Genomic DNA, 51835 nt, shown 5'->3' with positions numbered 1-51835 from the left:
AGCAAAGGTATTCTATCTTATTTTGTCTGTTTAAATTGTTTAAGTACCGTTAATTTTCATGTGTCATTGTGGTTGGAAGTCAAGCAATTCAATCTGCCTAATTCCACTTCATGACAACCTTTTTCACCCGTTGGTCAATTCGCAACCCTGTAATTACTGTCGCCCTCTATATCGGGGTTCTCATCCTCTCGGTTCTTACCTTAATTATCATTCCCGTGTGGATGATGCCCTACGTACAGAGTCCTCTGGTAGCAGTAATTACCAGAACTCCTGGATCGTCGCCAATGGAGGTGGAAACCTATATCAGCAAACCCATCGAACAACGCATGACTGTTCTTGATGGAGTACGTTTTGTGCGCTCCAGTTCTCAACAGGATTTGTCTTTGGTAACTGTGCAGTTTGCCTGGGGTGGGGACATCGATAAAGCGGTTCGGGATGTGCAAAGCGTGATGAAATCGGCAGAGGGAGATTTGCCGATGGACGGGATCGATACTCGTTCCTATTGGGTGTTGCCCATCGATCCATTAAATCGTCCCGTGCTGACTCTGGCACTCAAGGCTGAGAGTTGGGATTGGGTGAAGTTACGGGAGCTTGCCGATAATACCTTAGTCGATCGCCTGACTAACGTACAGGATGTTCAGTCTGTTTACATTACAGGGGGATATCGGCGACAGCTACAGGTAATAGTCGATCGCCAGAAGCTAGCAGCCTACGGACTGTCGATTCTTCAAGTTAGAGATGCAATTGATAATAATAATGTTAGTAAGGGTGCGGGAGTTTTAACTCAGGGAGACGAAGAGATCTTAGTACGGGCAGACGATCGCGCTCTTAATGCCCAGGTTGTCAGGAATTACCCGATCTGGGAAAGGGACGGGCAGATTGTTTATGTCCGAGATGTAGCGGAAGTAAAAGATACTTACGAGGAGCGTCGCAGTGCCTATCGTTATAATGGGGAATCTGCTTTAGCAGTTAATGTTATCCAGAAACCCGACTCTAGTTCCCCACAGGTGATTGCCAGAGTGAGAAAGGAATTAGAAAAAATTGAATCTCAGTATCTAGGGTTAGAGTTTGAAGAGGCTTACGATAACTCATTCCTGGTGGAATTAATTAAAGATAGCACTACAGGAGAATTATTAATTAGTGTGGCACTGGCGGGGTTAGTAATTCTACTGTTTTTAGAGGATTTTCGGGCAACGGCGATCGTGATGATTTCCATTCCCACTACCCTCGCTCTTTCTATGCTGCCCTTTATTCCCTTTTCCATGTCTCTCAATTCCTCTACTTTGGTAGGGATGATGATGGCAATTGGGAAACTAGTGGATGATTCGATTATTGTGATTGACTCGATCGCAAATTAAAAGAAGGGAAAACACCCCGATAGGCAGCTATTCAGGGTACGGGAGAAGTATTTCTCGCTAGTGCTGCTGCTAGCTGCGTAATGATTGCAGCTTTAATTCCCACCGTCCTTTCAGGGGGTTTGACGGGGCTGATGTTTGCAGGGTTAATCTTACCGATGGTGTTTGCTTTTATTGCTTCGTTGGTGGTTTCCATTACCCTAATTCCTCTACTGGCAGCCTTTTTCCTCAAACCAATCGGGGAAACACAGGGAAATCGTAAGACATGGTTGCAATGGTTGCTATCTCCCTTCCGTTTGGGTTTTCAGGCATTAGAAAAAGGTTACGGTTGGTTACTAGATATCTGTTTGAGAAATCGAGAAATCACTTTGGCGATCGCGGGAGCGACTATCGTTCTCGCCTTTGCTCTCTATCCCCTAGTTCCCCAAGAAATGATGCCTTTGGGTGATTCGGGGCAGTTTATGGCAACCATCGAATTGGAAGCGGGAACATCCTTCGAGCGGACGGATCGCGTTGCTCAACAGTTTGAATCGATTTTACTAGAACAGCCTGAAGTTGAAAAAGTCTCTTCTAACGTTGGCTTTGAAATTACTCGCAACAGTACCTACTTTAGCGGTTACAGTATGGGTAGTGTAAATACGGCTTCAGCGATTGTTACTCTCAAAGATTTAAACGAACGCGATCGCGACATCTGGCAGGTTATGGATGCAGTAGAAACTAAAGCTCGTCGCACTATCCCTGGTTTACGGCGCATCGCACTTAAGGAAATGGGTGTAGACGTAATGGCTACTTCTGCTGCACCGATTCAAATTGCGGTGTATGGCGAGAATTTAGAGATACTCTATCCTCTGGCGGAAAAAGTATTAGAGATTGCCAAAGATACTCCAGGGCTAGTAATGGCGCATACCAGTTCCGCGTTAACTCAACCCGAATACCAGCTACAAATCGATCGCCGTCGCGCTCAGGAGTTAGGCTTAAATATCGAAGAAGTAGCCGAGCAAGCTCGTTACGCTCTCAATGGTGGTTTTACTCGTAAATATTACAATCGTCCCAATTTGAGACAGAATTCTATTCTAGTCCGCTATCAAGAAAGCGATCGCGCATCCGGTCAAAATCTCGCTGCTACATACATCACTACTCCTGACGCACAGCAAGTACCCCTTAGCACCGTCGCTACTCTAAAACGAGAATACGGTCCTACTCTCATCGAACACGTTAACGGCAAGCGGGTAGTTTACGTTAATGGTTACTATCGTAAATCCAGTCCTGCTTCAATGGATTTGTCAATGGCGATCGCTATGAAAGCCGGAGCAGAATTAGATTTCCCTCCAGGTTACGGTTTGGATTCGATGGGGGATATGACCGATATGATGATTGAATTCGATCGCCTACTTAAAGGTTTAATTGTTTCCATTATTTTGATTTACCTCATTCTGGTAATTCAGTTTGGCTCGTTTATCCAACCCTTAGTAATGATGCTGTCTATTCCCTTGGAGTTAGTTGGCATATTTGGGGCATTATTACTGGCAAAACAAACCCTTTCCACGGTTTCAATCCTGGGAATAATCATTCTTTCTGGTATTTCCGTTTCCGCAGCTATTTTGTTATTGGAGTTAATTTTAACCAAGCGGGAAGAAGGAGTTTGCAGAGCCGAAGCCATCCGTCAGGCAGGACCTGTACGACTCAAAGCAATCTTTATGACCACTCTAACCACCATGATTGCGATCGTGCGCCTGGCTTTTTATCCCGAAACTGGCATGGATGCTTACTCTTCCATTGCTACAGTAGTTTTGGGCGGTTTGACTGTTTCTACTCTGCTAACACTAATCGTGATTCCTATACTCTATACTTTTGTTGACGATATCACACAGGGATTAAGCAGATTGAGGAAGAAAAGACGCTCTCATCGCAAACAGTTACCTCAAATTGAATCTTGATATTTTTATCGAAATTTAGATTGAGGAACTACACATACATTTTTATGTATCAAACAATGAAAAAGCAAGTGAATAATTGAGATGATAATAGCAATCTGGTCTTAAATCGCAATAGTATTTATAACCCGATCGAATGTTCGGGTTTAATTTCGTTCCCTAAAAGATGTTCTAAAGATGTGTTAGTTTGTCGGTAAAGTGAGTCTGCTTACTTAAGCTATTTCAGTTTTTAAACAGGTCGAGACAAGCAACACCCGCCCAGCCCATCAAAACTATTCCACCTAAAAAAGAAGCGATATAGGCGATAGGTCCCCAGCCCAAGTCTGCAGTCATGATTAGTCAAAACAGGCTAGTCGAAGCTAATAATGCTGTAATTGCAATCAAAAAGTTGACTATCACCATATTAATTAAATACCGAAATAATCCTTTTCATCCCTTCCAACTAGAAATTACACAGTTTTCTGTTCTTTAACTATGAATAAGTAAATAGTTTACAGCAATCCTTTAACATCCATCACTCGGTCAAAATTCCAAGCAAATTATTAGTTGGCGCAACTTGTACGAGGGAAAAATCATCTAATCCTGCGCCAACCAATAAGTATTTATCGCTCTCTTTGGTTAATCTCTTCTAACTCTCTGGTGTTAGAAGCTGGCATAGTTCCATCCACTTCTGGTTCTGGAACTCCTTTGTGTTCTTCTCGAACCTCTTTGAGAAAAAAAGCACACAAAAAGGCGACGATGAGACCAGCAATTCCCAACATCGAGAAGAAAATTTGGTTGCCAGTATTACCTTCAGGCAACAAACTATAGACGGTTAAGTAAGTTACCGCACCGACGGTACCGTATGCACCAACATTGCCGGCAATTTGACCGGTAACTCGGTGTTTGATTAAGGGCACGATCGCATAAGTTGCTCCCTCTGCCGCCATCACGAATATGCCTGCTAGCATGGCAAAGATCGCTGCTACCGAAAGTAACCAACTACCGTCAATGCGACTCATAATCATGTAGGCAATTCCCAAGCAGCCCACTAGAGTTACTAGCGTCCATTTACGGCTGCCAATTTTATCGGAAATCAAACCACCGCCAGGACGAGCAGCTAAGTTCATAAAGGCATAGCTAGAGGCGATCGCCCCAGCCGCAGCTTCCGACAAGTTAAAGCCTCGCTCGAAAAACGTCGGTAGCATCGAGACAACCGCTAGTTCGGAACCGAAACAGGTAAAATAAGCTAGATCTAGTAGGGCAACTTGTTTGAACTGATAGCGATCGGAGGCGGGATAGTGTTTTCGTCCCCGCATCAAATCTTGATTGGCATTCCAACAACCGTAGGCTTGAAAGAGATACAAACCAACCAGGAGTACACAAATAATTATAAACTGGGTTTGACTGAGAAAATCAACTCCCATCAAACGCCACGCCAAGACTCCTAATACTCCAACTAAAGGAATATTCATCAGCAACAAAAACCAGAAATCTCTTTTGCTGGTTACTTCGATTCCCGTAGCGCGATCGGGACGCTCGTATTCTTTGCCTGGTGGGGTATCCGAGACGTTAAAGTAATAAAATATGCCATAGAGCAAAGAAATAATTCCCGTTAGAGCGATCGCCAAACGCCAATTAATTGCACTAGTGCCGATAAATCCTAGCAATGTTGCGATCGTTGGCAAGGCAAATGCTGAGGCTGCCGAGCCAAAGTTGCCCCAACCGCCATAAATTCCTTCTGCCAAACCAATTTCGCTAGGAGGAAACCATTCTGCGACCATGCGAATCCCGATCACGAAGCCGCAGCCGACAATGCTCAAAGCCAAACGACTGATAACTAGTTGGTTGAAGTCATTAGCCAGCGCAAAAGTAAAGCAGGGAATTGCAGCATAAATCAACATGGCTGAATAAGTAATGCGCGGTCCCCACTTATCGAGCAACATACCTATAATGATTCGTGCCGGAACGGTAAAAGCAACATTACAAAGTAAAATCGTTCTAACTTGGGCTTCAGTTAAATTCAGCTCGCCTTTGACTGCGGTTACCAATGGCGCGAAATTGAACCAAACTACAAAAGTGATAAAAAAAGCAAACCAGGTTAAATGTAAAATGCGATAACGACCGCTAAATGACCAAATTCCAGACATAATTAATTGTTTGATGATTAAAAGGTTACTCTATTCAACTAAAAATCCCTGTAATATTGTTTTAGTTTTTAGTTAATACAGATAGATTGACATGGAGACATAGAGACAGGGAGATGGAGAAAAGTTATCTGTCTCATGTATTTTCTGAATTGATATAAATTTCTGAGAGTTTACAGCTTAAAGCTATTGAAAAAAGCTTCAACTCTTGACCAACGGTCAGAGGAGGGCGCGTCGCCTGACGGTGTGTATAAACCGATAGGGTTTCCTCATCGGACAGCCCCTCGGTTTTCTCCAGGGGCGGGGTTTTCAAGGACTCGAAGTGAATTCGAGTCACAGCTCCTTGTTTATGCCACCCGTTAGGCTGCAGGTTGCGTTTGCGGAGCAACTCGTAGACTCAGCAAGTCTCTTGCGCAGCTTTTCGCCTCGCGAGTAGGACTCGCTTGTCTCCGCAGTAGTCTCTGACTTGAGACAGTCGAACGACAAATTATCGATAAATACCGAACTAACCGTACTAAAACTATCGCGATATTTAAATTAAACAGAAGTTTCAGCGAGTTGTTTGGGAAGAGCCTCAAAGTTTTCTACTAGTAGCTCGCACAATACCGGTTTGAGGTCTTCACAAGGGATCGATTTCATTACCTCTTCACCAAGTCGAGCATCTTTGCCTACTTTACCACCCATATAGATATTTACAGCTTCAACCATGTTGCCATCTTTACGAGCTTTGGTTCCCATCAATCCTATGTCTGCAACTTGGGGTTGACCGCAGGAGTTGGGACATCCCGTCCAGTGAATGCGTACGGATTCTGGGATCTCTAGTTCCTCTTGTAATTCTTCGATCATTGCCAAAGCTCGATTTTTAGTTTCGATAATGGCAAAACCACAAAATTCTGCACCAGTACAAGAAACTAATTTTCTGGGCAAAGGTTTGGGGTCGATAGTAAAGCGTTCTCTAATTAATGGCTCATCTAAAACCATGTCTAAACGAGAATCGGGAATATTGGGAATAATCAAATTTTGTTCGACGGTCAAACGAATTTCACCACTACCGTAAACTTCTGCAATTCGAGCTAGTTCGTACATCTCTCCGGCATACATCCGCCCGATAGGTACGTGTAAGCCGACATAGTTCAAACCAGGTTGCTTTTGTGGGTACACGCCTATGTGATCGCGTTTGTCCCAATCTATTTCATCTTTATCTGCGGCTCTGCCTAGAGAATAGCCTAGCTGGTTTTCTAATTCGGCACGAAACTTTTCTAATCCCCACTCTTCAATTAAATACATCATGCGGGTTTTTTGACGATTGCCGCGATAGCCATTATCACTGTAAACGCGCAAAATCACTTCGGCTAAAGGTACGACATCTTTGGCTTCGACCCAAGCGTCTAAAGGAATTGCCGCATCACAACGTTTGGCGGAAAAGAAACCACCTACTAGCACGTTAAAACCCAAAACTCCATCTTTGTAAGCAGGAACGTAAGCCAAGTCATTAATTTCAGCGTGGACGGAATTATCACGACCCCCTGCCACTGCGATGTTAAACTTGCGAGGCAAATTACTTAAAGCGAGATTACCTTCACCATTTTTCGTAATCATGTCTTGAAGATTGCGTACTAAACCTCGCGTATCGATTAATTCATCGGCATCGATACCCGCTACGGGGGAGCCAGTCAGATTACGTACGTTATCCATTCCCGACTGAACGCTGGTCAAACCAACATTCCACAATCGCTCGATAATATCGGGAATGTCTTTGAGATGAAGACAGCGCAATTGAATGTTTTGTCTGGTGGTAATGTCAGCATTACCCTCTGATTGTTGACCTGCGGCCACTGCATAACGCCGTACGATATCTGCTAGGGTTCGCATTTGACCACTAGTAAGAATGCCATTAGGCGTTCGCATCCTCAGCATAAACTTGCCAGGAATCACTGGACGATAGAAAAAACCCAACCACTTGAGTCCTTGTTTGAGGGCAAATTCATTTTCCTGTTCTACTGCTTCCCAACCCATAGAGGCAAAGCGTTCTAGTTCTGATTTAAACAACAATGGATGTTTTTCTGCTTTAGCTTTTTCTATAGGGTTGAGTTTCTTTTTGGAAGTTACCGCCATGATTTTTTATGAGTTGAACTTCTGTTAATAGGCAAGTATAGAGAGTTAATATCAGTTTTACTGTAGCTGTAGTTACGATTACTAATTGACCGATCTTTTTTATAACTTTAGATAGATTATTTACCAAGCGATCGAACTCTGACTAAATAAAACAGTGAAATATTAAAAATATTAATAAAAAGTAGGAATATCTATAAATAGTGTTTTTATAAATTTGTGACCAAATTTTTTCCGTTATTATTGCCGTAATCAAAAAAATAATTAAATAAAAACTGTAGCAAATTTTTTAATTCGATACTGAATATTGAAAATGGATTTAAACTTTTGCCTATTTTCTATTTAAAGATTTACTGTAGTATAATTTCTTGGCATTAGTAAGATTCAAGATTTAAACTAGTAGTTTATCTAATCTAAGCTGATAGAATAGACCCGTTATGCTTGCTCACTCAGTTTATGAAAATTTCTGTTATTGGCATCGGTAAAGTTGGTTCGACTGTTAGCTTTGTAATCGCAAAAGATGGCTTGGCTTCGGAGTTAGTTCTCTACAATCGTACCCGAGATATTGCTTATGCCGAAGCGATTGATATAAGCCAAGCGGTGGCACTCACTCCTTACCGGCTCGTGGTTCGGGATGGAGACTTGGAAGATACCGCCGAATCTGACATTATCATCATTGCCGCAAGTGCTCCGATGACTAAGCAGATGAAAAGCCGCAGTGAACTGCTGGTGAGTAATACCCAGATTATGCGTGCCTTGGTACCTACCCTCGTTCGATATAGTCCCAAAGCCATCTTGATTAATATCAGTAATCCTGTTGATGGTTTGACCTACCAGATTTGGCAAATTGCCAGTCAATACTCTAGTTATATCAACTGGCAACGAGTAATTGGAACCGGGACTTTAATTGATTCGGCACGCTTCCGCGACCTTCTAGCAAACCAACTGGGCATTCATCCCGCCGATATCAATGCCTATATTCTCGGGGAACACGGAGAAAGGCAGTTTGCCGCACTCAGTTCTGCTACCTGTGGTGGTGAATTGATTGATGCTAGCCCTTTACGTCAACAAATGGTGGAGGATGCCAAACAGTCGGCTTGGAAAATTTTTCAAACTAAAGGCTATACCAATTACACGGTATCTTTAGCAGTAGAATCGATTGTTCAGAGCATTGTAAAGGACTTAAGGTATACATTACCAGTGAGTGTTTTAATTGATGGTTATTGTGAGGTCTACGACTGCTTTTTGAGTGTTCCTTGCGTTATTGGTCGGCAGGGTATCCATCGTCGTCTGGAAACTCAACTTAATGAACAAGAAACCCTTGCATTCCAGAACTGCGCTAGCATGGTTCGACAATAAATCGAATTCTGTCGATCGCAAATAGCTCTTACATAATCATAATGATAAGTTTTAACTTTTGTTAATACTTCCTGAGTATTGCCGAGCTAGATATTAGATCGCAAATTTTCGTATTAAAGTTTTCCAAATTAGTCCGATCGCAATTAATCCGAGACCGACTAACCAAATTTGTCGCTCTACCCAGAACGCCAGAAATAAGCAGGCAGCTAACCCTACCCAAGCGAGCCATTTAGGATAAAGACGTTCTTCCTTGGGAATTTGCAATGCCGATAAATTTGTCAGTGCATAGTAGACCAACACTGAAAAGGCACTAAAAGACCAGGTGGTCTTAACATTGCCGATTAAAATCAACCCCGCGATCGCACTGCCTACAATAATTACTGCTACATAAGGGGTAGTTCGCGACCGATTTAAACGAGCTACAAAGCGAGGTAGATCTCGTCTTCTTCCCATAGCAAACAACACGCGGGATAAACCTAAGAGCAGATTTAGGAGAACTCCCAAGGTGGCCGTAACCGCACCAATTGCCAAAATCGACGAACTACCAGGAATATTAAATTGACGGGCGGCGATTTCTAGGGGAGCAATCTGTTGGCTAGTTATTGCTCCCAGGGTTTCGGCCCCCACTGCACCGATTGCCACTAAAGCCACGCTTATATAGAGCAACATTGTCAAAATTAGCGTGATAATAACAGCTTGAGGAATAGTTTGCCGAGGGAAGCGTACCTCCTCCCCTAATGTGGCAATGCGACCGTACCCTGTGTAAGCGACGAAAATTAAAGCAGTTGCCTGAAGAATAGCACCTAGAGGATTGTTGTCAATCTCAGCATTAGTTGTTGGGACAAAGGGAGTAAAATTGTCGAGTCCTGTACTTATTACCAGCGGTAAGCCAGCAACAACAAAAAAAACTAATGAGAGCAAGGTGATGGAGACAATCGCCATGTTTGCCTGATTTGAGCGGCGAATTCCGCATAAAACGATTATTGTCAGTAGTACCACTGCCACTAATGCGACGGGAACCAAAAAGTTGCGAGCAGAGATTCCCCAAACATTTAGCAAATAGCCCGCACAGCCCAAAGCTGCTGTAGCAGCCGAGGCAGATTTAGCCAGAAAAAACATCCAGCCTGCAGTAAAACCCAGCCAGGGAGTTAGATATTTATAGCCGTACTCGTAGGTTCCTCCGCTGACTGGGTGGCTAGCAGCCAGTTGAGCACTGTTGAGTCCATTACAGACAGCGACACAGGCAGCGAGCGCCACAGAAATAATTACTGCCGGTCCTGCCACTTCTGCGGCAATTCCAATACTGACAAATACACCCGTACCGACGATGGAACCTAATCCCAGTGCGATTGCCCCGATAACTCCTAGTTCTCTTTGAAGTGACATTGACGATCTATTTTTCGTCTCTCAATTGACGATTAGCTTAGTATATATTTGTAAAGTTAATTCTCGATTAACGCTTGGCGATCGCGCTGTGACTCATTTTGAGTTAAGAACTTCTAGATTTACTAAGATTGAACTAAGTCAACCCAGAGCTTAAAAACCAAATCGCGATCGCAACTGTTGGCCAGGGAGTTATTTGAGCTACATATTGATTGATTAGGAAGTAGAGAATTAAGCCAACTAGAGCCAGAAGAGACGAGCTGAAATTAACATGAATACTCCCGGTCATTATATGCTCAACTTGGCAATACTCGGTAAGACTATCGCCCCGAATAATAATCTAGCGATCGCGATGGGAGCGATTTTACCAGACATACCGATTTTTATTTTTTATTTTGTCGCCAAGTATATTTACAAGTTACGGGCCAGTAAGATTTGGTCTGAAGCTTATTACGAAGCTTTTTGGCAAAATACAGTAGCTTTATTTCACTCAATCCCCCTGGCAATAATTGGTGTGGTTATCTGTTACTATCTCGACTGGAATTTTGGAATAATTTTAGGTACGAGCATGGTATTTCACGATCTGTTAGATTTACCAGTTCACAACCATGACGCACACCGACACTTCTTTCCTTTTAGTAATTACCGTTTTATCAGTCCTTTTTCCTACTGGGATGTCAACCACTACTCTAAATATGTAGCTTTTATCGAAATGGTTTTAGTGCTAGCGGTAAATCCTCTAGTAATTGGTTTATTAAAGTTACCTTTTACCAAAGGAATTGTTATTGCGATCGACTTTTTTTATGTGTATGGCTATTGTCGCTTTTATCTTTTGAATAAAATAATTTAAAGAAAAATTTTAATCTACAGCACAATTTGATTCTAGAGTTTAGCTGCGATTATAAGGACTTACATAATTTAAAAAGATTGTTAATCCAGTATAAATCGGCTTTTTTATCCCGTTTTAGAGGCAGAGTTTCATAAAGTTGAATCACCTGGTCTTGATAAACCCCCAACAATTTCCCTAAAGCGTGAAGTATGGATTGCTTATCTAGCAAAGTATACGAGAGTTTTAACACTTCAATCAACTCTTTACTTCCACGCTGCTCAAAGTGAGATGGTGAGCCGAAACCTGATGATGGAAGGCTGTTTTGGAAATAATCGTCAAACTGTATCAAAACCCATCGAAAATTATCCAGTAGAGATTGAGCATAAAAAAGCTCCTTGCGAATGACTCGTCTATACACTTCCTCTGCATAGGCTAAACCCTTGCTTATCAGTCGATCTACTTCTTCAATTTTTAGCAGAGTAAACTTGAATTGCTTAGAAACCTGAATAACTTGCTTTACCAAATCTTTAGGATCGTAAATTACTTGAGTTGGCAACAAAAACCAAGGTGAAGGTTGCAGTTCCTCTGGTTTGAAATAAAGCACATCAATTTTATTGAAGGGTTTGAAGTGAGAGACGCAAATCCAAGAGCTACTCGACCATTCATTATAAAGCCATTCTCCCCAATGATGAGGGGCAGAGAAACGCTCTAAGATATATTGCTCGTAAATTTCTGGCTGAATCACAACCCGAAGATCGATATCTGAGAACTCGTCTGTCAAACCTGATGCAACAGAACCTTGAATATATATGGCTTCAATACCCTTTTTTGCAAGGAAATACTCGATAACTTTATCAAGTAAACGCTGACGAGCAGCGTTTAATTTCTCTGAATTGAAGCTCATACTCAACATAAATCCTAAAGTAAGATTCCGCTCATAGTCTAGTAGACGACCCTTAAACTACTGTTATCGGTACTTAAACAATTTAAACAGACAAAATAAGATAGAATACCTTTGCTGATTAACTTTAACATTATTCTAAAGCCCGATCGCACTTACTTTATGAAAGAAACTACTCCCGCAGCCATGCCTCCCTGTTTCGATAGATGAGATGGTGTCAAAAGTTTGATGATTTACTGAGAACTAAAGCGCAAAAAAGGGAATTCAGACATTATTTAGGAGGATTATTAGGGGAAAGTGAGCGAAAAAATGTATCTCAAATGGCTAAAGACGCAGTAGAGGTCACATACCACAAATTACACCATTTCTTAACTGAAGCAACTTGGTCAGCGAACAAGATAAATGAACGTCGCTTAGAAGTGATGAACAAGTGTAATCAAACGAGAATCAGTAAGGGATTTAGTCTAATTGTTGATGACTCTGGGCATAGAAAAAGTGGTAACTTTACCGCAGCAGTAGGTCGTCAATATATTGGGGAAATTGGGAAAACAGATAATGGCAATGTTGTAGTAACAACTCATCTATATGATGGCCAAAAAAGCTTACCTTTAGACATAGAACTATATCAACATGGTAATTCGTTGCCCGAAGGAAAGAAAGACAGAGAATTCAAGAAAAAACCCACCTTAGCCTTAGAATTAATCGATAAAAGTTTGAAGAGGGGATATCGACCAGGACTAGTATTAATAGATTCGTCCTATGGTAACAACACAACTGTTTTACTCGAACTGGAAAAAAAGAAATTAAAGTATATAGGAGGAATCGCTAAAAATCGTAATATTTTGGTTAAAACTCCATCAAATCAATTAGAAAAAATCAGAGTAGATGAATATGCTCAATGGTTATCTGATGAGGAATTTAAGGAGATTCAAATCCAGGGTGAAAAACCTAGAACCGTCTGGGTAGCAATAATAGAAGCAGAAATATCAAGGCTAGAAGGAATCAGAAAAATAGCTATCGTCATGAGTGCACCAATCTTTGAAGATGCTGAAGATATTGACTACTTACTCACAAATGTTGAGGGAGAAATAGTAACCGAGCAATGGATAGTTCAAACTTATGCTCAGAGAAACTGGATAGAAGTTTTCTATCGAGAAGCCAAGGGATGGTTAGGATTAAAAGAGTATCAAGTTAGAGATAAGAAGAGTTTGGAAAGACATTTTATTCTAGTTTTTTGTGCCTATACTTTTATCCTTTGGCATAAGCTTACTGGAGGTTTAAGAAGACGTTGGGCGAACAAACCTTTGGAGACATTTCCTGAAGCATTAGAAGCTTTTCGTACAGGTATATCTTATCGTTTTGTCCAATGGTTGAACCAAAATCGCGACGTATTCGTAGCTTATAAAGCTAGTTTGGGCTTTGTTTGGGCTTGATTTTTGTTTAAGTACCGTTATTAAAAATCTCCGAAAATGCGGTCGCTCGATTGATTTTAAGATGCTGTCGCGTCGGTGGCAGTTTCATCTAAATTAGCATTGCTTTTACGGCTCAAACTAGCAGTAATAATATGGGACAACAAACCCACGGGACCTGCAAACAAACACAAAATTATCGAATGAATCGTCCAAGTACCTTTTTCTTGTCCCTGCCAGTAGATCCATCTACCGACAAATAAATCCATGACGATAAAATGAACCCAACCAGCAGCGGCGGCGGTTTTTTCCGAAAAAAATCGAGCGATATCTGCGAGTTTGGGATTAGCTAAAGCCTGTGCCGATTCGCCATCGACTGTAACTATCAAAAAGTAAACATACAGTCCAATAAGAGGAATAAACGGCAGATAAGACCGCATGACTTTTTTAGTGACTTCCAGTTTGGCAATAAAATCATTAACGTCCAAAAAGGCGGAGCAAACAGGTTAGCGATGTTAAACAGAAGATTAGTAGTCACGAGCGCTCGATAGTAAAAGATAGGCACCAAAGAAGAAAGTCGATGTTTACCTTCCTCTAAGTAATTTTAATCGCAAAGACCAACTAAAAAGGATAGATTAGTGGAGTCAAAGTTACCGTAACTATCCAAAACAAAATATTGAGTGGAATTCCAACGCGCATAAAATCGGTAAACTTATATCCTCCCGGTCCATAAACCATTAAGTTAGTTTGGTAGCCGATAGGAGTCGCAAAACTTGCCGAGGCACCAATCATGATGGCGATCGCAAAAGGCATGAATTCAACTCCTAAGTTTTGAGAAAGAGCCAGAGCGATGGGGAACACTAAAGCTGCGGCGGCATTATTAGTAATTAGTTCGGTGAACAACGAAGTAATACCGTAGACTACTGTTAAAGCTAACCAAGGATTATCGCCAGAAAAGCCAATTACGGTAGAAGCGATCGCCCCAGCAGCACCCGTCGATTCTAATGCCGTACCGATACTTAAAGCTGCCGCAATTATTAGTAAGACCGACCATTCGATATTCTCCAAGGCTCTGGCTGGAGAACAACATCCAGCGAGCAACATCACCGCTGCCGCTAATACCGCAGCTTTTAACATACTCATCCAGCCTGTCGCTGCTAAAACAACCATAATTACCAGTATGGCGATCGCTAGAGGAGCTTTTTCGTGGCGTAGGGGTTCGGAGTTGGGAATACCGTTAATTAAATAAAAATCGTGAGAAACGCGCTGTTGAGAGATAAAGGCGGGATTGGCTTCGAGTAATAGGGTGTCACCAGCCAACAACCGAATATCCCCAATCTTACCAGTTAGTCTTTGTCCATTACGTGCCACGGCAATTACTACCGCATTGTATTGAGTGCGGAATTTGCCTTCGCGAATGGTTTTTCCTACCAGCGGACAGGTATTAGAAACTACGACTTCGATCAAGCTTCTTTCCGAACGAGGAGTTTCCAGTTTAAATACTTCGTCAGTAGCAGGCTGCAACTCTTTAAGACGATGCAGATCGATAATTGAATGGATGGCTCCGACGAATACTAATCGATCGTTAGCTCTTAAAATTTCTTTAGGACTAACTGCAGGAATGATAAAGCGATCGCGTACAATCTCGATTAGATAGAGATCGGGTAAATGACGCAAACCTGCTTCTTCAATTGTTTTACCGATCAGGGCACTATCGGAAACTACCATCATTTCGGTAGTGTACTGCTTGATCGAGAAGCTATTATCTTCTAGGTCGATTGCTGGCTGGCGGTTGGGCAACAACCAGCGATGAGTTAAAAACAAAAAGAGCATTCCGGCGATCGCACAGGGCAAACCCACCCAGGCAATATCGAATAGTTTCAATCCAGGCTCGCCAATAGCAGAGATTATCAAACCATTTACCACTAGATTGGTGCTAGTGCCAATTAGAGTACAAATTCCTCCAAAAATTGCGGCATAGCTTAGAGGAATCATCAATTTAGAAGGACTTATCTTTAATTTACGCGACCAGTCGCTAACTACGGGAATAAACATCGCTACGACTGGCGTATTATTTAAAAAAGCACTCATACCCATTACCGGAGTCATCAGCCGCAATAAAGCCTTATTTTGCCCCCGAGGAAGTCCCAATATTTGTTGCGAAATCCAACTCAGTCCGCCAGTTTGCTGTAAACCAGTCACGACCAGATACAGTACTGCGACGGTAATCATGCCAGAGTTACTAAATCCAGCTAGAGCGTCTGCTTCATTTAAAATACCGCTGGTAAATAAAACTGCCGTACCACCAAGAAACACGATTTCCGGCGATATAGAAGTGATGGCATTCAGCAAAAACACGCTAAAGGTAATAACAATTGTCAGCCATCCCTGCCAGCTAAGTGCCGCTAGAGGAGTTTTGGCAAGTAAAGGTACTGTCGCGATCGCTATGGCGATCGCCGTACCTAATAACATCATCACTAACCATTGTTTCTTAATTATCGAGGCAAGCGATCGCCCCAAACTTTTTCTGGCTACCATAAAACTCCTCAATTAAATCGAGATTGCACCAAAGTGTATCACATAAAATTTGAAAATGTTCTGTAATTTGTTTCAAATTTTATTGCACCTCGATCGTAAGTAAATGTCAAAATAAACTTACGATCGCACCAAATTACCATGACTAAGCAAACCCAAGGCTCGAAAAAAAGCGCTCTAATAGAGTCTTTAACCCAAAATAATTTCTTGTTTCGAAGACTAGACCATAATTTGCTTAAAGACTCTCTTAATTCAACTCCGCTATTGTTCGAAAAGCTTTATTCTAGTCGTCCGATCTATACTGCATTTCGTCCCAATACTTCTTTAAAGTATCTTTATGCCATAATTGATGGTGGACCAATTGTCGTCCGTAGCACCCCATTAGATCGCATCATTTCGATAACCTATTCGGGAAGCTGTTTTGGAATGCGTAATTTACCGTTTAGTTTCGGTCATGTCTCTCGTGCTTTTCCCAGTCTGGTTGAAGCCTATAAAACAGCCGATGTAGTCAAAATTCCTTTAGAAGTAGTTGAGGCTCTACACGATCGCAGCGAGGTGTTTCGGGCGCGATACGGTTTACTATTCGAACTACGAGAAAAATTTCAATATCATTTACTCAATTGCAGTACCTATCCTCCCCAAGCGGTAGCGGCACTGCTTCGAGCATTGGTCTATCAAGAAAGAGAATTAGGCAACCAACCTCAAAGCGACGGGATTTTTGTCTTCGATTTGCCAGTAGACGTGATTGCTAAAGCCTGCCAGTTAAATCATCGCACTGTCGAACAAGTAATCAAAGGGATGAATAAAGTTGGTTTGCTTAAATCTAGTAAATCTTCCGAAATCGGCAGCGATCTGATTTATGTAGTTAATGCTGAAGAATTAAAAGAAGTTTATGGTGCGACTCGCGATAAGGTATCTTGGTGGCCATTGCGGTAAGTGCAAAGGCGATAAAAAAATACTTTCTCGTCTTCTATCTAGTCTCGGCAGATCGCTGACAGACCAATACTGTTTCTTTATTGCCTTTAGGAGACTTGTTCATTACGAAAGCTCTTTGCCCTGTTTGAGTATCTATATCTGATACTTTTTTAATACCGAACATCCATATTTTTTTCTTTTATATATTAACGGTTCTTCTGATTTTTTTGTAAATATTTTTGTTAAATATTGAAGCTTGTAAACAGCAATTATCATTAAATATCAACTGTAAATTTAAGTAAAACAAAAATTGCTTAACCGAATCGAAGCTCACCCGATCCATCCGAGAATTACTATAAGTAAACGAACTCAAGTAAATGGCATGGCGATGCCTTTTTCGGTATCAATCTAGTTAAACACAGCATTTAATTTAGATCGGGTACAATCACAAAACTTGAAAGATTAGCATTTTAAGTACTATGAAAATAGTGTATTTTAAAAAATATACTTTGGTTTAATTGCTATAATCTACATGTTGCAAAGTTTTAAGAGAAACTTTATAAGACATATAAATAAAAAATTTGCTAAGGTTTTTTTGATGATAATTGCTATTATCGAACAAATCATAAATCCATTTGACTGAAAGCTGTTTTGCCAGGATAATTATAGATCTAATGTTATTTTCTGTTAGTTTAATATTGGATTGTCCAATTAAATTATCTTTTTGTAACAATTTTTTGGCTACTATCAATATGCCATAAATCGCGGTTAGATATATAGCTGCCGACAATAAAATAAATAATGGTAGATCTTCGTATTGCATAGTCTGTAAAAATTGAGTTTTCACAAAATAAAAGTATTTAAGTTAACAGGAGTTAACAGTGATAGCCAGAGGTCATCTAAAAACTAAAAACTAAAAACTATTTATTGCTTAAAAAACAAAATGGTTTTTTATGAAAATTTCGTAGTTGCGCGTATATTACCGAGTTGTTTATTAATGTAACCCAAGGAGCTCAATCGAGTAAATCCAGATAAATACTGTATTTTTATAATTAGTTTATTGCCGACGTAAATATAAATATACAAACGACAAATTTATATATAGGTAACATCCAAATTAATGATTAAACTTTATCATTAAATTATGAAGTTTTAATGAAACTAACAGTATATACACTAACCATACAAGTGATAATAGTCGTTTATATGGTAATTAAAAATCTTGGTTGCTAAGAGAGATTAAAGTGCGAAAACTATTTAAACCATTAGTTTACAACTGTTTGACTTTGGATCCACTGTAGATTCATTTCCATATTCCTGACTGGGCTACTAACGATTTACAGATGAGTCCACACCAAAGACCTTAGCATTCAGTCCTAAAACTGTACTCATATTTATCGGTGCCGATCTATTTGAAAATAAACTTCCCGTATTTTGGAACTTAGCGATCGCCAGAAAGAAAAAAAATGGAGTAGTTAGCTCAAACAAACTGAAGCTTGCTAGATTGTAAAGCAGAATTGTTAAAAAATTATTATTCTTCAATCTCGATGAGTTTATTTTACGCCCTTGGATTTTCCTCGATTCTACTAACAGTAGGCATTGTCTTCTATTTAGTCACCGCTCGCCGTTATCAATCTTCGGACTCTGTAGCTAATTCCTACGATCGCTGGACAGAAGACGGAATTTTAGAGTTTTACTGGGGCGAACACATTCATTTAGGTCATTACGGTTCGCCGCCACAACGAAAAGATTTTATAACTGCAAAAGTTGACTTCGTTCACGAAATGGTCGAGTGGGGTGGTTTAGATAAATTACCAAGTGAAACTACCCTTCTAGACGTTGGCTGTGGAATTGGCGGCAGTAGCCGCATCTTAGCCCGGGATTACGGGTTTTCTGTTACGGGTATTACTATTAGCCCCGAACAAGTTAGACGCGCTCGGGAATTAACCCCTAAAGAACTCGATGCCAACTTTCTGGTGGATGATGCTATGGCACTTTCATTTCCCGATGCCAGTTTTGACGTAGTTTGGTCGATTGAAGCGGGACCTCATATGCCCGACAAGACAGTTTTTGCCAAAGAATTGTTGCGGGTATTAAAGCCTGGTGGCGTATTAGTCGTAGCTGACTGGAATCAAAGAGACGATCGCCAAAAACCTCTCAATTTTTGGGAGAAACCAGTAATGCGACAACTATTAGATCAATGGTCTCATCCTGCTTTTTCTAGTATTGAAGGCTTTTCCGAACTTTTAGTAGAGACGGGATTGGTCGACGGAGAAGTAATGACAGCAGACTGGACTAGAGAGACGCTTCCTTCTTGGCTAGATTCTATTTGGCAGGGGATAGCTCGTCCACAGGGATTGGTGCGTTTTGGTATATTTGGTACGATTAAATCTCTGCGTGAAGTACCTACCTTACTACTGATGCGCTTAGCATTTGGCACGGGTCTTTGTCGCTTTGGCATGTTTCGTGCGGTCAGAGCTAATTCACCATCTACATCGACAGAAACAGTTACTAGTCGAACGGCTCGAGTTTAATCGGTAACACTTTAATTTATAATATCCACAGTTTTTTCAACCAGAACAACTTTGCCAGAACTTCCAGAAGTAGAAACCATCCGCCGAGGGTTGAATAACTTAACTTTAGAACGAATAATCGAGGGTGAAGAGATATTACTTCCCAGAAGTCTCGCATATCCTACTTCTGTTAGCCAATTTCAAGAAAATTTAACCGGAAAAGCGATCGCCGCTTGGGATCGAAGGGGTAAATATCTACTAGCGCGACTTAAAAGCAAAACTTCTCCATCTGCTGGCTGGTTGGGAGTTCATCTACGAATGACCGGTCAGCTACTCTGGGTCAAGCGTGATACATCATTGCCCAAACATACTCGCATTCGCCTATTTTTTCCTAACAATGATGAACTGCGTTTTGTGGATACCCGCACTTTTGGTAAATTTTGGCTCGTCCCTGCTGAGGTGTCGCCAGAGACAATTATTACTGGTTTGCAAAAACTAGGTCCCGAACCTTTCGACCCTGACTTTTCCTCAGATTATCTTGCAGCTAAATTGGCTCAGCGGCGACGCCATATTAAAACTTTACTGTTAGATCAGACTATAGTCGCAGGAATCGGCAATATTTATGCTGATGAAGCTCTATTTGCCAGCAGGATTGAACCAGATACTATTGCCGCTAATCTAACTAAAAAAAGGATCGAACGGCTACATGAGGCGATCGTTACAATTCTTCAAGCTTCTATAGACCGCGGCGGCACCACCTTCAGTAATTTTCTTAATTTACTGGGCGTAAGTGGCAACTACAGCGATGTAGCTCTAGTATACGGCAGACAAGGGCAACCATGCCGGGTTTGTGGTACGACCATTGAAAAAATTAAATTGGCAGGGCGTTCGTCACATTTTTGTCCCCAATGCCAGTCATAAACTCATTCGCTCCCAATTGAAGTCGATAGAAGTTCGTAATTAACAGGACTTACGCTAGTTGAATGAAATTTCGTTGTTTGAGCAGCGAGTCAGTAACGGTAGGTAAATCAAGGTTTAGAGTGCTGAAGTGCGTAAGTCCTGATTAAGTTGGAGAGAGTTAGGACGATTTAGTTAGTTTCTTTGCCTCACTCGATAACTGTGAGTCAATTAGTTATTGCTGTGGTAGTTATTGCTGTGGCGGTCCCCTAACCCCCAACAGATTGCTGCTGTCTCAGCGTATGTTTTCCAGCGAACTGAGCAAAAGATGTTAGTCATTAACCATATAATTCGTGTTTGAGATTATCTTTGCCACTCTTTTTAACTCGATACATTAGAGCGTCAGCTTTTTGAATTATTTCATCGACAGAGTTGGTTGGTTTGAGAAAAGTGACTGCGCCAATACTAAAAGTGATTGGAAATGAGTGGCGCTCCATGGCAGCTAAAAGTTTTGTTTGAAGGCGCTGCAAAGCTATTTGCGCGTCTTTGAACTCAGTTTCGGGTAGCAACAGAGCAAATTCATCTCCTCCTAAGCGAGCAAATATATCTGTTTGACGAATTGTTTGCAGGGTCGTACGCGCGACTAACCTTAATAGCTCATCTCCGCGATCGTGTCCAAAGCGATCGTTAACCATTTTAAAATTATCTAAATCGAGATAAGCTAGGGTAAAAATTTTTTCATATCTCAAAGCTAAATTTAATTCTTGTCGTAATAAATTTAAAAAATACCTACGATTGATTATTCCCGTCAATCCATCTGTTTGGGCAAGATTTTTTTCCCGTTGGTATGAAGCTTTGAGAGCAGCAATCAGATAAGTTATGGTTAAGAAAAAAACTAGTCTCACAATCGTGTTGAGTAAACGCAAATCGGAATAATAGTCAATAGTAATTCTTAGATCGTTAAACAACCAGCTACCTAAACTAACTAGGGAAATTGTAAGGATTCAGGTATCAGGGTTGACAAAAAGGAAAAAGAGATTAAAGTAGCCAATAATGAGCGAAGCTAATCACCCCTTCAAAGCCGAAGAACTGCGCCAGTTGTCCAATGAGAAACTGGCAGAAATCGTGACTACCCAACAAAAGCTGATTGAGAAGCTAGAAAAAAGAATAGAACAACTGGAACAGAGCCTCAACCTCGACAGCCAAACCTCATCGAAACCCCCTTCAACTGACTTGCTGAAAAAAAGCGAGAGAAAACCAGAAGTAGGGTTGGAAGAAGCCAAAAAAGAGACAAAAAGAAAACCAGGAGGACAACCAGGACATCAAGGGAAGACGAGAAAAGGATTTGGGCGTGTAGACCGCTACGAAGTATTGAAACCGACCATCTGCTCCAACTGTGGAAATCAACAATGGAAGACTAAGGGGGTACGAGTAGATACTCAACAGGTAGCCCAGTTGGTGGCAAAACCGATACAAGTCGTAGAGTACCAACGTCATCACTGTCAATGCGGCAAGTGTGGAGCAATAGAGGCAGCTCGACGGTCTCCCACAATGATTCCAGGTCAAGACTTGGGAGTCAGACTACAGGGGTTACTTTCCTGGCTGGGAAACTATGCTCATATGTCCTATGCTAAACAGCAAGAACTGTTGTGGGAACTGGGAGCAATAGAAATTAGTAGGGGAACTTTAGTTGCCACCAATGAACGAACGAGTACAACAAGCGAGTATCAACAGTGTTGAAGGGTTGAAAAAGTCGATTAATTCAGAGCATCCTCCTCTACATTGTGACGAAACCCCCTGCTCAGTTAAAGGAGTCAAAGAATGGCTCTGGGTTTTAGCTGGGTCAGAGTTCTGCCTGTTTCATGCCGGCGATACTAGAAAACGCAGAGAATTGGAAGCTGTATTAGGAGTATTCTATGATGGAGTTTTGATTAGCGACGATTTTAGTGTCTACAACGGCTATTCAGTAGCAGGACAACAAAAGTGTTTGGCTCATCTACGTCGTCATTTTCAAAAACTGTTAAAGACTAAAGGGGTAGATAACCAAGAAATTGCTACCACCTTTCTGTCTCTAATTGATGAGGCATTTAAGCAACATCGGGTTTGGCGACAGACCCATCAGGAAAGCCACTATCGAGATTGGGCAGAGGATTTCCGAAGGCGAGTGACTAGCGCAATTAAGACTTGGCTCAAGAATGCTGGTCATGAAGCTGGAAAACTGCTACGTTCGCTGCGTGATAAGGCGGAGCAATGGTGGTATTTTCTGACACATCCTCAGATACCCCCCGACAATAATCTAGCTGAACGATGTTTGAGAACTGCTGTAACCAAGCGGAAAGTTTGTGGTGGCTCTCGTTCCATCGAACGGTTTCAACATACAGCCAACCTGCTGAGTGCAATTCAATCTTGTCGTTTGCAAGGACGTTCGGTGATTACTTTTTTTCAACAGACTTTACAAGCTACAGTTGGACATTGTTCTTATCCTTCTCTTATTCCTCATGCTTGCACCTGAATCCTTACGGGAAATTATCAAACCATACCAAATATTGGCAAACCAAGCTACTAAAATAATTGGGAGTAAATAATAAATTGATAGAGAAAACTTTAGTATTACAAAGTAGTCGATCGCGCCAATAATTAAGATCGACAATAAACCTATAAGAAGTATCGATCTTTCCGATTGTTTTTCTAGGTAGCTAACTATTTTTAGGCTTGAGTTTTTCATTTACTATTCACTACCAAGACAAAGAAATGTATAAAATATAATAATTTTCTGGTATGAAATCTACCAGATCGCCTCGTTTGAGCAAAAAAGCTTAAAGGTTAAAGGATTTTATTCTTTGATTTCCTACGAGGTCTAATAAACCAACTTAAAGTCTACTTGAAGTGACTGACAATAGCTATAACAATTTGTTTAGTTAACTTAGCTGACACTATCACTATTAGTTTTACTTTTCTAATCGAACTACGTACCATTGGAGATATTTATCTTTACCCAGATCTAATTCAAAATAATTATCTATCAAATGTTGCACCCGTTCGTCTAAAGAGTTGAATTTTGCCAATTCTCTGGGAAGATTGACTTCAGCCGATTGCAAGACGGCTTTGAGTTTGCCGGTTAACTCTTCGGCAGTCATAAATTGTTCCTCGCGATCGCTTTCCAAGACAACATAAGCATCTTCTTGGTACATAATTGAATCTGACATTTCTATCTCCTCTGATTATTTTCATGATTGACAATCCAAGGCTCATCCCAAGGGGAACCACCTATTTCCAAACCCGCTAGATTGCTCTTAGCTTTTAAAATAGTTTTACCGTGGCGCGATCGCAATTCTAATGTTAACTGTCCTCTGGTAGTATCGCGACAAGCAAATACCAGACCTCTTGCAGTGGGTACGCGAACGTAGGTTCCCAATAAATCTGTAGTACCGATTAAATTTACTTCATAATCACTACTAATAGCCTGCATTTTCCATTCTCCCCAGGGTTGCACCTGCCAGCTGACCCGAGCATTACCAGGAGCAAATTCATAAAATTGTCCTCGATGGTGGATGCCGACTAAACCAACTGCCTCTTGCCACCACAAAACATCCCTAATTCCTCCAACTGCAGTGATAGCCAAATCGTCTCGAGTGATAAAACTATTACAGTTAATCCAAAACCATTTTTGCGGAAAAGAACTACCCCAATTTTTCTCAGTATAAACAGGAGCGTTAGTAAAATGATAGACTTTTCCTTGCCAGTCAATCCATCCCGTAGCCAAACCATAAGCCATTAAAACTTGCCATCCTGGCTCAAATACCGGTAAATAAGACAGCCAACCTGCAGTAGCTTGCTGTGGTTGTTGGGGATTTCCCCAGCCATAGATAGGTTCGATCTGATATTGCCAGCGGCAATAATTACGAACATCTGGATAATAAATACAGCCTTGATTTAAAGTAGCTGTTGCTTGATATCCCCGTTCGATCTCTGTCTCAAATTCCTGAGGAGATAGTAGTTGAGGTGAAATTGACGACCTAGTATTACCCCAATGTCCGAAACACAACCGATCTCGAGCTGCAAAAAAACGTTTTACATCGGGAAAAGTGCGACAGAGGTATCCTTCGTCAATACCTAGTATTTGTACCGCACCACCACTGTTAGCCTGTCTGCCAATAGGGTCTTCAATAGAATACATGAAGGCAAAAGTTTGAGCGATTTCAGGAAGAGTGAGACGATAGTACCAACCTTCAAAATATCTAGGGGAGAAATAGTTCCAATGATAGCCACTGTGAGGAGTTTGGAGCTTGATTGCGTCGACCATTATTAAATAAAGCAGGCGGCGGGAAATAAAATATATTCTAGAAAAAATAATTTCCAGATAAACTGATAGAAGTCAGCGATCGCGCTTTTTTGAGATAAATCTACTCGTCGGCTGCGCCACCATAGCAAGATTAGAAGTACTAGGTGATAGCCGACAAAGAAACTAGTTTCGATTGCGGGTAAATAAAATCCTGCAACCATCATCCCTAAATAGCAAATGCTAATCAGCCAACGAGAGAGATTAAACACGGCTGGTTTGCCTAAAATCAGGGTAAAAGTAGTAATGTTATATTTCTTGTCTCCCTCGAGATCGGGAACGTCTTTAAAAATCGCGATCGCAACGGTAAATAAAATAATAAATAAAGTCAAAATCTCAACATAGGCATTTAAAAACTCTCTACCAGCGAGTTTGTTGCTGAAGTGCAAAAATAAACCTAAATTGACGATCGCACCGCGCACGGTAAAAATACAGAATGCTGCTAGTAAGGGAAATTGTTTGAGGCGTACTGGTGGTAAAGAATAAGCAGTGCCAATAAGAAGACTAATCCCTACAGTGGCTAATAACCAGATTCCCTGCCAGGCTGCCAAAAATAATGCCAAAATTCCTGTAATTGCAACGATCCACCATCCTTGTTGGGGAGAAAATTCCTGAGCAGCTAGAGGAAGATGGGGTTTATTAATGCGATCGATCGCTACATCGCATAGTTGATTCAAACCGACTATGTAAACATTGCCGCACAAACAGGCAGCTAAAACAGCCAACATCTGTTCTACATTAGTTAGGGCGATCGTACTATTAGTAGTTGCTAAAGCGATAAAATATAAAGCCAGGACGCTGAGGCTAGTACCAATAATCGTGTGGGGACGGGAAAATTTCCAAAAACTATATGTCCAGCTCATCGATTTTCAATCTTTGTTTTACCACAGTTAACTATAACTCGGTAGCGATAGCTGAAGATAGACATTAAGCTGAAAATTACCGATTTTCCAGCGTCAGTCCCGGTAAATGGTATTTTAAAAAACCTGGGTTATGGTTAAAAGCAGATAAATATTTTTAGCGATATGTTTGCAGATCGATTAAATTTACCGCTCGACAGCGATCGCATAAACCGAGAGGATCGGAGTCTTAGTATAGCTGGAATGACCTGGAATGATTATGAGAAGCTGATTAGTGAAGAATACCCAGGTTATCGGGTTTCTTATCTCAATGGAGTAATTACTATAGTGTCACCGAGTCAAAATCACGAGACTATAGCCGAGGTAATTAACTATTTAGTCATAGCTTATTGTCGCCAATATAACTTACCATACTTTCCCATGCGTTCGACGACATTGAAAAAGCCTCCTTTTGCGGCCAAAGAACCCGATGTTAGTTTTGCGTTCAACTCAAAAAAATCTATTCCCGATTTGGCAATAGAAGTAGTTTACTCCAGTGGTGGCATTACAGATTTAGCCAAATACAAATACTTGGGAGTGAAAGAAGTTTGGTTTTGGCAGGACAATAAATTAAAGTTTTATTGGTTAGTAGGTTCCGACTATAATGAAGTGCCCAACAGCAAGCATTTATCTAATTTGTTTTCACAAACTTTAGTTAAATTTATCAATCGCGGACTAACAGAAAGTCCGTTGACTATTGAAGCTGATTTCATTGGGGAACTAGAGCGACGAAAAGACTCACCAAATTAAGTGACGATATCCTATATTTTTTAATAAAAAAAGAGTGCGATCGCTGCACTCTCTAGAATTAAGTTTTAATTTTGATTTACTTTGCCAACATCTCAACCGAGAGACGTTTGAAAGTCAAGCGTTCGTCTTCCACATCGACAAAGATCGTGTCACCGCCTTGGAATTCGCCACGTAGGATTCTCTTGGCGATCGCCGTTTCTAGATATCTTTGAATAGCGCGTTTTAATGGTCTTGCACCGTATACGGGATCGTAGCCCAATTCGGCTAGATAATCGACCGCCGCATCCGATAGTTTCAAAGATAGTTTCTGATCGGCAAGACGTTGTTCTAAACCTTGAATCTGTAACTGAACGATTGGCTGTAGTTGCTCTTTCGTCAAACTGTGGAAGATGATAATCTCATCGATACGGTTGAGAAATTCAGGACGGAAGCTATTGCGCATCGCATCCATTACCCGCGATCGCATTTCATCATAGCGACTATCGTCACCAGCCACATCGAGAATGTACTGCGAACCGATATTACTGGTCATGATAATGATGGTGTTTTTAAAGTCCACCGTACGACCTTGAGAATCGGTCAAACGTCCATCATCGAGAATTTGCAACATGATGTTAAAGACATCGGCGTGAGCTTTTTCAATCTCGTCGAACAGAATCACTGAATAGGGACGACGGCGAATGGCTTCGGTGAGTTGTCCTCCTTCTTCATAGCCGACATATCCCGGAGGTGCACCTACCAAACGAGAGACGCTGTGTTTTTCCATATATTCGGACATATCGATCCGTACCAAAGCATCTTCGGTATCGAAGAGATTTTGCGCCAAGGCTTTGGCTAGTTCGGTTTTACCTACGCCAGTAGGGCCGAGGAAAATAAAGCTAGCTGTAGGACGATAGGGGTCTGCCAGTCCGGCGCGAGAACGCTGAATCGAATCGGCTACGGCAGTTACGGCTTCTTCTTGACCGATTACCCGTTGATGTAGTTCGTCTTCTAAGTGTAGTAGTTTGGCTTTTTCCGACTCGACGAGTTTGTTTAGGGGAATTCCCGTCCACTTAGAAATGATTTCGGCGATGTCGGCTTCTAAGACTTCTTCCCGCAGTAAAGATCTGCCTTCAGTTTGTCTTTCTGCTAACTTACTTTCGATTTCTTTAACCTGACGCTGTAAGTCGGTCAGCTTACCATAACGCAGTTCCGCTGCACGGTTGAGATCGTAGTCTCTTTCGGCTTGTTGAATTTCGAGATTGACGCGATCGATTTCTTCTTTGAGATGACGTATTTGGTCGATTACCTCTTTTTCTGATTGCCACTGGGCGTTAAGTTCGGACTGTTCTTCTTTATAGTTAGCCAGTTCTTTTTCCAGCATTTCCAATCTTTCTTGAGAAATGGGATTATCTTCTTTTTGTAGAGATAATTTTTCCATTTCTAACTGGAGGATCTTGCGATCAATTTCGTCTAATTCCTCTGGCTTGGAAGTAATCTCCATTTTTAATTTAGCTGCCGACTCGTCTACGAGGTCGATCGCCTTATCTGGTAAGAAGCGATCGCTGATATAGCGATTGGATAGGGTAGCGGCGGCAACTAAGGCGGTGTCGGAGATTTTAACGCCATGATGGACTTCATAGCGTTCTTTGAGTCCCCTCAGTATAGAAATCGTATCGATAACGTTGGGTTCGTCTACTAGAACCGACTGAAAACGTCGTTCTAATGCCGCATCTTTTTCGATATATTTACGATATTCATCTAGGGTAGTAGCACCAATACAGCGCAGTTCACCTCTGGCTAACATGGGCTTGAGTAAATTACCCGCATCCATTGCCCCTTGGGTGGCACCCGCGCCGACTACGGTATGGATTTCATCGATAAACATGATGATGTTACCTTCAGACTCGGTAACTTCTTTGAGTACCGCTTTGAGTCTTTCTTCAAACTCACCGCGATATTTAGCACCGGCAATCAATGCACCCATGTCTAAAGCGACTAGTTTGCGATCGCGCAGTGATTCGGGTACGTCGCGGTTGACGATCCGTTGTGCCAAACCTTCGACAATGGCAGTTTTACCCACACCTGGTTCGCCAATGAGAACGGGATTATTTTTGGTACGGCGGGATAAAATCTGAATGGTGCGGCGAATTTCTTCATCGCGACCGATTACAGGATCGAGTTTACCCTGTCTGGCAAGTTTGGTTAGTTCTCTGCTGTATTTTTCCAGGGCTTGATATTTACCTTCTGGGTTTTGGTCGGTTACTTTCTGATTACCTCGCACTTGTTCGATTGTCTCTTTAAGTTTATTTTCAGTTAGATTGAATTCTTTGAATAGCTGTTTGCCAAAGCGGTCATCTTTAGCATAAGCCAGTAATAGATGCTCGATAGAAATATACTCATCGCCGAAATCTTGACGAATTTTGTTGGCGCGATCGAGTAAAGTATCTAAACTACGTCCTAAGTAAATCGACTCGCCAAGATTGCTTACCTTGGGCTGGCGGTTGATAAATTCATCGGTTTTATCCCGCAGCCGTGGGACGCTAATGTTGGCTTTGTTAAAAATACTCGTCGCCAATCCTTCTTCTTCAATTAAGGATTTTAACAAGTGTTCGCTTTCAATTTGTTGGTGACTATTATGCTTGGCGATGTCGGGAGTCCGGACGATCGCCTGCCATGCTTTTTCGGTAAACTGTTGTGGATTTGTTGGTTGCATTTACTATTTCTCTCCCTTCGCAAAAAATACCATGAAATTAACAAATAGATTTTGTCTTCAAAAATGGACCAGTTTTTGTTAGTAGTTATGGTGGAAATGATTTATATTTTCAGCTAAAAATACAGTAGATTGACATTTATCCAGAAACTATTGGCTCAGATTCTATTTGAGTTTGAGACCTTGGTTAAAATCTTGAGCATTTAACGATCTCTCGTTCATTAAAGTCAAGTTTAATGACCATTTGCTCTAGAAAATGTTATTAAGTTTATTAATTGTTTGTTAATAATATTTTAACGGGACTCTACAGTCAGACTCGGTAAGGATAACTCTACTATCAATTTATGGTTTACCATAGCCAGCCTTCAAAAAAACAGAATCAGCCAAGAAGTCTCTGACGCGATCGCATTTATATACATAAAAAACTTGACTTTTTAGGCAAAAATAGGATCTAATAGTTAGTACCCATGTTCTGAGAAAACAGACTCCTGGAAAAAGTTATGGAAAATTTAACTCCAGCCCAAAAAGAGCTATACGATTGGCTGGTTGAGTACATTCGCACTACTCAACACGCACCTTCAATCAGACAGATGATGAAAGCGATGAACTTGCGATCGCCAGCCCCAGTGCAGAGTCGTCTGGAAAGATTGCGAAATAAAGGCTACATCGACTGGATTGATGGTAAAGCTCGGACAATTAGAATTTTACATCAACCAGATAAAGGATTGACAATTGAAGGAGCGATCGCCGCAGGAGGTTTAGTCGAACCATTTGCCGATGAAAAAGCCAAACTAGATTTATCCGACTTGTTTACTCGCTCGGACTGCTATGTGTTACGAGTAGTAGGTGATAGCATGATTGAAGATTCAATTAGTGAAGGGGATTATGCGATCGTGCGTTCCCTTTCTTCTCAACGAGATATTAAAAATGGCGATATTGTCGCCGCTAGAGTTCCAGGATACGGCACTACTCTAAAAAGGTTTTATCAAGATCGAGACCGAGTTACACTCAAACCATCTAACAGTAAATACGAACCAATAAAAGTCGAAGCCGAGGCGGTAGAAGTGCAAGGAATTTTGGTCGGTATTTGGCGTTCGGTTGCAGGCTAGCAATTAGGAAATTGAGGGGGAATGGAGAAATTCAAATTACTTTAGTATAGCTAATAGTTTGGTTAATGGTCGCTTGCTAAAGGCGATCGATCGCCAGTCGTAAACTATTAACCATCAACACCAAATCCTTTAAACCTCAACTCCTCGCTTATGATTTCTCTGTCTCCAGCTTTAAAAAACAAGCTTACCACACCTCTTAAAATTGGTTCGGTTACGGTTGAAAGTCGTGTTTTACAGTCCCCCCTTTCTAGCGTAACCGATTTAGTATTTAGGCGATTGGTCAGAAAATATGCCCCAAAATCGATGATCTATACCGAAATGGTAAATGCTAGAGAAATACATCATCTAAAAAATCTACCAATCATTATGGAGATCGATCGCCACGAATCACCCATAAGCATTCAACTATTTGATTGTCGTCCCGATTTTATGGCAGAAGCAGCGCGAAAAGCTGTAGCCCAAGGAGCAACTACCATCGATATTAATATGGGTTGTCCCGTAAATAAAATCACTAGAAAGGGTGGTGGTTCTTCTTTACTGCGTCAACCAGAAGTAGCCGAGGCAATTGTTAAAACAGTAGCAGAAGCGGTAGATGTTCCCGTGACAGTCAAAACTCGCCTGGGCTGGAACGATTGCGAAATTAACATTATTGAATTTGCCCAGAGAATGGAGGAAGCAGGAGCGCAAATGCTTACTCTTCACGCCCGTACTCGCGCTCAAGGTTACAACGGCACGGCACGATGGGAATGGATCGGTAAAGTCAAGCAGGTGTTGTCTATTCCCGTAATTGCTAACGGTGATATCTCTTCTGTAGAAGCGGCAGTTAAGTGTCTAGAGATAACCAATGCTGATGGGGTAATGTGTTCGCGAGGTACACTAGGCTATCCTTTTTTAGTCGGAGAAATCGATCGCTTTTTCAAAACGGGTCAAAGCTTACCCGCGCCCACTACTGTAGAAAAATTACAGTGTGCTAAAGAGCATTTGTTGGGCTTGTGGCAATACAAGGGTGAACGCGGTATCTATCAATCTCGCAAGCACCTAGCCTGGTACTGCAAGGAGTTTCCAGGCGCAGCCGAACTGAGAGATAAGCTATCTCATGTTGAAAGCGTCGAACATGGTTACGAAATTTTGGATGGCGCGATCACTAATCTGGAGACTAAAGTATAAAACTATTTTTCTGCGACAGCTTTACTACAGAAAGCCATTCAGTTTATGGCAAAGCTACTGCAAACTCGAAATCCGGCTTTAACAGATAAGCGAAGTTGTTTACTAAACGATCGAACAAAAGTTATTCTTACCAGAAGGGAACACAGATCGCCGCTATTATCGCTTTAACTCGGAAAAAATAAACTTGTGACAAGTTGCGACAGAACTTTTGGCGATCTCTTCAATTCTTCCACTTTTTTGGATTAAAATCGGTTAAATTTTGAATTTATTAAATCTCTACTCTCTACCCATGCCTAAGCTGATTTGTCTTGGAGATAGCATTACAGCTAGAGAAAGAGAGTATAATGGAACATTAAAACTTACTCCCATACTCAAGCAAGTACGGATTTTATCAAAGAAAATCCAGTCGATTGTCGATGAACCATTTTAATTTAACAATTCTCGTTACTTTGGTTATCCAATTTGCGTTTAATAGCCAATGTTTCAGACATAAAAGCATCTATTAGCGGTTTGCCGAACTGTAATAGAGGTTCGACGACTTCCTTTCCTGCCGTCTCTGGAGTACCTGCATTAAAAGGCGGTTGGGGATCGTATTCCAGCATTAGTTGGGTCATCTTGGCTACCCGTTCGCCGCACAGTAAACCTAGTAAAGTCAAGCCAAAATCGATACCCGAAGTTACGCCAGCTCCCGTAACGCGGTCGCGATCTACAACTACTCTTTCGGAAATTACCTCAACTCCCAACATCGTCAATTGTTCGCGAAATGCCCAATGACAGGTCGCTTTATAACCTTGTAACAAACCTGCTACCGCCAAAATCAGCGAACCAGTACAGACACTGGTAACATATTTTGCTGTATGACTTTGCTGCTTTAAAAATTTTGATATAGTCTTATCTTTCATCACTTCAATCTGTCCCATGCCACCCCCAGGAACGCAAATTACATCTAACGCCGGACACTCTGCCAAAGTAGTAGTAGGAGTGATGATTAAACCTTCATTACTAACGATGGGAGTTAGATTTTTCCACAGTAAATGAGTTTGCGTGTGGGCTGGAAACGTCAAAACCTGATAGGCTGCTAAGACATCTAGTTGAATCACCCCAGGATAAATTAAAAAACCGATCTGCACTTGAGTCATAAATTTGTTGTTGTCTAAAATCACTCTTCGTGTCACGATCGTATCTAGAAGGGCGATCGCCTGCCTAGTACCCAGATGGGTACACTTTTGTAAGAGATGATGATTAACTCGCTTCAAACTTTATTTCAAAAACTCTCCGCAGCAAAAACAGAAGCGGAATTACGCTGTAACTTCATGGATGGCGTTAGCGAACATTTTATAGTGCAACGTTGGGGAATTTATCTGCTAGACGAGCAAAATTGTTTGATGAGTGTTGATACAGAAGGTGTTTCTAACAGCTTTATCGAAAGATACCAAACAATTGGCAAACCTGTAGATCGCTTGTTGCAATACGTTCAAAAATATCATGCTCCCGCTCACGAGAGACTAGTTTATCCTGACGGACAATGGAAACAAAGTCAGCTTTATCTGAGATGCTGTACCGAATACCGCCACGAACATATTATGACTGGACCCATTGTTGGTAATGGTAAACTAATGGGAACGGTTCATTTTGCCCGCGTCGATCGGACGCCAGCATTCAGCGATCTCGATTTGGTCTATCTGAGTGCTGTTTGCCTTCATTTATCGGCTAATCTAGCTAAGTTGCGATCGCAGTCTACGAACGAACATCCATTTATAACTCAGTTGACTCCACGAGAGCTTCAAATTGCCAATTTAGTTGCCAGAGGATTAACCAATAAGGCAATTGGCAGAGAATTATGGATTACCGACAACTCTGTTAAGCAAGCACTCAAACGAATGTTTCGCAAACTAAATGTAGCTAGTCGCACTGAAATGGTCGTTAAATTAAAAGATCTTTTAGAAATTTAATTTTAGCTTGCTGCACCTACTAAACCAGAAACTCGTTTAAAAGCTAACGTATCATTCGATGTGATGAAAAATAAAAAATCTAGGCTGGGAAGAACAGCTTATTCTGGCTTGAGAAACAGCCAACTGACAAAGAAAAACGAAGCGGTACTTAGCTGGATTAAGTCTATGGCAGACAAATAGCCATCTGCTAGAGAAGCAATACTGCGATCGCTAATCCCAAATAACCAGGAACTAGTACCTAAAATCCAAATACCTTTTTTTAAAGTTTGAGGAAAATTTTCAATATTTTTTTGCTTATTCATTAACTCAATTTAACTTAGTTATTACTAGTTGAAATAATACGCTCTCATCGTCTTAGTCAATATGTCATGCAGAAATTGCATCTCAAAATTAGCTTGACTATTTCTCGATCTAGCCGCTTCTCATTTGGTATCAATATTAAGCGTAAGTGTTTTAATTGGCTCTAATTTACCTTACTCGATGAGAGTCTTTCTTATCTTTTAAATCGTTATAAACTTTGCTATCTAGCATTTAATTTAGAAGCTATATCATGCTCGATCGCCAAAACGAAAATAATGTTTATGTTCGATCAAATACAATATTATGCTTTCATTCTAGTTACTTTTGCTCCACACAGCGATCGACATTTTTGATTGGTTACTTGGAACTACTCCCAATTTAACTCTTTGCACTTCATAATATTTAACAATTATTAGTAATGACTCTGTCAAAAGAAATAAATAAACAAGTTGGTTCGGCTAGGTAGATAACAACTAAACTATTTAAACTACTGTTTGTTAATTTAAATACCAAAGTGATCGAACAAAGAGGGGTGTAAGTTATTTTTTATACATGAGTTTATGGATTAGTGAGAATTCTACCTCACAAAGCTCAGGTAAAAGAACACGAATAAGTAGATCTGACAAATTTAATAGTAGTTAGTAGTAATAATTTAAAACCACTAATGTAAGTCTTAGCTTTGGTGTTGTTATTTTGCTTCACTCATTTATTCCGATCGTGGGTCGCGTTATAGAACTAGGTAAAATTAAGCACAAAACTAACTTTTAGTTATTTTTATTTTAAAGTTATTAAAATTTTTAACGCACTCGCTAATATCAATTTATTTTTCAATGAAGCCCGAATCAAAAATTAAATAAATAACGAACTTTTGTTTTGATTATTTGTTAATAGGTTCATAGTCAGCTCTTAACCAGATCGTGAAATTATAACTAAGTGAAAAACAGCACTAATCTAAACGCTGAATTCTAATTTGTTCTCAGGTTAAGTAAAAGTTAAATATGACTACCGAACTAATTGGTTTTGCCTCCCTTCCTGCCGACACTTTTGCCGAAGGACCTCCATCTGGCGCAGATGACGGAGAAGGTAATCCGATAGAAGCTAACGGACGCATGGGTCCATTTGACGGACAGCCCGTACAAGGTTTCAGCGGCGTACAGTTCGCACCCGATAATAGTGGGGCACTATGGTTTTTATCGGACAATGGCTTTGGTGCTCAGGAAAATAGTACCGATTACTTGTTACGCATCTATCAAGTAAATCCAGACTTTGCTGGCATAGAAAATGGAGACGGTAGTGTAGAAGTGCAAGACTTCGTACAGCTATCCGACCCCAATAATTTGATTCCTTTTGATATTGTCAACGAAGATAGTGAAGACCGTCTACTTACTGGAGGCGACTTCGATATCGAGTCTTTTGTCTTCGATAGTAATGGCGAGATTTGGATCGGTGATGAATTCGGTCCGTATTTGCTGCACTTCGACCAAAGCGGCACCCTACTCGAAGCACCTATTTCTACTCCCAACATTCCTCGACTCGACACTCTCAATGGACAAGAACCGATAGTTATCGGTCATCGTGGCGCAAGTGGACTATTACCCGAACATACCTTAGAAGCCTATCGTGTGGCGATCGCTCAAGGTGCGGACTTTATCGAACCCGATCTAGTAAGCACGAAAGATGGAGTTTTGATTGCCCGTCACGAACCCACCTTGGCGCAGGTGGAATTAGATGAGGATGGTAATATTCAGTTCGACGATGATGGTAATCCAATTCTCAGCAGTGGCACTGCCAATACTACCAATGTCTCTGAACTACCACAATTTGCCGATCGCCTGACTGTTAAAGATCTCGATGGCACCCTTGTAGGTGGCTGGTTTGCTGAAGATTTTACCCTAGAAGAAATCAAACAGATACGGGCAGTACAACCGCGAGATTATCGTTCCCAGGAGTTTAACGAAGCTTTTGAAATTCCGACTTTTCAAGAAGTCATCGAACTAGTACAGGAAGTCGAAGCAGATACAGGAGTTGAAGTCGGGATCTATCCCGAAACCAAACATCCTACCTTCTTCGATCTTCAGGGTTTATCGCTCGAAGAGCCTCTAATTGAGACTCTACAAGAAACGGGATTTACCGATCCAGAACGAATCTTCATTCAATCATTTGAGTTCCAAAACCTAATCGAACTGCAAGAAATGTTGAATGAAGCGGGTTTGGGGGATCTACCTTTAGTTCAGCTTTATGGTAATGCTACTGAAGAAGCCAGTCCCGAAGAAGGTTTTTCCGTTCCCTATGACATTCGCTACAATCTCGAACGAGGTAACGACTTAGCGGAAATTTACGGTCGAGAATTATTAGCGGCGGTAGAAAATGGTTTATCTGAAGACACCACCTATCGCGATCTCGATAGTGCAGAATTTTTGCGGGTTATTTCCGAACTATATGCTGAAGGTGCAGGTCCTTGGAAAAATAATATTCTCCTGAGAGAGACACTAGACGAACCCGTTGATGGTAACGACGATGGCGAAGCCGAAATCACTACTCAGCTAACTGGCGAAATCACTTCTTTTATCGAGGACGCTCACGCTGCTGGTTTACAGGTTCATCCCTACACCCTGCGCAACGAAGAACAGTTTTTAACCTTAGAAGCAGACGGTACGCCACAGACACCTGAAGGAGAGATAGAGCAGTTAATTCAAATCGGTGCCGATGGTTTCTTTACCGACTTCCCAGGCACTGGCGATAAAGTTAGAGATGCGATCGTCGCTGAATACGTCAAATCGCCTCAAAATCCCTATCTAGAAGAAGACGAGCTAGCCAACCTCAATCGCTCTCAAGGTTTTGAAGGGATGGCGTTTAGTCCCGATAACACTACTCTCTATCCTCTACTCGAAGGTCCAGTATTAGGCGATCCTGAAAATGCTTTACGGATCTATGAATTCGATCCCGAAAGCGGCGAGTACAGCGATGAGTTAGTTGGCTACTATCCCACCGAAGACTCTCACCCCATCGGTGACTTTACTCCTATCAACGAAAACGAGTTTTTAGTTATCGAACGGGATAACAACCAAGGTGAAGAAGCTGAATTCAAAAAAATCTTCAAAATAGATATTTCTGAGGTAGACGAAGAAGGTTTTGTCGCTAAAGAAGAAGTTGTCGATCTCCTCAACATTGCCGATCCCAATGACTTAAACGATGACGGCGAGACTACTTTCTCTTTCCCTTTCGTAACTATCGAAGACGTGGTAGTAGTTGACGAGGACACTATCTTAGTCGCTAACGACAACAACTATCCTTTCTCAATGGGTAGGGAAGAAGGTATCGACAATAACGAAGTTATCTTATTAGATTTAGAAAAACCCCTAGATCTCGCTCCCGAACTTGGCGGCGATGTTACCACACCCGATCCGACAGAAGAACTTCCCAAAGTATTCGGTACGGCTGAAAACGATATGTTTGAAGCTGATGTCGATTTTGCCGTTAGCAACACTCAAGTCTTAACTGGTGAAGGTGACGATCTCCTAGATTTAACTCAAAGCGAAGGAGGCAATTTGATTTTTGCTGGTGAAGGCAATGACGACATCATCTTGGGATCTGGCGATCGCGTTTTTGGAGTAGAAGGAGACGATCGCTTTTTTGCTCTTGGTGGCGGCGATAACGTCATTACTGGCAACTTAGGTTCTGACCAATTCTGGATCGCCAATGCTGAATATCCCGAATCTCCTAACACTATTACCGATTTTACTGCTGATGAAGATGTTTTTGGTATCGCTGGTTTAGGTATTGGTTACGATGACCTTGCTTTTACCCAAACCGATGCTGGTGCGCTGATTTCTGCCAACGGCAATGATTTAGCAATTGTGACTAACGCTCCTGCTAGCTTTATTGCTAACGAAGACAACTTTGTTTTTGCTTAAATTTAGGTACTAGGAATTTTAACAATCCGATTAACATAAATGAGGCGAGTTATAACACTCGCTTTTTTTTGTGCGATCGCGCCAACTCAATAACATTCCTATCAGCGATCGCAAGTAAGATAGAAGTAAGTTACAAGATTTACAGAACATATTAATCGCCAAGCTTTGTTAGGTATATGTACGAATTACAAGAGCTTAGAGCCAGGATTGAAACCGAGGATTATCAAGGTGCGCTGGCAATCATCGACGAATTGGAAGAGATGTCCAAAGATGACAAGTTAAACAAAATCTACAGTTATTTAGTTGTCTTGTTAATTCATTTAATCAAACAAAATGCCGAGCAAAGAAGCACTTCTTCCTGAGAGCGATCGATAAAAAATTCGCTGAAATACATCCAAAAAACTAATAAAAGACGGCGTTTTATCGGTTATTATGCCTCAACTGATGAAATATTATAGAAATGCTCGACTAAGCTTATGAAGATGCTTTAGATGAAGCCGCTTATGAAGCTTTTGGCGGTGCTTATAGTCGCGATGAATTGAAAAATATGACTAAAGAGAATGTTATTAAAAATAAGGCGATCGCTCTAATTCAAGATTCCTATTAATTACAGCACTTCTCAGTCGCTATAAATGACAATCAAGCTGACTAATAGTACAATTGTTTTAATATTTTTACTCTGGCGCGATCGTATTATGAATTTTAAAGAACTTTTAAACAGATACAAAGCAGGTGAGCGAGATTTTAGTGAACTAAACAGATAAATTAGTTGCTATAGACCTGCCGCAAATTAATTTAAGTCGTTCGACTTTAGATAGAGTTAGTTTAGTTGATTGTAATTTAGCAGGGGCAAATCTCAGTAAAGCACAACTTACTGGCTCAGATTTACAAAGAATTAATCTCAGCCAAGCCAATTTAGAACAAACAAACTTTTGCGAAGATAAAAGTATCGATTATGCCAAAATAATCGATATGGGAATTGCAAATATTTCCGAAACCTTGTCTCCAGAGTTGGCTAAATTAACCGAATCGGAACTTTACCGTAGATATAAAACTGAAGTATTGATACCTGCGTCGTTGAGAGATGCCAATCTCGAAGGAGCGAATTTAAAGGGAGCAAATTTAAGAAAAGTCTATTTAAATAATGCTAATTTAACTAATGCCGATCTAACTAATGCAGATTTGAGAAAAGCAGATTTTAGAGGAGCAAATTTAACGGGTGCTAACTTGACGGGTGCTAATTTATCGGAAGCAAATCTCAGTCAAGCAAATTTGACGAGTGCAACCTTAGTAAATACCAATCGCTACCAAACTATTTTTTGTTGGACGATTATGCCAGATGGCGATATTGAAATAAATCCTGCATTAGATTTAATTACGGAAAAGCTAAATCCTGTAAAAAGAAAAGCCTATTTACCAATTACCGTTAGAGAAGATAGAGGATCGAATGCTTCTAAGTTTGCTGGTAAACCTTGGCTAAACAAAAACGAATCATATCCTGTTTGTAGTTGCTGTAATAATCCGCTCTGCTTTTTCCTACAGCTAAATTTGGATGAATTTCCCAAAAATTTAAATGGTGAATTTGGCAGTGGTATTTTACAGCTTTTTTACTGTACTAACTAATGATAATTGCAATCGAACAAGGGCTGATAAGGCGTTAAAGTTTTCTTTGTCTAACTTTGCTCAAAATGTTCCTCCTAGTCAAATAAAAAGACAAGAGTGGTCAAAGTTTCTTCCATTCAACTTAGTGAGAATTATTCATCCTACCGATAAGCCAGAACAATACGAAACGCCAGAAATTCAAGATGATGATTGTGGGGATAAATTAGCATCAGGAGATTTTCCCGTAAAAACAATTATTGGCTGGCAAGAAATAGAAGATTATCCCGATTGGCAAGAAGCCGAACTAGCAGGAATTACTTTAGATGAGAGCGAACTAAAAGTTATTTTACAAGCAACAGATATCGATAAATCCGAACTTAATAGTTATAAGTACGATCCAAAAATGGAGGAATATTATAAAGCGAGTCAGAGAGCCTGGATCGTACATACTCTATTGGATAAATCGGCAATGTATCCACCCAGAAAAGATAAATTAGCTGGATATCCCCATTGGGTACAGGATATTGAATATCCAAACTGTCCTACTTGCGATCGCGTCATGAATCAATTTATCTTTGAATTTGCTTCTGATGACAACATACCTTTTATTTGGGTTGATGTCGGTATGGGTTACATCGTTCAATGTCCAGAACATAAAGAACAGGTTGCATTTTTCTCGCAATGGGGATAAATAACAGTTTTCAAAGAGATCGATTTAACACTCTCGACGATCAAAAACCAATTATTATCGCGCATCGGGGTGCTAGCGGTTTGCTTCCCGAACATACCCTAGCTGGTTTTCACCTGGCTTTAGAACGAGGTGCAGATTTTATCGAAACTGATGTAGTAATGACTAAAGACGGAGTGCCGATTATCCGTCACGAACCGTTGTTAAATCATACTACTAATATTTGTGACTATACCGAATATCGCGATCGCCAGACTACCAAAATCATTGATGGCGTAAGAGTTACTGGCTTTTTTGCCGAAGACTTTACTCTCGAAGAAATAAAAAAACTTAAAGCCAGACAGCCTATTGCCGAACGTAGTAAAGAGTTTGACGATCTTTGGTCAATTCCCACTCTGACAGAAGTTATTAATTTAGTAAAAGATTTTCAAGCTACTACAGGAAAAGCAGTTGGTATCGTTCACGAACTAAAACATAATAGTTATTTCAACAATATCGGTTTAAATGTCGAAAAAGCGATAGTACGAGTTCTGGTTGAAGAAAATTTTACTAAGCGCGAACAAAATATCATTCAGGCTTTTGAAATCGCGCCGCTAATCGATCTAAAAAAACACATTCTACCCGATGCAGGAATCGATCTTCCCTTACATCAGCTTGTCGCTGCGACTATTGAAAATAATAGTCCTAACTTTTCTCTACCTTACGACCTGGTTATTAACCTCAACAATTCTAGTTTGACTAAAAAAGACCTGCAAAGAATTTACTGTGATTTAATAAATTTAGGCGATCGCCATCCAGCAACCAATTATGGCAAACTACTTTCACTATCAGCATTTTACGAATTTATCAGTACCTATGCCGAAGCGGTTAATCCCTGGAAAAACAGCATTCTGTTATGTAAAAGTTTAGACAAACCGGTTAATAGCAATAGCCAAATTACCACTCAGCTAACGGGAGAAATTTTTCCTCTGATAGATTTAGCTCACCAGGCAGGTTTAAAAGTCAACGTTTACACTTTACGCAATGAAGAACCATATTTAACTCTCAATCAAAATGGAACGGTGCAGACTCCGCAAGCAGAAGCGGAAAAATTGATTGAATTGGGGGTAGATGGTTTGATTGGCGACTTTCCCGATACTTTGAAACAGGTTGGCGACCGCATTATTCTCTGACAGGATTATTTGCGAATTGCCTTCATACCACAGGGCAAACCGCCCTTCGGGTTCAGCAGTTGACGGCACTCACTACTCGGATACAAGCTCCGAGTCCTTGTCTCCTCATGGGAGAAGCACCCAAGACCGCACTGCTTCAACGTTTATCCCTACAGTACTCGCAGAATACTGGGGATACTATCAATCGCCTCAGAATTTTTAATTTCAGCTAAAGCTTCTCGGAAATCTCCTTCCCTCACATCGTGAGTAACTACCACAACTTCGGCTAGTTCATCTCGAAAGCCAATTTGCACTACCGATTCTAAACTGACGTTGTGTTTGCCAAAACAAGTACCCAAATGTCCGATCACCCCGGGAACATCTCGACAGAGAAAACGGGCATAAAACCGAGTTGCGATCGCTTCAGTTGGAGTGATAGTACAGAAATCTTGATGAGAACAACTGAGCAAGGGATCGAGAGTTGCACTCTTGCCGCTGCTTTTAAGAATGCCGACGATATTCATAATATCTGATACTACCGCACTAGCAGTCGCACCTTTCCCCGCACCAGGACCAAAAAACATTACTTGTCCCAAAGGTTCTCCTTGCACTAAGACTGCATTGTAAACTTCATTGACATTAGCTAGAGGATGAGTTTTGGGAATCAAAGTTGGATGAACTCTTATCTGTAACGAGCAATCTGGTTCGGGATTAGTTTTAGCGATCGCCAAGAGCTTGATAACAAAACCCAAACTATCGGCATAGTTAATATCCGTAGCGTTTATCTTACGGATACCTTCACAAAGAATATCTTCTCGATTAATTCTGCCGCCAAAAGCGATAGAAGCTAAAATGGCAATCTTATCGGCAGCATCCCAACCATCGACATCGGCAGTAGGATCGGCTTCGGCGTAGCCGAGTTTTTGTGCTTCAGCTAGCACCGCTTCAAAATCTGCCCCTACTGCTGACATTTGAGTCAAAATATAATTGGTAGTGCCGTTAACGATACCGATAATGCTTTGAATGCGGTTGACTCCCAAGGATTGCTTGAGTGGTTTGACTATTGGGATCCCGCCACCGACAGCCGCTTCTAGCAACACGTATATCCCCGCTTGATTAGCTGCGGTGTAGATTTCATCTCCATAACGAGCGATAACAGCTTTGTTGGCAGTGACGATGTGTTTGCCGTTGGCTATAGCTTGCAGAATCAGCGATCGCGCCGGTTCTAGTCCTCCTAACAATTCCACCACGATATCGATGTCGGGATCGCCAACGATGGCTTCTAAGTCTGTGGTTAAAGTTCCCGATGGTAGCTCAACCTGTCGCGGTTTATCGAGCGATCGCACTCCTATCCGTGCAATTTCAATTTCGTTTAACAGGGTATTGCGTCCAGCAGTATTAAGCAGTATTTCAGCCGTCCCCGTACCGACGGTACCAAATCCTAGCAAGCCAATCTTGAAAGCCACAGTTACTTATATTCCTGAGTGTAATGTAACTTTATCTAGATTAGCGGTAATGGGTAAGATTGGCTATGGAGAATTGCCCCCCGTGATTTTGATCCGGTAGTTGTTGTTGACGTTTTGTTGATAGGAACCAATCCAGACTTCATAAATTCCTGGTTGCCACTGTCCTTCAATTACGGGATTGGCAGTTTCGGCATCATCGTTACACCAAACGCCACCAGGACCTTTGATTAAAATCGTTGTATCCGCCCGACTTTCTACTTCTACTTTTAAAAAATCAAAAAAAGAATTGAGTTTAAAGATATGATTTGGTTGACGATGGACAAAACCGTCGCAATATCCCGTAGCCGTATTTTCGGTTCTAACTACTTCTACGGCGGCAGAGTTACCACCGCTAACCCCTTGGATGGTCATCGGACTAGAAATAAATTGACGGTCTATAATTATCTTCTCAATTCTGCTCTGTGCTAATGCTGAATTACCGTAACCGAGTGTCAAGCCGATAAATAATATCCAATAAAACTTCCTAAATAGATGATGTCCGTTCCTCAATAGATCGATCGATGATTTCATATTACAGACCGCGCCTGCGATCGCACTTTGCTAAATGATGGCTAAGTATAAATTTAGTTTACAATTTACTTGTAATTTACTATTTATTGCTAGACGCTGTTAGCAAGTAAGTAGTTCCAATTATAAATAAGCTTATTTCCGCTTTAATAGTGCGTAAACGAACCACTTTGTTGGCGGTTGAGGAAAGCTCGCCAATTTGCACCTTTGGCAATTTCCTCCGAGTGCTAAAAAATTTTACAGACGGCAACTGCAAAAGCCGATTTCTTATCCAGGCTGTTAATTGCCGGTTGAATTATGCAATCGACAATTAACTACTGACTACGAACATTCCCTACAGACTCATTCAAACATGAGATAAGTTTAAATCTTTTATGCTGCTATTTTCTCTAAAGCCTGCTGTAGGCGCAGCCGATCTAATTCGCGGCGATTGAGTAACAGCCAAGATTGAATTAAGTCGGGACCTTGTAATTCTCCCGTCAAAGCTGCTCTGAGCGATCGCATTACTAGACCTTTTTTAACTTTTTGGTTTTTAGTTACCTGTTTGATAATGCCTTTAGCATCAGCTTCTTCTAACTGACTGTTGTTGGCGATCGCCTCTAAGACTGCTTGAAGTATCTGAGGGACACCTTCTTGCTGCAACAACTCCGTTGCTTCTGCACCGTATTCTACAGATTCGACAAAAAAGATTTTGGTTTCTTTAATTACGTCAGTCAGACGAGTTAGAGTCGGGGCGGTCATTTCGGTCAAACTCTCTAACCAAGGGCGATCGACTTTATCGACTTCAAACCCCGCATCCTGCCAATAGGGTACGAGCAGATCGACTAACCTATCTACGGGTATCTGATGGAGATACTGAGTGTTAATCCAATCTAGTTTATTCCAGTCAAACTTTGCTCCCGCTTTATTAATTCGTTTGAGATCGAACTCCTTAGCCGCTTCGTCGAGAGTAAAAATTTCTTTGGTAGAGTCGGGAAAAGTCCAGCCCAACAAAATCATATAGTTGACCATGGCTTCGGGTAAGAAACCCAGTTTGCGAAATTCATCGATCGAAGTTACCCCATCTCGCTTAGAAAGCTTGCGTCCGTCTTCATTGAGAATTAACGGCGTGTGGGCAAATTGTGGCACAGTCGCCTCTAACGCTTCGTAAAGCAATATTTGTTTGGCAGTATTGGCGATATGGTCTTCTCCGCGAATAACGTGAGTTATTTGCATATCGATATCGTCTACCACTACCGCCAGATTATATAGTGCCTGACCGAAGGGTTCCTCATCTTGTTCGGCAGCACGGGCGATTACCATGTCGCCTCCCAAGTCACCGCCTTTCCAAGTAACCTTACCTCTAACTGCATCCTCCCAAATAATAGTGCGGGCTTCGTCGATAATAAAGCGAATTACGGGTTTGCGCCCCTCGGCTTCAAAAGCCTCTATTTCTTCTGTAGTTAGATTGCGATGGCGGTTATCGTAGCCGGGAGCGAGTCCCTTAGCTTTGCGAGTTTCGCGCATCTCGTTTAGCTCTTGGGCAGAACAATAACAGGGATAAGCTAAACCTCGCTCGAGTAAAGTTTGTACCGCCTGTTGGTACTTATCGAGTCTTTGGGTTTGGAAAAAAGGTCCTTCATCCCAGTTTAAACCCAGCCAAGTTAAACCCGATTTAATGTTTTCAGTAAATTCGTCGCGCGATCGCGCTTTATCAGTATCTTCAATTCTTAAAATAAATGTACCTTGATGGTGACGGGCAAATAGCCAGTTAAACACCGCCGTCCTCGCCGTACCGATATGCAAATTTCCCGTGGGGGAAGGTGCAATTCTTACTCTAACAGCCACAGAATACCTCTTGAATTTAATATATTTTTATTTAGTGCAGCTTTTTATTTTAACGAGATCTCGGGCGACGATGAGTGATGTTTTAGAGATTAGCGGTTTCTCAAGATAAGTATCGTAGGATTCTCTTAGTGCATTGTAGGGCGAGTTTTACCAAGAAAATTCCATCAATTTCTTTTAATCTTCAGGTATGGTCAAAACAACCTCGTAGAGATGGTGTTCGTTTTCGGCAACACCCGACCAATATTCAGAGTCTCCGCCAAATCCTGGCTGTTTTTTGAGATTTTCGATAGCTTCTCGATCTAGCCATTGTCCATAATTAATTACACGAATGCCATCGAGACTACGATGAAAATTAGCAGAAATCAGTCCTGGTAACTCCATTGCTTTAACGACGTTTTCTTTTGCCAGTTCAATCATGCGCGGTTGATTCTCAGGTGGCATCCGAAATTCGGCAAAATGAATTATGTACTGCCCTTGTTTAATTTTAGGCGTTCCTTCTTTGGACTCAGAAATAACTACTTCATAAACATGGATATCTGGTGATGCATTAAATTCTCTAAGTTTGCCTGCTTTTGCCTGTACTTCGTTGTTCTTAGTAAAGTTTTGATAGTCTGCTTGGCTTTGCCACTGGGCATAGTTAGCAACTTTTGTGCCGTCGATGCTTTGATGAATATTGGCAGAAACAAAACCAGGTTGTTGCTTGACTGTCTCTAAAAATTCTGCGATCGCATCTATCAGTTCTTGCTGTCGATCTGGTTCGACTGTAAAAATAACGATTACGGTAACGACTTCATTGTTGGTAGCAATTGTTGCCATCGAACTATATCCCCTTTTCTTGTGTTGAACAACCATAATATATTTTCTGCTGCATCAAAGGTTAGCCTAAGTTTTTATTAGGGGCAATTAATCCGACTTGATATTACTCCGCTCCATAAACTTCTAATCTCTTATTCTCATTCTGAAAGTTTGCTAATCTCAATACGTACTGTTTGCACCCCTGGCTGTACCTCAAATTCCACAATTCTAGGCGAACCAGATCGTGAACGAAAACTAATTTCACCACTACTTTCTAGACGAGCAACTTCAATTCTCTCAATTTGATTTGTTTTAGCTTTAAGTCGCAAAACTGATTGTAAATCTTTTTGGGTAATGTGACTTTGCTGCATGGCTCGATCGCACATTCGCCCGTCTCTAACTAAAACTCGCGACCGCCCTTTAATTAACTCCTCCAAATTAGGAATATGGAAAGCCGAAGCAGCAAACAGCCAATGTATTGCCACCAAAACCAAACCCGCTCCGATTGAAGGAAAAAAAGCCGATGTACCATTAATAGCGCGACTGAGAGTAGAACCGAGAATAATACCTAAAACCACGTCAATTGCGGCATACTTGCCAATAAAACGGCGATCGCCAGCTATTCTTACCATGATAAAAGCAGTAATGTAAATTACTACTGCTCTTAGTCCCATCTGCCAAATATTTAACTTCTGGGCATCTACATTTAATCCCAAAGCCAAATCGACCCAACCGTACAACGACTCAAACATAATTTATTTTCTCTAGTGCAGCATTACTTCATCAATTAAAGTTTCATCATCTAAATTGCTCGAGCGATTGGTAGTCCTGGTAGAGGCTACAGCCTCCCAAGTCCAACCGTCATTGCGTATGAAAGCGAGCAACAGCTTTCGTCTTTTTACGATCCGTTTAGTGGCTGCTAAAAACTCTGAGTCGCTCACGGTAGGAATACCTTTAGCTCTTAATAAATCTAAAGATGGCAGAGGCGGTTCGTCTGTAGCGGGTTCTAAATAGACAGAAGTCAGTGTTTTAGTAAATGCGGCACTGGCGCGACGAGCTGTCCCCAAAGCAGCAAAATCGAATTGAAAAGAACTAGCCACTCCATATTGCAATAAAGTCAAAGCTTCATCTAATGCTACTAGACTTAAAGATGCGGAGCGCGATCGCTCCGTACTATGAAAGTAATGCAAAATCGGATAGGATAAATGCTGCTCTCCTAATTTAGCGATCGTCGGCGCGATCGCGATGAGATGCTGGTCTAACTGACCGAAATCTTGACCATTCCAGGCTCTAGTTAAAATTTCATCTCCAGTTCCACCTAGAGAAGAAACGTAAATAGCAAAAGCGCGTTTGTCCGTAGCTGCCGACACTACGGGAGATAAATAGGCAATAGAAAGCGTGACGATAAAAAAGCCATTAGCCGAAGCTATTGCCGTAAACAAATTCCAGATTACCCCTTCCGGTCGGTAATCTCCTCTGCCCAAAGTCGTAAGGGTATAGGCGGTAAAATAGAGCCGGTCGAGAATATCGGCGGGCATTTTGTCAGTAGTGTTGATTATGGCATTTTTATAGGAGCAAAAAACCAAAGACCATCCAGCCCAAGTTAACAAGTTCCAGATGATAACTATGCTAGATAAAAGCAACCAGCCGAGGCTAGCCAGCAAACGATGACGAAAATTGTAACGATCGATTTTAAGAACTAACTGCCACAATCTAGCTGAGAGCCTACTGGTCAAAGGACCTCCACCTTTAAGAGTTAGAGTAGTCATCAAGACATCAAAAGTAACAATAGCTAAAATTGCTAGCCCCAAAATTATTATCAAAACTGACATATCAGTTCTCAATCGGTGTAAAAACTCGCTATGGCTTAATGTTCGCTAGCTATTAGTATAGGTAAGATGCTGAATTTCTCTCTCTATCCCCAGATTCATAAACGATTTATTAATGCGATCGAGCAAAAGGTTTGAGTAAATAGGTAACAAGGCAATTGCAGTATGAAGCGATCGCACCTTAACCAAAAGACTAATTACTACGCGCTCTCCATCCCAAAGAAGCAATAACTTCATTTAAAATAGATTCGATCGCTGGAAAACTGGCAATAGTTACGATAGTTGCAGGATAGACCCCACTACCCCAGTAGGGATGAGTAATTAGAGCACAATCTCCACAGTCGGTTACTTCAAATCCTAACAAAGCTTCGATCGCGGCAGTGTCATTTAGAGTTACATCTCCTTGACGAGAAATCAACGGATAGCCATTACGCGGATCGAACAAATCGCTGAGTAAGTTGCGATCGCGCAACAGAAAAACCAAACTACAGCCAAAGCGAAAAAACCGTTCTCGCAGTCTGTCTTTTTCTTGGGCAACTGCTTCGTCGGAGCGTTCTAAAGACAAACGAGACTGTTGTAAAACCAAAATCACCTGGCCAACTGGTCGATCCCAAGTAGGCAAAAGTTGCTTCTGATTGTCGATGATAAATTGACTGGGACGACGAAGGTAAATTTCAACTGCCGTATCAGTAGGCTCGATTAGATTTAAATCTGGTTGCGATGACATTATATCTGTCTTCTAAAGTAGAAAGTATTGGAAGCGGAGGGGAATAAGTCAGACCTAACTTGCTCTCCAGCACCTCTGCACCCCGGCACCCTCTTACCCCTACTCCATCGTCAACTGCGTCTCTGTCGTGCGGCTTTAGTAAACACGTCAATATATTGTAGATGTCCTTGGGGAAAAACGACGTTGAGAGTAAGCGGATCGCTGGTATCGCGAATATCTCCAGGTCCTTCGATGACTTTTAACTCTGGTTCGGTTTTTAATTTCAATGGTTTGCGGTTTTTTACCTCCCCAGCACTACTATCGACATAAACAATAACGTTGCCCCGTTCGAATTCGCGACCTATTAATTGAATCAATTCTAAAAAGCCGCGATCGCTGCCACCTCGTCCGAATGTAAGTTCTCCGTCTTTTTCTTCAGCAACGCTAGTCACCGTATCCCCTACGCCAACTATGGTAGGCATAATTTGCGGATCGAAGTTTTCTCGCACGATCTCGATCAATTCTGACTGCTGGTGAGGAGCTTGTCGAGCGTTAAAATCCTTGCCCAAAGGATAATTACCAGTGCGTAAATGATAGTAATGGTTTAAGACAACCAGTACTCCCACTTCCTTAATTGCACCCCGCAGCATAAATTGAAAATCGGTCGTTCCCGAATCTTCGCCATTTGCCCAGCGAATAATTTCTTTGCCTTCTTCGTCTCTTCCTAAATTGGGAGCATAATGAACGAAAAAAGAATCTCCCAGACCTTGCTGTCGTGCTTCATGCAATAGTTTTTCTACTATACTTTGTACTTCTCGTTGCAGTTGGCGATAGTTTTCAGCAGAGAGAGCTTCGTAGAAGACATTGAGGTTAGCCGTAGGAGATACTTGATTATCCAACACTGCTGCCTCAACCCACGATTGTATCTGACTGGTTGCTAAACCGTATCTTTCTTCGACCAGTATTTGCTTTAAATGAGTAGCGAGCTTTTGGGGAACTGCAGCCAAGAAATCCATTTCTGCATCACTGACCCCTGGATGAGTCACGTTACCATAACGATCTTGCCACTGTACGCCGCCAGCCGCTAAGCCTGGTAAATACAAACCCTGTCGTTTGGCAATTTCAGGAGTTCCAAAGGTTTTTTCGACAATGAGATTTACACCTCTTTTGCCGATATGCTCGCCGTTAGTTAAAACGAAAAAATGACCATCGAAAGCTGTGGTTGCCTCTAAATATCTTGCTTCGACAACTCTAGTTAACGGGTCTTTCACCAAACCCATACACACGCCATCGAGATCCTGAATAATTAAAATGTTTTCTCGTTGAGCCAGTAGTTGGGCTAAAGCTGCGTGTTCTAGAGATAGAGTGAGTTGATCTAAGGAAGTGTTGGCAACAGACATGATTGTAAATATTTAAGATTTCTGCACGATCGCTCTCCCTCAAATCTACCTTACAAGGGTTAATCTGTTAAATGCGAATGTTGTAGTTAGTAGTTTAGTAGCGTTAACAATTACCTACTAACCACTAACCACTAACCTAATGCCTAACTTATGCAGTTTGCTCGGCTAGTTCCTCTTTTTTAGCCGAACCTTGAGTTCCTAGCTGAATCAATTCGACTTTGTAGCCATTAGGATCTTCAACAAAAGCGATGACAGTGCTGCCGTGTTTCATCGGTCCTGGTTCGCGACTGACTTTGCCACCCAGGGATTTAATTTTTTCGCAAGTGCCGTAAATGTCATCTACTCCTAGCGCGATGTGTCCGTAAGCATCGCCCAGGTCGTATTTATCTACGCCCCAGTTATAAGTAAGTTCGATCGCAGGATGGGTAGATTCATCACCATAGCCGACAAAAGCCAAAGTGAATTTACCGCCAGGATAGTCTTTTTGGCGCAAGAGTTTCATACCCAAAACATCGCAGTAAAACTTAATTGATTTTTCTAGATTGCCAACTCTGAGCATCGTATGTAGCATTCTCATGGCGATTGTTTCTAACTCCAAAAATTTACTATTTTTTTATGTTTATAGGCTATCGTAAATAATAATAAAAGCAATTTAGCTGCAATTTCTAAATTGCTTTTCCAGCAAAAAAAATTGTATTGTCGAGCAACCAACTCTGAGAGGACTAGTACGAGAGACACCAGACAGTCACAGCTTGAGATATCCCAAAATTGATTTTTCTCCATTTGCTAAGTGACTTTTAAGAAATACGTCTTAAGCTACTGGCGGTTTTTTATTGAAAGCCTCACGTAAGAAACCGTACTCATAACGCTATGTTAAGATTTTGTTTTAATTTGGTATTTAAGTATAAGTAAGTCGATCGACATTATTATTTATTATTTATAGATTTTTATTTTAGAAGCCTTGCTGGATCTAAAATTATGACTAAATCCCTAGAAGATAATCGACCGCCCAACCCCGACCCCGATCAAGATAATCGAGTCAAGCGTTGGTGGCGAAAGATAAAACCCACGCCCAAACAAGCGACTATTGGTATAGCAGCGATCGCAGCATTGTGTGCTTTGGGCTACTGGGGAATTCAAACTTTAGTCAAAAAGAAACTGCCGCCGTTTTTAGAAACCCAGATCGGCAATTTTATCAATCGCCCCATCGACATCGGCGAGGTCAAAAGCTTTTCTTTGGGCGGCATTACCTTTGGCGAAACTACTCTACCCCCAACCCCAACCGATCCGGATAATCTCAGCGTTGAAGAAATTGACATTGATTGGAATTTGTTCCCCGTAATTTTTCGCCGCACTCTACCCATCGATTTTGGTTTGGTACGACCCGAGGTCTATGTAGAAGAAAATGCCGATGGTGAATGGTTAAATCTAGACTTTTTGCAAAGCGATGGTCAACAGCGAGATCTGCCAATTGATTTCAATATCGGCGCAGAAATTGAAGAGGCAGATATTACCGCCGTTCCCTACAACCAAAAGCCAATTGAAATTACAGTCGATGGTAGCGGACGCTTGAACCAAAAAGAACAGTTAATTGCCTACGATCTGGATGCGACTATTCAACAAGCTACAGCCATTATTCAAGGCGAGACAATTTTAGAAACTGGCAAAAGCGATACCAAGCTTTTAGTAGAAGATTTAGCTTTAGCTGACTTGGCGACACTAATTCCCAATTCTCCAGTCACTCTCGATAGCGGTGTTTTTAATGCGGATTTAGATATCGATATTCCCTCCTTTGAAGAAATTACTTCGGCAAATGTGGAGGGCACGGTCAGTTTGCAGAATTTAGCGGGAGAGGTAACAGAATTAGACGCACCCGTTGAGGCGCGATCGCAGTTAGATTTCTCTGGTAGAGAGGCTCAAGTTACCAATACTCAAGCTAGTTTGGGGGAAATTGTCGCCCAGGTTGCAGGAGAAGTCAATTTAGATACTGGTTACGATCTTAATATAGAGGTGCAGCCTTTTAATCTGGCTAGCATTCCTCAGCCAATTACAGCCCAAGTACCGGTAAATTTAGTTGGTGAAGTTACCGCTCAGCTACAGCTACAGGGAGCGATTAAAGAACCGATGTTGACTGGTAAGTTTAATAACACCAGCACTTTGGTTGTTGCCGATACCCAATTCGAAACCGTTGCTGCCGACTTTAGTGCCGATCTCAGTCAGATAGTTTTAGAAAATTTTCGAATAACTCCCGTCGTTGGTGGAGAAGTTACTGCCCAGGGTGTTATCGATACCAGAATTAAACAGGCTTTAGAAGAAGAACGCGAGATCGATACGGCTCAGATGCCTGTAAATTTTACTTTTCAGGCAGAATTACCTACCGAAGAACTGGCGCGACCATATTACCAATTTCCCCA

Annotated in this window: 39 protein-coding genes and 4 pseudogenes (1 of these 43 running past the window's edge); 20 read left to right on the top strand and 23 right to left on the bottom strand. The window is 41.3% G+C overall.

Annotated elements, in window-relative coordinates:
- The first annotated feature begins 110 nt into the window (after positions 1 to 110).
- Positions 111 to 3292 (top strand): annotated as a pseudogene (locus tag ACLFKQ_RS13615) (efflux RND transporter permease subunit).
- Positions 3293 to 3891: 599 nt separating this feature from the next.
- Here ACLFKQ_RS13615 and ACLFKQ_RS13610 read toward each other — a convergent pair.
- Entirely contained in the window at positions 3892 to 5421 is a 1530-nt protein-coding gene (locus ACLFKQ_RS13610) for a NarK family nitrate/nitrite MFS transporter (RefSeq protein ID WP_449000358.1), read from the bottom strand.
- Between the two features lie 531 nt (positions 5422 to 5952).
- Positions 5953 to 7530, bottom strand: a complete 1578-nt coding sequence (locus ACLFKQ_RS13605; RefSeq protein ID WP_449000315.1) for a ferredoxin--nitrite reductase — start codon at positions 7528 to 7530, stop codon at positions 5953 to 5955.
- A 453-nt stretch (positions 7531 to 7983) separates the two neighbouring features.
- Between ACLFKQ_RS13605 and ACLFKQ_RS13600 the strand changes: the two genes are divergently transcribed.
- On the top strand, positions 7984 to 8886 hold the full coding sequence (locus tag ACLFKQ_RS13600) for a malate dehydrogenase (RefSeq protein WP_449000314.1): 903 nt from the start codon (positions 7984 to 7986) through the stop codon (positions 8884 to 8886).
- Positions 8887 to 8979: 93 nt separating this feature from the next.
- Here the strand turns inward: ACLFKQ_RS13600 and ACLFKQ_RS13595 are convergent, their stop codons facing one another.
- Positions 8980 to 10272 (bottom strand): APC family permease, encoded by a 1293-nt coding sequence (locus tag ACLFKQ_RS13595; RefSeq protein WP_449000313.1) that lies wholly within the window; start codon positions 10270 to 10272, stop codon positions 8980 to 8982.
- 268 nt (positions 10273 to 10540) lie between these two features.
- Between ACLFKQ_RS13595 and ACLFKQ_RS13590 the strand changes: the two genes are divergently transcribed.
- On the top strand, positions 10541 to 11119 hold the full coding sequence (locus tag ACLFKQ_RS13590; RefSeq protein ID WP_449000312.1) for a hypothetical protein: 579 nt from the start codon (positions 10541 to 10543) through the stop codon (positions 11117 to 11119).
- 49 nt (positions 11120 to 11168) lie between these two features.
- Here the strand turns inward: ACLFKQ_RS13590 and ACLFKQ_RS13585 are convergent, their stop codons facing one another.
- Positions 11169 to 12002 carry an aminoglycoside 6-adenylyltransferase gene (locus ACLFKQ_RS13585; RefSeq protein WP_449000311.1) on the bottom strand — a complete coding sequence of 278 codons (834 nt, stop codon included), beginning with the start codon at positions 12000 to 12002 and terminating at the stop codon, positions 11169 to 11171.
- A 159-nt stretch (positions 12003 to 12161) separates the two neighbouring features.
- Here ACLFKQ_RS13585 and ACLFKQ_RS13580 point away from each other — a divergent pair.
- A pseudogene (locus ACLFKQ_RS13580) lies at positions 12162 to 13432 on the top strand (IS701 family transposase).
- A 56-nt stretch (positions 13433 to 13488) separates the two neighbouring features.
- Here ACLFKQ_RS13580 and ACLFKQ_RS13575 read toward each other — a convergent pair.
- Together ACLFKQ_RS13575 and ACLFKQ_RS13570 are read right to left on the bottom strand one after the other, a co-directional pair.
- Positions 13489 to 13896 carry an ABA4-like family protein gene (locus tag ACLFKQ_RS13575; RefSeq protein WP_449000310.1) on the bottom strand — a complete coding sequence of 136 codons (408 nt, stop codon included), beginning with the start codon at positions 13894 to 13896 and terminating at the stop codon, positions 13489 to 13491.
- Positions 13897 to 14029: 133 nt separating this feature from the next.
- The gene (locus tag ACLFKQ_RS13570; protein ID WP_449000309.1) at positions 14030 to 15946 is read right to left on the bottom strand and encodes an SLC13 family permease; all 1917 of its coding nucleotides are present in this window, start codon (positions 15944 to 15946) and stop codon (positions 14030 to 14032) included.
- Between the two features lie 138 nt (positions 15947 to 16084).
- On the opposite strand from ACLFKQ_RS13570, the gene ACLFKQ_RS13565 reads away from it, so the two are divergent.
- Entirely contained in the window at positions 16085 to 16879 is a 795-nt protein-coding gene (locus tag ACLFKQ_RS13565) for a Crp/Fnr family transcriptional regulator (protein WP_449000308.1), read from the top strand.
- Between the two features lie 493 nt (positions 16880 to 17372).
- On the opposite strand, the gene ACLFKQ_RS13560 is transcribed toward ACLFKQ_RS13565, so the two are convergent.
- A complete protein-coding gene (locus ACLFKQ_RS13560; RefSeq protein WP_449000307.1) occupies positions 17373 to 17681 on the bottom strand; it encodes a hypothetical protein in 309 nt (102 codons plus the stop codon).
- 724 nt (positions 17682 to 18405) lie between these two features.
- On the opposite strand from ACLFKQ_RS13560, the gene ACLFKQ_RS13555 reads away from it, so the two are divergent.
- Both ACLFKQ_RS13555 and ACLFKQ_RS13550 read left to right on the top strand, forming a co-directional pair.
- Complete coding sequence (locus tag ACLFKQ_RS13555) at positions 18406 to 19392, top strand: methyltransferase domain-containing protein (RefSeq protein WP_449000306.1); 987 nt, start codon at positions 18406 to 18408, stop codon at positions 19390 to 19392.
- Between the two features lie 51 nt (positions 19393 to 19443).
- On the top strand, positions 19444 to 20292 hold the full coding sequence (locus ACLFKQ_RS13550) for a DNA-formamidopyrimidine glycosylase (RefSeq protein ID WP_449000305.1): 849 nt from the start codon (positions 19444 to 19446) through the stop codon (positions 20290 to 20292).
- A 314-nt stretch (positions 20293 to 20606) separates the two neighbouring features.
- Here ACLFKQ_RS13550 and ACLFKQ_RS13545 read toward each other — a convergent pair whose 3' ends face one another.
- Positions 20607 to 21173 carry a GGDEF domain-containing protein gene (locus tag ACLFKQ_RS13545; RefSeq protein ID WP_449000304.1) on the bottom strand — a complete coding sequence of 189 codons (567 nt, stop codon included), beginning with the start codon at positions 21171 to 21173 and terminating at the stop codon, positions 20607 to 20609.
- A 148-nt stretch (positions 21174 to 21321) separates the two neighbouring features.
- On the opposite strand from ACLFKQ_RS13545, the pseudogene tnpC reads away from it, so the two are divergent.
- Positions 21322 to 22780: pseudogene (gene tnpC, locus ACLFKQ_RS13540) on the top strand (IS66 family transposase).
- 436 nt (positions 22781 to 23216) lie between these two features.
- Here the strand turns inward: tnpC and ACLFKQ_RS13535 are convergent.
- The 3 genes from ACLFKQ_RS13535 to ACLFKQ_RS13525 are packed head-to-tail and all read right to left on the bottom strand — an operon-like array spanning position 23217 to position 25470.
- The gene (locus ACLFKQ_RS13535; protein ID WP_449000303.1) at positions 23217 to 23474 is read right to left on the bottom strand and encodes a chlororespiratory reduction protein 7; all 258 of its coding nucleotides are present in this window, start codon (positions 23472 to 23474) and stop codon (positions 23217 to 23219) included.
- 2 nt (positions 23475 to 23476) lie between these two features.
- The gene (locus ACLFKQ_RS13530) at positions 23477 to 24571 is read right to left on the bottom strand and encodes a tocopherol cyclase family protein (protein ID WP_449000302.1); all 1095 of its coding nucleotides are present in this window, start codon (positions 24569 to 24571) and stop codon (positions 23477 to 23479) included.
- Positions 24572 to 24573: 2 nt separating this feature from the next.
- Positions 24574 to 25470, bottom strand: a complete 897-nt coding sequence (locus ACLFKQ_RS13525) for a homogentisate phytyltransferase (protein WP_449000301.1) — start codon at positions 25468 to 25470, stop codon at positions 24574 to 24576.
- Positions 25471 to 25632: 162 nt separating this feature from the next.
- Between ACLFKQ_RS13525 and ACLFKQ_RS13520 the strand changes: the two genes are divergently transcribed.
- Positions 25633 to 26256 (top strand): Uma2 family endonuclease, encoded by a 624-nt coding sequence (locus ACLFKQ_RS13520; protein WP_449000300.1) that lies wholly within the window; start codon positions 25633 to 25635, stop codon positions 26254 to 26256.
- A 76-nt stretch (positions 26257 to 26332) separates the two neighbouring features.
- Here the strand turns inward: ACLFKQ_RS13520 and clpB are convergent, their stop codons facing one another.
- On the bottom strand, positions 26333 to 28951 hold the full coding sequence (clpB, locus tag ACLFKQ_RS13515) for an ATP-dependent chaperone ClpB (RefSeq protein WP_449000299.1): 2619 nt from the start codon (positions 28949 to 28951) through the stop codon (positions 26333 to 26335).
- A 497-nt stretch (positions 28952 to 29448) separates the two neighbouring features.
- Here clpB and lexA point away from each other — a divergent pair, with 497 nt between their 5' ends.
- The 3 genes from lexA (at position 29449) to ACLFKQ_RS13500 (ending at position 31654) form a co-directional block, all read left to right on the top strand.
- A complete protein-coding gene (lexA, locus tag ACLFKQ_RS13510) occupies positions 29449 to 30057 on the top strand; it encodes a transcriptional repressor LexA (RefSeq protein ID WP_449000298.1) in 609 nt (202 codons plus the stop codon).
- 150 nt (positions 30058 to 30207) lie between these two features.
- The gene (dusB, locus tag ACLFKQ_RS13505) at positions 30208 to 31224 is read left to right on the top strand and encodes a tRNA dihydrouridine synthase DusB (RefSeq protein ID WP_449000297.1); all 1017 of its coding nucleotides are present in this window, start codon (positions 30208 to 30210) and stop codon (positions 31222 to 31224) included.
- 259 nt (positions 31225 to 31483) lie between these two features.
- Positions 31484 to 31654: a hypothetical protein gene (locus ACLFKQ_RS13500; protein WP_449000296.1), complete on the top strand. Its 171-nt coding sequence runs from the start codon at positions 31484 to 31486 to the stop codon at positions 31652 to 31654.
- Position 31655: 1 nt separating this feature from the next.
- Here the strand turns inward: ACLFKQ_RS13500 and ACLFKQ_RS13495 are convergent, their stop codons facing one another.
- Entirely contained in the window at positions 31656 to 32363 is a 708-nt protein-coding gene (locus ACLFKQ_RS13495) for a DJ-1/PfpI family protein (RefSeq protein WP_449000357.1), read from the bottom strand.
- A gap of 96 nt (positions 32364 to 32459) precedes the next feature.
- On the opposite strand from ACLFKQ_RS13495, the gene ACLFKQ_RS13490 reads away from it, so the two are divergent.
- Entirely contained in the window at positions 32460 to 33176 is a 717-nt protein-coding gene (locus tag ACLFKQ_RS13490) for a helix-turn-helix transcriptional regulator (protein WP_449000295.1), read from the top strand.
- Between the two features lie 98 nt (positions 33177 to 33274).
- Here the strand turns inward: ACLFKQ_RS13490 and ACLFKQ_RS13485 are convergent, their stop codons facing one another.
- Complete coding sequence (locus ACLFKQ_RS13485; protein WP_449000294.1) at positions 33275 to 33478, bottom strand: hypothetical protein; 204 nt, start codon at positions 33476 to 33478, stop codon at positions 33275 to 33277.
- A gap of 996 nt (positions 33479 to 34474) precedes the next feature.
- Between ACLFKQ_RS13485 and ACLFKQ_RS13480 the strand changes: the two genes are divergently transcribed.
- The 6 genes and pseudogenes from ACLFKQ_RS13480 to ACLFKQ_RS13455 all read left to right on the top strand — a co-directional run bounded on the left by ACLFKQ_RS13480 (position 34475) and on the right by ACLFKQ_RS13455 (position 40852).
- Positions 34475 to 37390, top strand: coding sequence for an esterase-like activity of phytase family protein (locus tag ACLFKQ_RS13480; RefSeq protein WP_449000293.1), 2916 nt, complete (start codon positions 34475 to 34477; stop codon positions 37388 to 37390).
- Positions 37391 to 37566: 176 nt separating this feature from the next.
- Entirely contained in the window at positions 37567 to 37752 is a 186-nt protein-coding gene (locus tag ACLFKQ_RS13475) for a hypothetical protein (protein ID WP_449000292.1), read from the top strand.
- A gap of 412 nt (positions 37753 to 38164) precedes the next feature.
- A pseudogene (locus ACLFKQ_RS13470) lies at positions 38165 to 38269 on the top strand (pentapeptide repeat-containing protein); the annotation flags it as partial.
- 93 nt (positions 38270 to 38362) lie between these two features.
- Entirely contained in the window at positions 38363 to 39013 is a 651-nt protein-coding gene (locus tag ACLFKQ_RS13465; protein ID WP_449000291.1) for a pentapeptide repeat-containing protein, read from the top strand.
- Between the two features lie 124 nt (positions 39014 to 39137).
- Positions 39138 to 39683: a hypothetical protein gene (locus ACLFKQ_RS13460; RefSeq protein ID WP_449000290.1), complete on the top strand. Its 546-nt coding sequence runs from the start codon at positions 39138 to 39140 to the stop codon at positions 39681 to 39683.
- On the top strand, positions 39674 to 40852 hold the full coding sequence (locus ACLFKQ_RS13455; RefSeq protein ID WP_449000289.1) for a glycerophosphodiester phosphodiesterase family protein: 1179 nt from the start codon (positions 39674 to 39676) through the stop codon (positions 40850 to 40852). Before ACLFKQ_RS13460 ends, ACLFKQ_RS13455 begins: the two co-directional genes overlap by 10 nt.
- 149 nt (positions 40853 to 41001) lie before the next feature.
- Here the strand turns inward: ACLFKQ_RS13455 and ACLFKQ_RS13450 are convergent, their stop codons facing one another.
- From ACLFKQ_RS13450 to gloA, 9 genes are all read right to left on the bottom strand, one after another.
- Positions 41002 to 42297: a homoserine dehydrogenase gene (locus ACLFKQ_RS13450; RefSeq protein ID WP_449000288.1), complete on the bottom strand. Its 1296-nt coding sequence runs from the start codon at positions 42295 to 42297 to the stop codon at positions 41002 to 41004.
- Between the two features lie 63 nt (positions 42298 to 42360).
- Positions 42361 to 42867: a hypothetical protein gene (locus ACLFKQ_RS13445; protein ID WP_449000287.1), complete on the bottom strand. Its 507-nt coding sequence runs from the start codon at positions 42865 to 42867 to the stop codon at positions 42361 to 42363.
- A 369-nt stretch (positions 42868 to 43236) separates the two neighbouring features.
- Positions 43237 to 44691 (bottom strand): glutamate--tRNA ligase, encoded by a 1455-nt coding sequence (gene gltX / locus ACLFKQ_RS13440; RefSeq protein WP_449000286.1) that lies wholly within the window; start codon positions 44689 to 44691, stop codon positions 43237 to 43239.
- Between the two features lie 174 nt (positions 44692 to 44865).
- Complete coding sequence (locus tag ACLFKQ_RS13435; RefSeq protein ID WP_449000285.1) at positions 44866 to 45543, bottom strand: antibiotic biosynthesis monooxygenase family protein; 678 nt, start codon at positions 45541 to 45543, stop codon at positions 44866 to 44868.
- A gap of 101 nt (positions 45544 to 45644) precedes the next feature.
- A complete protein-coding gene (locus ACLFKQ_RS13430; RefSeq protein ID WP_449000284.1) occupies positions 45645 to 46238 on the bottom strand; it encodes a DUF421 domain-containing protein in 594 nt (197 codons plus the stop codon).
- A 12-nt stretch (positions 46239 to 46250) separates the two neighbouring features.
- Entirely contained in the window at positions 46251 to 47318 is a 1068-nt protein-coding gene (locus ACLFKQ_RS13425; RefSeq protein WP_449000283.1) for an ion channel, read from the bottom strand.
- Positions 47319 to 47508: 190 nt separating this feature from the next.
- A complete protein-coding gene (locus ACLFKQ_RS13420) occupies positions 47509 to 48042 on the bottom strand; it encodes a methylmalonic aciduria and homocystinuria type D protein (protein WP_449000282.1) in 534 nt (177 codons plus the stop codon).
- A gap of 110 nt (positions 48043 to 48152) precedes the next feature.
- The gene (stpA, locus tag ACLFKQ_RS13415; protein ID WP_449000281.1) at positions 48153 to 49421 is read right to left on the bottom strand and encodes a glucosylglycerol 3-phosphatase; all 1269 of its coding nucleotides are present in this window, start codon (positions 49419 to 49421) and stop codon (positions 48153 to 48155) included.
- Positions 49422 to 49569: 148 nt separating this feature from the next.
- The gene (gene gloA / locus ACLFKQ_RS13410; RefSeq protein ID WP_449000356.1) at positions 49570 to 49998 is read right to left on the bottom strand and encodes a lactoylglutathione lyase; all 429 of its coding nucleotides are present in this window, start codon (positions 49996 to 49998) and stop codon (positions 49570 to 49572) included.
- 401 nt (positions 49999 to 50399) lie between these two features.
- Here gloA and ACLFKQ_RS13405 point away from each other — a divergent pair, with 401 nt between their 5' ends.
- On the top strand, positions 50400 to 51835 hold the start of the coding sequence (locus ACLFKQ_RS13405) for a translocation/assembly module TamB domain-containing protein (RefSeq protein ID WP_449000280.1). It continues 4387 nt past the right edge of the window; only the first 1436 of its 5823 coding nucleotides appear in the window; it begins with the start codon at positions 50400 to 50402; its stop codon lies off the right edge, out of view.

This window comes from Myxosarcina sp. GI1(2024), from assembly GCF_053543375.1.
The sequence above is the reverse complement of the archived record's forward strand: the minus strand, read 5'-3'. Positions and strand labels throughout refer to the sequence as shown.

Coding starts and splice junctions, on each gene's coding strand:
- ACLFKQ_RS13605 (WP_449000315.1), bottom strand. CDS start 7,530: ATGGCGGTAACTTCCAAAAAGAAACTCAACCCTATAGAAAAAGCTAAA.
- ACLFKQ_RS13600 (WP_449000314.1), top strand. CDS start 7,984: ATGAAAATTTCTGTTATTGGCATCGGTAAAGTTGGTTCGACTGTTAGC.
- ACLFKQ_RS13595 (WP_449000313.1), bottom strand. CDS start 10,272: ATGTCACTTCAAAGAGAACTAGGAGTTATCGGGGCAATCGCACTGGGA.
- ACLFKQ_RS13590 (WP_449000312.1), top strand. CDS start 10,541: ATGAATACTCCCGGTCATTATATGCTCAACTTGGCAATACTCGGTAAG.
- ACLFKQ_RS13585 (WP_449000311.1), bottom strand. CDS start 12,002: ATGAGCTTCAATTCAGAGAAATTAAACGCTGCTCGTCAGCGTTTACTT.
- ACLFKQ_RS13570 (WP_449000309.1), bottom strand. CDS start 15,946: ATGGTAGCCAGAAAAAGTTTGGGGCGATCGCTTGCCTCGATAATTAAG.
- ACLFKQ_RS13565 (WP_449000308.1), top strand. CDS start 16,085: ATGACTAAGCAAACCCAAGGCTCGAAAAAAAGCGCTCTAATAGAGTCT.
- ACLFKQ_RS13560 (WP_449000307.1), bottom strand. CDS start 17,681: ATGCAATACGAAGATCTACCATTATTTATTTTATTGTCGGCAGCTATA.
- ACLFKQ_RS13555 (WP_449000306.1), top strand. CDS start 18,406: ATGAGTTTATTTTACGCCCTTGGATTTTCCTCGATTCTACTAACAGTA.
- ACLFKQ_RS13535 (WP_449000303.1), bottom strand. CDS start 23,474: ATGTCAGATTCAATTATGTACCAAGAAGATGCTTATGTTGTCTTGGAA.
- ACLFKQ_RS13530 (WP_449000302.1), bottom strand. CDS start 24,571: ATGGTCGACGCAATCAAGCTCCAAACTCCTCACAGTGGCTATCATTGG.
- ACLFKQ_RS13525 (WP_449000301.1), bottom strand. CDS start 25,470: ATGAGCTGGACATATAGTTTTTGGAAATTTTCCCGTCCCCACACGATT.
- ACLFKQ_RS13520 (WP_449000300.1), top strand. CDS start 25,633: ATGTTTGCAGATCGATTAAATTTACCGCTCGACAGCGATCGCATAAAC.
- clpB (WP_449000299.1), bottom strand. CDS start 28,951: ATGCAACCAACAAATCCACAACAGTTTACCGAAAAAGCATGGCAGGCG.
- lexA (WP_449000298.1), top strand. CDS start 29,449: ATGGAAAATTTAACTCCAGCCCAAAAAGAGCTATACGATTGGCTGGTT.
- dusB (WP_449000297.1), top strand. CDS start 30,208: ATGATTTCTCTGTCTCCAGCTTTAAAAAACAAGCTTACCACACCTCTT.
- ACLFKQ_RS13495 (WP_449000357.1), bottom strand. CDS start 32,363: ATGACTCAAGTGCAGATCGGTTTTTTAATTTATCCTGGGGTGATTCAA.
- ACLFKQ_RS13490 (WP_449000295.1), top strand. CDS start 32,460: ATGATGATTAACTCGCTTCAAACTTTATTTCAAAAACTCTCCGCAGCA.
- ACLFKQ_RS13485 (WP_449000294.1), bottom strand. CDS start 33,478: ATGAATAAGCAAAAAAATATTGAAAATTTTCCTCAAACTTTAAAAAAA.
- ACLFKQ_RS13480 (WP_449000293.1), top strand. CDS start 34,475: ATGACTACCGAACTAATTGGTTTTGCCTCCCTTCCTGCCGACACTTTT.
- ACLFKQ_RS13475 (WP_449000292.1), top strand. CDS start 37,567: ATGTACGAATTACAAGAGCTTAGAGCCAGGATTGAAACCGAGGATTAT.
- ACLFKQ_RS13465 (WP_449000291.1), top strand. CDS start 38,363: ATGGGAATTGCAAATATTTCCGAAACCTTGTCTCCAGAGTTGGCTAAA.
- ACLFKQ_RS13455 (WP_449000289.1), top strand. CDS start 39,674: ATGGGGATAAATAACAGTTTTCAAAGAGATCGATTTAACACTCTCGAC.
- ACLFKQ_RS13445 (WP_449000287.1), bottom strand. CDS start 42,867: ATGAAATCATCGATCGATCTATTGAGGAACGGACATCATCTATTTAGG.
- ACLFKQ_RS13435 (WP_449000285.1), bottom strand. CDS start 45,543: ATGGTTGTTCAACACAAGAAAAGGGGATATAGTTCGATGGCAACAATT.
- ACLFKQ_RS13430 (WP_449000284.1), bottom strand. CDS start 46,238: ATGTTTGAGTCGTTGTACGGTTGGGTCGATTTGGCTTTGGGATTAAAT.
- ACLFKQ_RS13425 (WP_449000283.1), bottom strand. CDS start 47,318: ATGTCAGTTTTGATAATAATTTTGGGGCTAGCAATTTTAGCTATTGTT.
- ACLFKQ_RS13420 (WP_449000282.1), bottom strand. CDS start 48,042: ATGTCATCGCAACCAGATTTAAATCTAATCGAGCCTACTGATACGGCA.
- stpA (WP_449000281.1), bottom strand. CDS start 49,421: ATGTCTGTTGCCAACACTTCCTTAGATCAACTCACTCTATCTCTAGAA.
- gloA (WP_449000356.1), bottom strand. CDS start 49,998: ATGAGAATGCTACATACGATGCTCAGAGTTGGCAATCTAGAAAAATCA.